General features: G+C 67.7%; 54 protein-coding genes (2 of these 54 running past the window's edge). 15 read left to right on the plus strand and 39 right to left on the minus strand.

What is annotated here, in order from left to right; genetic code table 11:
* From ACQPYH_RS43125 to paaN, 10 genes are all read right to left on the minus strand, one after another.
* A protein-coding gene (locus ACQPYH_RS43125; protein WP_432884062.1) for an NHL domain-containing thioredoxin family protein crosses the window boundary here: on the minus strand, positions 1–337 show its 5' portion. It extends 1,352 nt beyond the left edge of the window; the window shows 337 of its 1,689 coding nt (coding positions 1–337); the start codon lies at positions 335–337; the stop codon falls past the left edge of the window.
* A gap of 127 nt (positions 338–464) precedes the next feature.
* Positions 465–2,006, minus strand: coding sequence for a recombinase family protein (locus ACQPYH_RS43130; RefSeq protein ID WP_432884065.1), 1,542 nt, complete (start codon positions 2,004–2,006; stop codon positions 465–467).
* 115 nt (positions 2,007–2,121) lie between these two features.
* A complete protein-coding gene (locus tag ACQPYH_RS43135) occupies positions 2,122–3,747 on the minus strand; it encodes a hypothetical protein (RefSeq protein ID WP_432884068.1) in 1,626 nt (541 codons plus the stop codon).
* Positions 3,748–3,886: 139 nt separating this feature from the next.
* Positions 3,887–4,786 carry a carbohydrate ABC transporter permease gene (locus ACQPYH_RS43140; protein ID WP_432884070.1) on the minus strand — a complete coding sequence of 300 codons (900 nt, stop codon included), beginning with the start codon at positions 4,784–4,786 and terminating at the stop codon, positions 3,887–3,889.
* Positions 4,783–5,682, minus strand: a complete 900-nt coding sequence (locus tag ACQPYH_RS43145) for a carbohydrate ABC transporter permease (RefSeq protein ID WP_432884073.1) — start codon at positions 5,680–5,682, stop codon at positions 4,783–4,785. Before ACQPYH_RS43145 ends, ACQPYH_RS43140 begins: the two co-directional genes overlap by 4 nt.
* Before the next feature lie 43 nt (positions 5,683–5,725).
* On the minus strand, positions 5,726–7,009 hold the full coding sequence (locus ACQPYH_RS43150) for an ABC transporter substrate-binding protein (RefSeq protein ID WP_432884075.1): 1,284 nt from the start codon (positions 7,007–7,009) through the stop codon (positions 5,726–5,728).
* Positions 7,010–7,208: 199 nt separating this feature from the next.
* Positions 7,209–8,240 (minus strand): zinc-dependent alcohol dehydrogenase family protein, encoded by a 1,032-nt coding sequence (locus tag ACQPYH_RS43155; RefSeq protein ID WP_432884078.1) that lies wholly within the window; start codon positions 8,238–8,240, stop codon positions 7,209–7,211.
* A 10-nt stretch (positions 8,241–8,250) separates the two neighbouring features.
* Positions 8,251–8,769, minus strand: coding sequence for a flavin reductase family protein (locus tag ACQPYH_RS43160; protein ID WP_432884080.1), 519 nt, complete (start codon positions 8,767–8,769; stop codon positions 8,251–8,253).
* Entirely contained in the window at positions 8,766–10,151 is a 1,386-nt protein-coding gene (locus ACQPYH_RS43165) for a serine hydrolase domain-containing protein (RefSeq protein WP_432884083.1), read from the minus strand. The genes ACQPYH_RS43160 and ACQPYH_RS43165 overlap by 4 nt, the downstream gene beginning before the upstream one ends.
* The gene (gene paaN, locus ACQPYH_RS43170) at positions 10,144–11,811 is read right to left on the minus strand and encodes a phenylacetic acid degradation protein PaaN (protein ID WP_432884086.1); all 1,668 of its coding nucleotides are present in this window, start codon (positions 11,809–11,811) and stop codon (positions 10,144–10,146) included. The genes ACQPYH_RS43165 and paaN overlap by 8 nt, the downstream gene beginning before the upstream one ends.
* Positions 11,812–11,885: 74 nt before the next feature.
* On the opposite strand from paaN, the gene paaI reads away from it, so the two are divergent.
* From paaI to paaK, 3 genes are read left to right on the plus strand one after another with little or no spacing between them, the layout of a single operon-like run.
* The gene (gene paaI / locus ACQPYH_RS43175) at positions 11,886–12,305 is read left to right on the plus strand and encodes a hydroxyphenylacetyl-CoA thioesterase PaaI (RefSeq protein WP_130442835.1); all 420 of its coding nucleotides are present in this window, start codon (positions 11,886–11,888) and stop codon (positions 12,303–12,305) included.
* Entirely contained in the window at positions 12,302–13,504 is a 1,203-nt protein-coding gene (gene pcaF, locus ACQPYH_RS43180; protein WP_432884088.1) for a 3-oxoadipyl-CoA thiolase, read from the plus strand. Before paaI ends, pcaF begins: the two co-directional genes overlap by 4 nt.
* 9 nt (positions 13,505–13,513) lie before the next feature.
* Positions 13,514–14,812 (plus strand): phenylacetate--CoA ligase PaaK, encoded by a 1,299-nt coding sequence (paaK, locus tag ACQPYH_RS43185; protein ID WP_432884091.1) that lies wholly within the window; start codon positions 13,514–13,516, stop codon positions 14,810–14,812.
* On the opposite strand, the gene ACQPYH_RS43190 is transcribed toward paaK, so the two are convergent.
* Positions 14,809–15,492 (minus strand): hypothetical protein, encoded by a 684-nt coding sequence (locus ACQPYH_RS43190; protein ID WP_432884093.1) that lies wholly within the window; start codon positions 15,490–15,492, stop codon positions 14,809–14,811. The two genes, paaK and ACQPYH_RS43190, sit on opposite strands and share 4 nt — an antisense overlap.
* Positions 15,493–15,760: 268 nt before the next feature.
* On the opposite strand from ACQPYH_RS43190, the gene ACQPYH_RS43195 reads away from it, so the two are divergent.
* The 3 genes from ACQPYH_RS43195 to ACQPYH_RS43205 all read left to right on the plus strand — a co-directional run bounded on the left by ACQPYH_RS43195 (position 15,761) and on the right by ACQPYH_RS43205 (position 17,541).
* Complete coding sequence (locus ACQPYH_RS43195; protein ID WP_432884095.1) at positions 15,761–16,294, plus strand: DinB family protein; 534 nt, start codon at positions 15,761–15,763, stop codon at positions 16,292–16,294.
* Positions 16,291–16,809, plus strand: a complete 519-nt coding sequence (locus ACQPYH_RS43200; RefSeq protein ID WP_432884098.1) for a DinB family protein — start codon at positions 16,291–16,293, stop codon at positions 16,807–16,809. The genes ACQPYH_RS43195 and ACQPYH_RS43200 overlap by 4 nt, the downstream gene beginning before the upstream one ends.
* Positions 16,810–16,914: 105 nt before the next feature.
* Positions 16,915–17,541: a TetR/AcrR family transcriptional regulator gene (locus ACQPYH_RS43205; protein WP_130442845.1), complete on the plus strand. Its 627-nt coding sequence runs from the start codon at positions 16,915–16,917 to the stop codon at positions 17,539–17,541.
* Here the strand turns inward: ACQPYH_RS43205 and ACQPYH_RS43210 are convergent.
* Entirely contained in the window at positions 17,538–20,792 is a 3,255-nt protein-coding gene (locus ACQPYH_RS43210) for a BTAD domain-containing putative transcriptional regulator (RefSeq protein WP_432884101.1), read from the minus strand. The genes ACQPYH_RS43205 and ACQPYH_RS43210 overlap by 4 nt on opposite strands.
* A gap of 74 nt (positions 20,793–20,866) precedes the next feature.
* Between ACQPYH_RS43210 and ACQPYH_RS43215 the strand changes: the two genes are divergently transcribed.
* On the plus strand, positions 20,867–22,219 hold the full coding sequence (locus ACQPYH_RS43215) for a serine hydrolase domain-containing protein (RefSeq protein ID WP_432884105.1): 1,353 nt from the start codon (positions 20,867–20,869) through the stop codon (positions 22,217–22,219).
* Here the strand turns inward: ACQPYH_RS43215 and ACQPYH_RS43220 are convergent.
* The 5 genes from ACQPYH_RS43220 to ACQPYH_RS43240 all read right to left on the minus strand — a co-directional run bounded on the left by ACQPYH_RS43220 (position 22,216) and on the right by ACQPYH_RS43240 (position 26,631).
* Entirely contained in the window at positions 22,216–22,659 is a 444-nt protein-coding gene (locus tag ACQPYH_RS43220) for a VOC family protein (protein ID WP_432884108.1), read from the minus strand. The genes ACQPYH_RS43215 and ACQPYH_RS43220 overlap by 4 nt on opposite strands.
* Positions 22,660–22,691: 32 nt before the next feature.
* Positions 22,692–23,507 (minus strand): ABC transporter permease, encoded by an 816-nt coding sequence (locus ACQPYH_RS43225; protein WP_130442855.1) that lies wholly within the window; start codon positions 23,505–23,507, stop codon positions 22,692–22,694.
* Positions 23,504–24,493, minus strand: coding sequence for an ATP-binding cassette domain-containing protein (locus ACQPYH_RS43230; protein ID WP_432884111.1), 990 nt, complete (start codon positions 24,491–24,493; stop codon positions 23,504–23,506). Before ACQPYH_RS43230 ends, ACQPYH_RS43225 begins: the two co-directional genes overlap by 4 nt.
* Before the next feature lie 96 nt (positions 24,494–24,589).
* Entirely contained in the window at positions 24,590–25,906 is a 1,317-nt protein-coding gene (locus tag ACQPYH_RS43235) for an MFS transporter (protein WP_432884114.1), read from the minus strand.
* Positions 25,903–26,631 carry a GntR family transcriptional regulator gene (locus tag ACQPYH_RS43240; protein ID WP_432884117.1) on the minus strand — a complete coding sequence of 243 codons (729 nt, stop codon included), beginning with the start codon at positions 26,629–26,631 and terminating at the stop codon, positions 25,903–25,905. Before ACQPYH_RS43240 ends, ACQPYH_RS43235 begins: the two co-directional genes overlap by 4 nt.
* A 284-nt stretch (positions 26,632–26,915) precedes the next feature.
* On the opposite strand from ACQPYH_RS43240, the gene ACQPYH_RS43245 reads away from it, so the two are divergent.
* Positions 26,916–28,352 (plus strand): S8 family peptidase, encoded by a 1,437-nt coding sequence (locus tag ACQPYH_RS43245; RefSeq protein ID WP_432884120.1) that lies wholly within the window; start codon positions 26,916–26,918, stop codon positions 28,350–28,352.
* A 286-nt stretch (positions 28,353–28,638) separates the two neighbouring features.
* On the opposite strand, the gene ACQPYH_RS43250 is transcribed toward ACQPYH_RS43245, so the two are convergent.
* Positions 28,639–29,469: an EamA family transporter gene (locus ACQPYH_RS43250; RefSeq protein WP_432884122.1), complete on the minus strand. Its 831-nt coding sequence runs from the start codon at positions 29,467–29,469 to the stop codon at positions 28,639–28,641.
* A 133-nt stretch (positions 29,470–29,602) separates the two neighbouring features.
* Here ACQPYH_RS43250 and ACQPYH_RS43255 point away from each other — a divergent pair, with 133 nt between their 5' ends.
* Positions 29,603–30,568, plus strand: coding sequence for a hypothetical protein (locus tag ACQPYH_RS43255; protein ID WP_432884124.1), 966 nt, complete (start codon positions 29,603–29,605; stop codon positions 30,566–30,568).
* Here the strand turns inward: ACQPYH_RS43255 and ACQPYH_RS43260 are convergent.
* From ACQPYH_RS43260 to ACQPYH_RS43285, 6 genes are all read right to left on the minus strand, one after another.
* Complete coding sequence (locus ACQPYH_RS43260) at positions 30,548–31,492, minus strand: NAD-dependent epimerase/dehydratase family protein (RefSeq protein WP_432884127.1); 945 nt, start codon at positions 31,490–31,492, stop codon at positions 30,548–30,550. The genes ACQPYH_RS43255 and ACQPYH_RS43260 overlap by 21 nt on opposite strands.
* Positions 31,489–31,917: a MerR family transcriptional regulator gene (locus ACQPYH_RS43265; RefSeq protein ID WP_432884130.1), complete on the minus strand. Its 429-nt coding sequence runs from the start codon at positions 31,915–31,917 to the stop codon at positions 31,489–31,491. Before ACQPYH_RS43265 ends, ACQPYH_RS43260 begins: the two co-directional genes overlap by 4 nt.
* Before the next feature lie 198 nt (positions 31,918–32,115).
* Positions 32,116–33,609 (minus strand): dihydrolipoamide acetyltransferase family protein, encoded by a 1,494-nt coding sequence (locus tag ACQPYH_RS43270; RefSeq protein WP_432884132.1) that lies wholly within the window; start codon positions 33,607–33,609, stop codon positions 32,116–32,118.
* Positions 33,609–34,586 carry an alpha-ketoacid dehydrogenase subunit beta gene (locus tag ACQPYH_RS43275; RefSeq protein ID WP_432884135.1) on the minus strand — a complete coding sequence of 326 codons (978 nt, stop codon included), beginning with the start codon at positions 34,584–34,586 and terminating at the stop codon, positions 33,609–33,611. The genes ACQPYH_RS43270 and ACQPYH_RS43275 overlap by 1 nt, the downstream gene beginning before the upstream one ends.
* Positions 34,587–34,589: 3 nt before the next feature.
* Entirely contained in the window at positions 34,590–35,753 is a 1,164-nt protein-coding gene (gene pdhA / locus ACQPYH_RS43280) for a pyruvate dehydrogenase (acetyl-transferring) E1 component subunit alpha (protein WP_432884138.1), read from the minus strand.
* Positions 35,754–36,085: 332 nt separating this feature from the next.
* Positions 36,086–36,217, minus strand: coding sequence for a hypothetical protein (locus ACQPYH_RS43285; RefSeq protein ID WP_432884140.1), 132 nt, complete (start codon positions 36,215–36,217; stop codon positions 36,086–36,088).
* A gap of 135 nt (positions 36,218–36,352) precedes the next feature.
* Here ACQPYH_RS43285 and ACQPYH_RS43290 point away from each other — a divergent pair, with 135 nt between their 5' ends.
* Both ACQPYH_RS43290 and ACQPYH_RS43295 read left to right on the plus strand, forming a co-directional pair.
* Positions 36,353–37,327, plus strand: coding sequence for an EamA family transporter (locus ACQPYH_RS43290; RefSeq protein ID WP_432884143.1), 975 nt, complete (start codon positions 36,353–36,355; stop codon positions 37,325–37,327).
* 495 nt (positions 37,328–37,822) lie between these two features.
* Positions 37,823–38,416 (plus strand): hypothetical protein, encoded by a 594-nt coding sequence (locus ACQPYH_RS43295; protein WP_432884145.1) that lies wholly within the window; start codon positions 37,823–37,825, stop codon positions 38,414–38,416.
* A 337-nt stretch (positions 38,417–38,753) separates the two neighbouring features.
* On the opposite strand, the gene ACQPYH_RS43300 is transcribed toward ACQPYH_RS43295, so the two are convergent.
* The gene (locus ACQPYH_RS43300; protein WP_432884147.1) at positions 38,754–39,461 is read right to left on the minus strand and encodes an SDR family NAD(P)-dependent oxidoreductase; all 708 of its coding nucleotides are present in this window, start codon (positions 39,459–39,461) and stop codon (positions 38,754–38,756) included.
* Complete coding sequence (gene hisC, locus ACQPYH_RS43305; protein WP_432884150.1) at positions 39,458–40,537, minus strand: histidinol-phosphate transaminase; 1,080 nt, start codon at positions 40,535–40,537, stop codon at positions 39,458–39,460. The genes ACQPYH_RS43300 and hisC overlap by 4 nt, the downstream gene beginning before the upstream one ends.
* 172 nt (positions 40,538–40,709) lie before the next feature.
* Here hisC and ACQPYH_RS43310 point away from each other — a divergent pair, with 172 nt between their 5' ends.
* Positions 40,710–41,582, plus strand: a complete 873-nt coding sequence (locus tag ACQPYH_RS43310) for a dimethylarginine dimethylaminohydrolase family protein (RefSeq protein ID WP_432884151.1) — start codon at positions 40,710–40,712, stop codon at positions 41,580–41,582.
* Here the strand turns inward: ACQPYH_RS43310 and ACQPYH_RS43315 are convergent.
* Genes ACQPYH_RS43315 through ACQPYH_RS43325 form a run of 3 tightly spaced genes read right to left on the minus strand, consistent with a single transcriptional unit; the run spans position 41,565 to position 44,440 of the window.
* Positions 41,565–42,128 (minus strand): hypothetical protein, encoded by a 564-nt coding sequence (locus ACQPYH_RS43315; RefSeq protein ID WP_432884153.1) that lies wholly within the window; start codon positions 42,126–42,128, stop codon positions 41,565–41,567. The genes ACQPYH_RS43310 and ACQPYH_RS43315 overlap by 18 nt on opposite strands.
* Before the next feature lie 59 nt (positions 42,129–42,187).
* A complete protein-coding gene (locus ACQPYH_RS43320; protein WP_432884156.1) occupies positions 42,188–42,802 on the minus strand; it encodes a PEGA domain-containing protein in 615 nt (204 codons plus the stop codon).
* A gap of 21 nt (positions 42,803–42,823) precedes the next feature.
* On the minus strand, positions 42,824–44,440 hold the full coding sequence (locus ACQPYH_RS43325; protein WP_432884159.1) for a phage tail tip lysozyme: 1,617 nt from the start codon (positions 44,438–44,440) through the stop codon (positions 42,824–42,826).
* A gap of 173 nt (positions 44,441–44,613) precedes the next feature.
* Here ACQPYH_RS43325 and ACQPYH_RS43330 point away from each other — a divergent pair, with 173 nt between their 5' ends.
* Positions 44,614–45,282 (plus strand): GntR family transcriptional regulator, encoded by a 669-nt coding sequence (locus ACQPYH_RS43330; RefSeq protein WP_432884162.1) that lies wholly within the window; start codon positions 44,614–44,616, stop codon positions 45,280–45,282.
* A 1-nt stretch (position 45,283) separates the two neighbouring features.
* Here ACQPYH_RS43330 and ACQPYH_RS43335 read toward each other — a convergent pair whose 3' ends face one another.
* From ACQPYH_RS43335 to ACQPYH_RS43370, 8 genes are all read right to left on the minus strand, one after another.
* Entirely contained in the window at positions 45,284–47,314 is a 2,031-nt protein-coding gene (locus tag ACQPYH_RS43335) for a hypothetical protein (protein WP_432884165.1), read from the minus strand.
* Positions 47,311–48,525 carry an enolase C-terminal domain-like protein gene (locus ACQPYH_RS43340; RefSeq protein WP_432884167.1) on the minus strand — a complete coding sequence of 405 codons (1,215 nt, stop codon included), beginning with the start codon at positions 48,523–48,525 and terminating at the stop codon, positions 47,311–47,313. The genes ACQPYH_RS43335 and ACQPYH_RS43340 overlap by 4 nt, the downstream gene beginning before the upstream one ends.
* Positions 48,522–49,265 (minus strand): SDR family NAD(P)-dependent oxidoreductase, encoded by a 744-nt coding sequence (locus ACQPYH_RS43345; protein WP_432884169.1) that lies wholly within the window; start codon positions 49,263–49,265, stop codon positions 48,522–48,524. Before ACQPYH_RS43345 ends, ACQPYH_RS43340 begins: the two co-directional genes overlap by 4 nt.
* Before the next feature lie 10 nt (positions 49,266–49,275).
* A complete protein-coding gene (locus ACQPYH_RS43350) occupies positions 49,276–50,085 on the minus strand; it encodes a carbohydrate ABC transporter permease (protein ID WP_432884172.1) in 810 nt (269 codons plus the stop codon).
* A complete protein-coding gene (locus ACQPYH_RS43355; RefSeq protein WP_432884174.1) occupies positions 50,072–50,998 on the minus strand; it encodes a carbohydrate ABC transporter permease in 927 nt (308 codons plus the stop codon). Before ACQPYH_RS43355 ends, ACQPYH_RS43350 begins: the two co-directional genes overlap by 14 nt.
* Positions 50,995–52,269 (minus strand): ABC transporter substrate-binding protein, encoded by a 1,275-nt coding sequence (locus ACQPYH_RS43360; protein ID WP_432884177.1) that lies wholly within the window; start codon positions 52,267–52,269, stop codon positions 50,995–50,997. The genes ACQPYH_RS43355 and ACQPYH_RS43360 overlap by 4 nt, the downstream gene beginning before the upstream one ends.
* Before the next feature lie 180 nt (positions 52,270–52,449).
* Entirely contained in the window at positions 52,450–53,157 is a 708-nt protein-coding gene (locus ACQPYH_RS43365; protein ID WP_432884180.1) for a FadR/GntR family transcriptional regulator, read from the minus strand.
* Positions 53,154–54,269: a DUF4185 domain-containing protein gene (locus ACQPYH_RS43370; RefSeq protein ID WP_432884182.1), complete on the minus strand. Its 1,116-nt coding sequence runs from the start codon at positions 54,267–54,269 to the stop codon at positions 53,154–53,156. Before ACQPYH_RS43370 ends, ACQPYH_RS43365 begins: the two co-directional genes overlap by 4 nt.
* 103 nt (positions 54,270–54,372) lie before the next feature.
* Between ACQPYH_RS43370 and ACQPYH_RS43375 the strand changes: the two genes are divergently transcribed.
* Both ACQPYH_RS43375 and ACQPYH_RS43380 read left to right on the plus strand, forming a co-directional pair.
* Positions 54,373–54,759, plus strand: a complete 387-nt coding sequence (locus ACQPYH_RS43375; protein ID WP_432884184.1) for a phage holin family protein — start codon at positions 54,373–54,375, stop codon at positions 54,757–54,759.
* Entirely contained in the window at positions 54,759–55,169 is a 411-nt protein-coding gene (locus ACQPYH_RS43380) for a low molecular weight protein-tyrosine-phosphatase (RefSeq protein ID WP_432884186.1), read from the plus strand. The genes ACQPYH_RS43375 and ACQPYH_RS43380 overlap by 1 nt, the downstream gene beginning before the upstream one ends.
* On the opposite strand, the gene ACQPYH_RS43385 is transcribed toward ACQPYH_RS43380, so the two are convergent.
* Together ACQPYH_RS43385 and ACQPYH_RS43390 are read right to left on the minus strand one after the other, a co-directional pair.
* Entirely contained in the window at positions 55,166–56,377 is a 1,212-nt protein-coding gene (locus ACQPYH_RS43385; RefSeq protein WP_432884189.1) for a pyrophosphate--fructose-6-phosphate 1-phosphotransferase, read from the minus strand. The genes ACQPYH_RS43380 and ACQPYH_RS43385 overlap by 4 nt on opposite strands.
* An 81-nt stretch (positions 56,378–56,458) precedes the next feature.
* Positions 56,459–56,817, minus strand: the 3' portion of a protein-coding gene (locus ACQPYH_RS43390) for an Lrp/AsnC family transcriptional regulator (RefSeq protein WP_432884191.1). The gene runs 85 nt beyond the window's last position; only the last 359 of its 444 coding nucleotides appear in the window; the start codon falls outside the window, past its right edge — the gene reads right to left on this strand; its stop codon occupies positions 56,459–56,461.

The following is a 56,817-nucleotide window of genomic DNA, read 5'->3' on the forward strand; positions in this document are numbered from 1 at the left end:
TCAGGTCGGACAGCAGCGCGTCCAGTGCGTGCGCGTGCCCCTCGCCGGAGTACTGGGCGACGATGTACCCGTTCGGATCGACCAGCACGAGCGTCGGCCAGGCGCGGGCGGTGTAGTTCTGCCAGGTGATCAGCTCCGGGTCGTCGAGCACCGGATGCCCTACCTCGTACCGCTCGACGGCAGCCCGGACCGCGGCCTCTTCGCCCTCGTGCGCGAACTTCGGCGAGTGCACGCCGACGATCACCAGCGCATCGCCGTACTTCTCCTCCAACGGCCGCAACTCGTCCAGCACGTGCAGGCAGTTGACACAGCAGAACGCCCAGAAGTCCAGCAACAAGTAACGACCTCGGAAGTCAGCGATCGAGTACGATCGGCCGCCGGTGTTCAGCCAGGACCGACCCCGAAGCTCGGGAGCACGAACGTAGGAACGGCGAAGGCCTGGGGTCGGAGCGTTGGTCACGGATCTATTGTTGCCGAACTCGCCAAGGCTCGGCCCAATTGATCACCAGCCGATCCTCCGCGACGAAGCGTGCTCCGCGTCGCCCACGTGAAACTGTGACTGTATCGATCGCAAGCTTGAGCAGATCACGACGCTCGCGAACCGTCGCGGTCGACCATCGCTCGGCGCGAAGGATCGGATCCCTCAGCCATCCAACCTGGACGGTCGGAACCGGCAGCCTGACCAAGTTGGCGTCGAGGTCGCTGATGCGGCGAGCGAGCGCCTGACGGAGTGTCAGATAGCGATCACGTTCGATGATGCGCCGGAGATGGTAGTTCTCGTCGAGCTCTGTCAGCGCCGCGTGGTCATCGGCCAATGCGGCCTGAATCGAGGCACGCTGCATGGCGGTCTCAGGGTCAGCGGCCGTCGTCAGGCGTTCGATGATGATCTGCTGCAACGGGGCCCCGTCTTCAAGAGAGTCCAGACGATGCTCCCAGATCTCCACGACGGCCTTTTCCAGCGAAGGTTGGTACACACCTCCAGGTGCGCTGCATTCCCGGCCAAGCCGCACGGACTGGCATCGGTAGGAGTTTCCTTGCTTGCTCATCCGTTCGGAGCACGCGGCACAACGCAAGAGGCCCGTCAGCAGGTATTGGCTGTCAGGCGCGCGTCGACCACGCCGTACGCCGTATTTGGAAAGCCTCGATCGCTCCGCGAAGGCGGAGACAATACGAAGTTGGTCTGATCGAGTGACCAGTGGTTCATGACCAGATGCCATGATCGACACCGATTGGCCGGTCTCGGGGTCCCTCCACGGGCGGACTACTCCGGTGTAACGGCCGTCTTCGCCTTTCAGCGTTTCTGGCAGCAGACCCGCAATCGTCGGGGAGCGGAGGAGCTGCGCAATTGATCCGACGCCCCAACTGCCCCCTCGCGGCGACGGAATGCCGCTGTCGTTGAGCCAGCGGGCGACCTCGACAAGGGACGAGCCATCGAGAACCCGATCGGCAATCTGCCTGACGACCGGCCCAGTTGCCGGATCCACGGCTAGCTGCCCGTCATGGACAACGAGGCCGTATGGCGCTGCTCCTCCGATCCAGCGCCCTTTGGCTCGCAGGTGCTGCTTGGCCGAGCGAACTCGCAGACTGAGATTTTCCGACTCGGACCTAGCGAGCGCAGCAAGCAACTCGACCAGTCGCCGGTCGGTGCTGTCCGAAGTGTCGAGACCGTCATGGACCGATACCAGCCTCCCGCCCGCCGTAGCGATCTTCTTCAACAGCCGGCCGACCTGCCCCATCCCCTGCCTCGACAACCGATCCAGCTTCCAGACCACAAGTGTTCCGACGACACCAGACGAGACCGCAGCGAGTGCCTCGGCCAGGCCTTCACGACGATCAGCACCGTCGAGATACCCCGAACGGCCACGGTCGACATGTATCCGACGGACCTTCAGCTGTTGTTGGTCGGACCAACGGCGGCAGTCAGCCTCCTGCCGCTCGATCGACGTCTGACCCTCGCGGTCCACCGAGACACGCAGGTACAGGTCGACGTATTCGTTCCTGACCATCTAGCAGCCCCCGAGGAGTCTTACCCGCGGCAATCACCGAGATCACACAGGTCTACCCGATCCAACCGACACTCTTCGTCGGCGTGATTTCACCGTCAGCCATCAGCCGTTGAGATCAGAGGGGGAGGATCAGGGTGTCGGTGAGGAGTTTGGCGGTTTTGCGGAGGGTTGCTGGGGAGGACGAGAGGTCGGTGGCGAGGGCGTAGGGGGTGAGGGTTTCGCCGGGGCCGACCAGGCGGTGGCGGTGGGCGAGGAGCCAGACGATGGCTCGGGGCCAGGTGGAGAGGCGGGCCTTGGCGAGGAGGTCGGGGGCGTCGCGGACCAGGCGTTCGGCGATGTCGAACGCGTCGGGTGCGTACGCCGTACCGAGGGTTTCGCCGGCCATCAGCCAGGCGTGCGGGGCAAGGACGGAAAGCGTGGCCGCTTGCGAGTTGTCCAGGCCGCGGAGGTCCGGTTGGGGCGGGGAACCTAGACCGGCAAGGGCTCGGTAAGCGTCTTCCAGGTCGTTGGTGGTGTCGTCGAGGAAGACTCGCTCGCCGGGCTTCGAACCGACCGGGTCGACCATCGCGGCGGCCTCCAGCGCGGGCTGCCAGACGTCGACGGCATCGACTGCCTCGTCGATCGCATCCAGCGGCAACTGCGTGCGGTCGCCCGCGAACCGGAGCCAGGCCTTCACCACAACGGGAACCGCGTCGAAATACGTGCTGTCGGCAAGGACCTTGCGAGGCAGCCAGTGTGCAAGGAAAAGCTCGACGAGCACGGCGCTGACGCGCAGCGGACCGCCGACCGTGTGGTCCACCGCGTGGTCGATCCACAGCCGAACGATGTCCGCGGCATCATCCGGCAGCGAAGGCGCGGTCTCGAGGAACTCCTCGACCAACTGATCGCGTTGACGCGGGGACAGCAGCGGCCGGATCGGTGGCCGGATCGGGCGCTCCGGCAACTGGGTCAGCCGGTTCACGAGCAGGCCGGTGAAGAACTCGAAGTCCTCGCTGACCGGCGGATCGTCGTAGTCGCGGGTCTCCCCCAGCGCCTGCAGGATGATCCCGGCCGCGGTCGAGGGCCGCACGGTCCGGATGGTCACCCGGCCGCCGCGCTGGTACGCCTCGAGCACCCGATCGACCGGCGGGCCGACGAACACGTCCTTCACGATCGCGCCGAGATTGTTGTCGATGAACACCACCACGGTGTGCGGATGCTGCTCGTCGTCGTAGTCCAAGACGACGCTCAGCCCGTCGCCGGTGATGTCCTCGGACACGATCGCGCTGGTCAGCCGGAACCCGGCGATCCGGGTCACCCACTCAGGCACCGCGTCCTGCGTGCGTAATCGGGAAACATGGGCCCGCTGCAACGGCAACCGCCCGGCCGGACCGACTGTCCGGGCCAGACTCGTCAGCAGGACGAAGGATTCGAGATCGCGCCGCTCACCGAGCACGCGCGCGGCGTCGGCCCAGAAGAACCGCTCCACCTCGCCGATCTCGTCCGGACGCCCGGCCGGCCACAGTTGATCAGCGAGCATCGAGGCCGAGCGGGCCACCGACGCCTCCGCGATCACCGGATGCAGCGCGGCCGGCACCGCGGCCAGGTCGAGGGACAGCGTTTCGAGCAGGGTCTCCAGCACGGCAACGCTCGGCGTCGTGTCGATATCGACACCCGCCGTCGGCCCGTGCGGCTCGCCCGGATCGGGGACGAGCCGTAAGTGGCTGCGCCGCCCGTCCCGTCCGCGTGGAGACTTGGTCACCTTCGTGAGATTACCGTCCGGAACCAGTCCGCCGCAGTCCCGTGCGCGCGTCCTGTGGACAACCCGGCGACCAGAGCACTTTGTGCACGCACCAACCATTCTGCGGCGCGCAGGATGGTTGGTGCGTGCTCAAAGAAGGTCAGCCCTTCAGCGCGCCGGCCATCAGGCCGCCGATGAACCAGCGGCCGAGCAGGATGTAGACGATCAGCGTCGGGAACGACGTGATCAGGGCGCCGGCCATGCTCGCGGCGTAGTCGACCTTCTGCCCGCCCGCCAGCGCGGCCAGGCCCAAGGTCACCGGGCCGTTGTTCTGCTGGGTCAGGAACAGCGCGAACAGGAAGTCGTTCCAGACCGAGGTGAACTGCCAGATCAGCGTCACCACGAAGCCGGAGATCGAGATCGGCAGGATGATCCGCAGGTACGTCTGGACCAGTCCGGCGCCGTCCACCCGGGCCGACTCGATGATCTCGTTCGGCACGATCGTGGCGTAGTAGTTCCGGAAGATCAGCGTGCAGATCGGGATGCCGTAGATGCAGTGCGCGATGATCAGCGTCGGCACGCCCCGGGTCACGTCCAGCTCGGTGAACGTCGTACGCAGCGGCAGCATCACCGCCTGGTAGGGGATGAACATCCCGAACAGGATGAACGCGAACACGATGTTCGCGCCCGGGAACCGCCAGCGGGCCAGTACGAACCCGTTGGCGGACCCGATCAGCGACGAGATGATCGCGGCCGGGATCGCCAGCGACAGCGACCGGATCATGTACGGCTGTAGGACGTCCCACGCCTTGCGCCAGGGCTCCAGCGTCCAGGTCTTCGGCAGGCTCCACTGCGACGCCGCGGTGGTGTCGCCGGAGGTCTTGAAGCTGGTGATCAGTACGACGTACACCGGGATCAGCACGAACAGCAGGAACAACAGCAGCAGGACGTACCGGATGGTCCGGCTGCGCCGGGTTGTGCCGTCGGCGGTTGCTCCGCGGCGCGGCTTCTGGCGGATCGCTGCAGCAGTGTGGCCGGTCGCGGCCTCGACGGCGGTCATTGCTCGTTCTCCTGCCGGACGGTCCACGCGAGGTACGGGATGACGAGTACTGCGACGACCGCGAGCATGACGATCCCGATCGCGGACGCCTTGGCCAGATCACTGCGTAACAGGGTGTTCCACATCAGGATGGCCGGCACCTCGGTGCGGAACTGGTTCGGCCCGGTGATCGCGTAGATCAGGTCGAACAGCTTCAGCGAGATATGGCCGAGGATGATCAGCGCGGACAGCGCGATCGGCGACAGTTGCGGGAACAGCACGTGCCGGTAGAGCTTGAACTCCGACGCACCGTCGACCCGGGCCGCCTCGCGCAGCTCCGGCGGGATCCCCCGGAAGCCGGCCAGGAACAGCGCCATGATGTAGCCCGACATCTGCCAGACCGCGGGTAGCGCGATGGACGCCATCGTCGTCCATCTACTGCCCGCGGTCCACCAGGGATTCTCCAGGAAGTGCAGGTGGAGGATCTCGAACAACCGGTTCAGTCCCCGTGCGTCCTCGCCCTGGGACGGGTTCAGCAACCAGCCCCAGACGACGCCCGAGGCGATCATCGAGATCGCCATCGGGAACAGGTAGATCGACCGGAAGACGGACTCGCCAGGCACGCCCTTTTCCAGCAGCAGTGCCCAGATCAGGCCGAAGATCAGCGTGCCCACGATGAATGCCACCGTGAGCACGCCGAGGTTCTTCAGCGAGTTTTGGAACCGTTCCTCGGTGAACAGGTGCCCGTAGTTCTCGAACCCGACGTGGTTCGCCGGGCCCTTGCGGGCGGTGTGCCGATCGGTCAGCGAGGTGTTGAAGGACCACGCGATCAGCCCGTAGACGAAGTACCCGAGCAGCAGCACGGTCGGCAGCAGCACCAGGGCACCAGGTCCCCAGGTGCGGATTCTTCCGTGCACGGTCAGTCCTCCGTCTCGTATCGGTTCCGCAACTCGCCCTGCATCAGCTCGTCTTCATCGCGGTGCCGATCGCCGACTGCAGCTTGGCGACGTCCGGGCTACCGCTGAACTGGCTCAGCGCGGACAGGATGTCGTTGTTCTGACCCAGCGTGCAGGCAGCACCGTGGGCGCAGGACGGGACGATCGTGTCCTTCTTCCAGTCGGCCATCGCACCCTGCTGGTACTTCGGGTAGTCGGCCGGGTCGGCGTCCGAGCGGGCCGGGATCGAGCCCTTCTTGGTGTTGAACGCCTTCTGGCCCTCGGCCGAACCGACGGTCTTCAGCCAGCACTTCGCGCCGTCCGGGTCCGCGCCGTTGGTCGGCAGCGTGAACGAGTCGGACAGGAACTGGAAGTCCTCACCGGTGCCCGGGGCGGGCCAGTAGGTGTACGCGGAGTCCGGGATCTTGTCGGCCAGCTGCTGCGCGGCGACCCAGTCACCCATCAGCGTGTAGCCGGCCTTGCCGGAGTTCACGTAGCCGAGCGTGTCCGGCCAGTCGGTCGCCTCGCGGTCGGTGTTGCTGAAGGTCAGCAGCGTCTTGTACTTGTTCAGCGCCGCCGTCACGTCACTGCCGGCCCAGTCCGTCTTGCCGTCCCACAGACCCTTGAACTTGTCGGCGCCCAGCTCACCCAGCAGGACGGCCTCCATCACCATCTCCTGGGCGAAGCCCTTGGAGACGGCCAGCGGGGCAGCCACACCGGCAGCCTTGAGCTTGGTGAGGTCGGCGATCCACGCGTCCACGTTGGCCGGGGCCTTGGTGGCGTCGATGTTCGCCTTCTTCAGCACCGTCGGGTTCACCCAGACCATGTTCGCCCGGTGGACGTTGGCCGGGATCGAGTAGATCTTGCCGTCGACCGTCAGGTTGTCGATCAGGTTCTGCGGGAACGCCTTGTCCAGCCCGAAGTCCTTGTACAGCTGGCTGACGTCGTCGACCTGGCCGGCGTTGATGTAGTCCTTCAGCTCCGCACCGGCGTGCGCCTGGAACGTCGACGGCGGCTTGCCCGCCTGCAGGTCGTTGGCCAGCACCTGCTTCGCGTTCGAGCCCGCGCCACCGGCAACCGCCGAGTTCACGAACTTGTAGTCCTTGCAGTCGGTGCCGAATACCGACACCAGCCCGTCCAGACCGGCCTTCTCACCACCGTCGGCCCACCAGGTGAAGACAGTGACGTCCTTGCTCGCGGACGAGTTGCCACCGCCGCCGCCGCTGTCGTCGCTGTTTCCGCAGGCGCTCACCGCGAGAAGACCCGCAGCACCCACCAGCGCCAGGGTCTTACTCAGACCACCACGCATGATTCACTCTCCGATCAGTTGATGGAGCCGCCTGTGACAACGATGCCCCCTTGACGGCCCCAACTCTGGGACGGTTACCGGCGGGTGTCAACGATCCGCGCAAGCGCGTTGCGCAGCCGTGACCCCTCGGACCTTGACAGTGTGAGAGCGCGCACATATTGACCCGTCAGGGGCCTAGTGCGCAAACCCGTTGTTCATTTCAGGGCCGCAGCAGAACCTTGATCGCGCGCCGCTCGTGCATCGCGACGTACCCGTCGGCCACGTCGGCCAGCGAGAGCTCCGAATCGAACACCTTGCCGGGGTTGATCTCCCCGGTCAGTACGTCGGTCATCAGGTCCGGCAGGTACGCGCGGCACGGCGCAGCACCGCCCGCGAGCCCGATGTTGTTCCTGAACATCCTGCTGATCGGCACCTCGACCCCGTGCGGTACGCCGACGAACCCGACCGTGGCCCCGGCCCGGGCGACGTCGAACGCGGTCGTCATCGACTGCGCGGTGCCGACACATTCCAGCACCGCGTCTGCCCCGACACCCTTCGTCAGTTCGAGTACGGCGTCCTTCGCCGCGTCACCGCGTTCGGAAATGATGTCCGTGGCACCGAATTCCTTCGCCAACTTCTGACGGGGCTCATGCCGCGACAAGGCAACGATCCGCTCCGCACCCATCCGCGAAGCCGCGAGTACGCCGCAGAGCCCGACCGCGCCGTCGCCCACGACAACTACCGTGTCACCGGCCTTCACCCGCGCAGATCGCGCCGCGTGCCAGCCGGTGCCCATCACGTCGGACAGCGTGAGCAGGGACGGTACGAGCGAGTCGTCGGGCACCTCGGGCGTCGCGACGAGCGTGCCGTCGGCGTACGGGAGCCGCACGTACTCGCCCTGGCCGCCGTCAGCCTTGCCCTGGCCGTAGCCGATCATGTTCTGGCAGGCGGTCTGGTAGCCGGCCAGACAGTTCGGGCAGGTGCCGTCGCTCACCACGAACGGCGCGACCACGAAGTCGCCCGGCTTGACCGTGCGGACGTCCGCGCCGACCTCCTGGACGATGCCGACGAACTCGTGCCCGATCGGCCGCGGCTGCTTCACCGGCGGCTCACCGCGGTACGGCCACAGGTCGGACCCACAGATGCATGAGGCAACGACCTTGACCACCGCATCACCCGGCCCCTCGATCTTCGGGTCCGGAAGCTCTTCCAGCCGTACGTCGAACGGCGCATGAATCACAGTGGCACGCATACGGCACACATTAGATCGTCGTGTACCGGCCCCGGCGATGGACCAGGGCAGGGACCTCGTCGGCGGTGAGCTCCACGTGGACGATCTCCAGCTGCACCTGCAGACCCCAGCCGACCTCGGGCGGATCCTGGTCGACCAGCGTGCAGCCGGCCCAGGTGCTGACGCCGACCGGCGCCGGCCCCCAGGCGGTGTCCGTCCAGTCGATCAACCGGAACGGTCCGCCCGGGGCCGGTGCGACGTACCCGAAGGCGTCGGCCAGCTGCTGGTGGGGCGCGCCGAGCAGCGACACCACCGCGGTCCTTGCCTCGCGCAACGTTTCCCACAGGTCCGAGTCCGGGTCGATCAGCCCGATCACGTACCCGGGCTCACCGTCGGCCACCAGCATCGACGACACCGTGAGCCCGGCCCGCTTCCCGTCGTACGCCGTCGTCCACAGCCCGACCGGTGACGGCAACCGCCCGCGAAACCGCCGTACCGGACTCCGCTCGGACTCCGGCGGGAGGAACGGGTGGTCGCCGTGAATGGTCACTTGGCCACGGTAACGCGCTCCGGGAGGGTGAACTTGTCGATCGGACGGAGGGTGAGGCCGCTGGATCCGCGCACCGACTCGACGGCGCCGCTGGCGTCGAAGGTGAAGCGATACGACTCGCCGTACGAGCCGTAGCCGTTGCCTCCGGTGACGCGCAACGTGTCGCCGTCCGCCTCGAGCTCCTGGGGCTCCTCGGCCGGGTTCGGGCCGGAGGGGTCGGTCGCGTAGAGGCGGCCGCCGAGCAGGATGAAGTCGGTCACACCCCACAGGTTCGCGAACCGGCCGGTGAACCTGGTCAAGCCCGCCTCCTCCGCCCGGTCCTTCGAGTCGGCCAGGCTGAGGAGCCGCAGGATGCCCTCGGCGAGCTGCGACGCCGGACCGTCGATCGCGTTGGTCAGCACCGAGACCACGAGCCGGCGTTCGGGGTCGACGAGGGTCCTGGTGATGTGACCCGGATACCCGCCGCCGTGGCCGAACACCTCCTGGTCGCCGACCTTGTTCACCCCGATGCCGAGGCCGTACTGCGACTTGTCGTCCGCGCCGGTGGTCCACAGCGGGTGCTGCATCTCGCGCTTGGACTTGTCCGTGAGCAAGCGGTCGTCGCCGGGCAGGTGCGCGGAGAAGTACGTGACCAGGTCGCGGGCGTTGCCGAAGAACCCTGTCGCCGATGCCAGCGCGCGGGTGTCGATGTGCTCGATCGGCACGCGCGCGTCGGCGTACGCCAGCGCGCTGTAGCCGGCGGCGTACTCCGTCAGCCGGGCCGGATCGAGCTCCGGACCGAGCGCGGTGAGCCCGAGCTTGTCGACGATCGCGGTCTGGACGTAGGTGTTGTACGGCGTACCGGACGCCGCCTCGATGACGAGACCGAGCAGGCCGTAGCCGATGTTCGAGTACTTGAAGCGGTCGTTCTCCGGGATCACGGCCGAGGACTCGCTTCGCAGTACCTCGAGCAGCTCGTCGCGATCCGGGAAGCTCGCGGACAGCTGCCACCAGTCGGCGTCGAGGCCGTCCCGGGTGACACCGCCCGCGTGCGCCAGGAGCTCGCGGACCGTCCGCTGGCCGAGCGGCGTACCGACGATCTCGGTGACGTGCTGCTCGACCTTGTCGTCCAGCCGCAACCGGCCCTGCTCGACCAGCTGGAACACGGCCGTCGCGGTGAACGTCTTCGAATGCGAAGCGATCCGGAAGAGGTGCTGCTCGGTCAGCGGTACGTCGTTCTCCACGTCTGCGAGCCCGTATGCCGCCGAGAACGCGATCGCGCCCCCGGCGTACACCGCGACCTGGATGCCCGGCACCCGCTGATAACGCTGGTTGAACGCCAGCCAGCTGTCGTAGTAAGCGAGTGCTTCGGTCAGGCTCGTGGAATCCAGCGCATTAGACATGACGCCTAGATTGAATGACGCGGAAGCGACTCGCAACGTAGGCGCCGTCGGTGTATGTCGCGTTGGCGGCCGGGTTGGCCCCGGTGCCGTGGAAATCGCTGAAAGCAGCCGATTGATTCACGAACACCGGGCCGGTCAGGTTCTCGGACAGAGCGACGCCCGCGTCGAGAGCCGCGTCGCGGGCCTCGTCGAGGATCTTGCCGTCGGTCGAGTAGATGCCCGCGGTCATCGCGCCGCCCTCGGTCACAGTCGACTTGAACAGGTCGATCGACTGCGCTGTGTCCGCGGTCTTGACCAGGAACGAGACCGGCCCGAAGCACTCCCGCCGGTACACGTCGGCGTCCTCGGCGTCGATCGCCACCAGCAGCGGCGTCCGTACGACGGCGTCCGGGAAGGCCGGGTGCTCGATCGCGCGCGACTCCAGCACCACGTCGCCGTACTCCGGGGCGAGCTCGAGGCGACTGATCACGGCTTGGTTCACGATGCCGCCGAGGATCTCGACCGCGCGGGCGTCATCGCCGAGCAGCTTGCTGATCCCGGTCGCGATGCCCTGGCCGACCTCGTCGAAGGACTTGTGGCCCTCGTCGGTCTCGATCCCGCCGGCCGGGATGAACAGGTTCTGGGTGGTGGTGCACATCTGGCCGGAGTACAGGCTCAGGGTGAAGGCGAGGTTGTTGCACAGCGCCTTGAAGGAGTCGGTGGAGTCGATGATCACCGCGTTCACGCCGGCCTTCTCGGTGAAGACGGTCGCCTGGGTCGCGTTCTGCTCGAGCCACTCGCCGAACTCGCTGCCGCCGGTGAAGTCGATCAGCTTCACCTCGGGCCGCTGCGCCAGCGGCTTGGCCAGGCCGTCGCCGGCCCGCTCGGTGGCCAGGGTGACCAGGTTCGGGTCGAATCCGGCCTCGGCGAGCACCTCGCGGCAGACGTCGACGGTGATCGCGAGCGGCAGGACGGCCAGCGGGTGCGGCTTCACGACGACCGCGTTGCCGGTGACCAGGGACGCGAACAGGCCGGGCCAGGAGTTCCAGGTCGGGAACGTGTTGCAGCCGATCACCAGCGCGACGCCGCGGCCGGTGACGGTGAACGTCTTCTCCATCCGGATCGGGTCGCCCTTGGCCGGCTTCTCCCAGGTCGCGGTGGCCGGGTAACGGCGCATCTCCTCGTGCGCGTAGGCGACCGCCTCGAGCGCACGGTCCAGCGCGTGGGCGCCACCGGCCTGGAACGCCATCACGAACGCCTGCCCGCTGGTGTGCTGGACCGCGTTGGCCAGCTCGAACACCCGCTTGTGCAGCCGATCGAGGATCTCCAGCACCACGCCGGTACGCCCGTCGATCCCGGCCCGGCGCCAGTCCGCGAGCCCCTGCTGGGCGGCGGTCAGCAGCTCGTCCAGGCCTTCCTCGACGACGCGCGGGTACGCGACGTCCATCGGGATCCCGAACGGCGACTGCTCGGTGACGACCGTTCCGCGCGCACCGGGGATGTCCAGCTCGTAGGTCTTGGCCAGATGCGCCTCGAACGCCGTCTTGCCGTCGGCCGCCGCGTTCTCGCCGTACACCCGGGGGCTCGGCGACTCGGGGAACGCGGAGTGGTAGCCGCGGCTGCGGATCGCGGTCAGAGCCGCGTCGAGTCGGTCACGATGAGCGGCGAGCAGATCGGTCATGACTGCGATGTTACAGTCGTGGGCGCAACCGGGACTAGAGTGTCATAAACCTTCTTCTCGATGGGGCAGGTCGGATGGACTTGGCAGCCAGGGTGGCCGCGGCGATGTGGGCGGAGGACACCGCCAGCGCCGGGCTCGGCATGCGACTGCTGGCGGTCGGCGAGGGTACGGCACGGCTCGAGATGAGCGTGCGCGACGACATGGTCAACGGGCACGGGATCGCGCATGGTGGATTCGTGTTCAGTCTGGCCGACTCGGCGTTCGCGTTCGCCTGCAACTCGCGCAACCAGGTGACGGTCGCGCAGGCCTGCGACATCGTCTTCGTCGCGCCGGCCCGCCGCGGCGATCTGCTGGTCGCCGAGGCGCAGGAGCGGACCGCGTTCGGCCGCAACGCGATCTACGACGTGACGGTCACCCGCGGCGACGAGGTGATCGCCGAGTTCCGCGGCCGCAGCCGCCAACTGTCCGGCACCATTCTCGAGGAGCAGTCATGAGTCGCGAAGCGTTCCTGGTCGACGGCGTCCGGACCCCGATCGGGCGGTACGGCGGTGCGCTGGCCGCCGTACGACCCGACGACCTCGCGGCGAACGTGATCTCGTCGCTGGTGAACCGGACCGCGCTCGACCCGGCGCTGATCGACGACGTGATCCTCGGCTGCGCGAACCAGGCCGGCGAGGACAACCGCAACATCGCCCGGATGGCGGTGCTGCTCTCGGGCCTGCCGGACTCGGTGCCCGGTACGACGATCAACCGGCTGTGCGGATCCGGGCTGGACGCGGTCGCGTCCGCGGCCCGGTCGATCATTGCCGGGGACAACGACATCGTCGTCGCGGGTGGAGTCGAGTCGATGTCGCGGGCGCCGTTTGTGATGCCCAAGGCAACGACCGCGTTCTCCCGGCAGGCGGAGATCTTCGACACGACGATCGGGTGGCGGTTCGTGAATCCCGCACTGCAGGCGCAGTACGGGATCGACTCGATGCCGGAGACGGCGGAGAACGTCGCGGCCGAGTTCTCGATCTCTCGTGCGGACCAGGATCTGTTCGCGTTGCGGTCCCAGCAGCGAGCGGCCAAGGCGCAGGCGAACGGGCGGTTGTCCGAAGAGATCGTTGCTGTTGATGTGCCGGGGAAGCGTGGGGCTGTCACCGTGGTCGATGCCGATGAGCATCCGCGGGAGACGTCGCTCGAAGCTCTTGCCGGTTTGAAGACTCCGTTTCGATCGCCGGGGACGGTGACGGCGGGAAACGCGTCTGGGGTGAATGACGGCGCTGCTGCTCTGCTCGTGATGAGCGGGGAGGCGGTGGAACGCTTCGGGATGAATCCGTTGGCTCGGGTGGTCGGGACGGCCGCGGCCGGCGTACCGCCTCGGATCATGGGGATCGGGCCGGCGCCGGCGACGCGGAAGCTGCTCGATCGCACCGGGGTCGCGCTGTCCGACATCGACGTGATCGAGCTGAACGAGGCGTTCGCGTCCCAGTCCCTCGCCGTACTGCGGCAGCTCGGCCTGCCCGACGACGCCGAGCACGTCAACCCGAACGGCGGCGCGATCGCCCTCGGCCACCCGCTCGGGATGTCGGGGGCACGGTTGGCGTTGACCGCGGCGCTGGAGCTTCGCCACCGCGACGCCCGGTACGCGCTGGCCACCATGTGCATCGGTGTCGGACAGGGCATCGCGACCCTGCTCACTCGTCCTTAGGGGTTCTCCATGCTCGGTGAGGCTTGTCCTTCGGAGTTGCAGGACGCCGGCGAACGGCTGTCCGTCGACGAACTCCGCGCCCGCCAGTTATCGTTGCTACAGGCAACCGTGCAGCGGGCTTACTCGCAGGTGCCACATTATCGGGCCGCGTTGGACAGCGTTGGCTTCAAGCCGGGCGATCTCCAGTCGCTGGCGGATCTGAGCCGGCTGCCGTTCACGGCGAAGAAGGATCTGCGCGACAACTATCCGTTCGGCATGTTCGCCGTACCGCGGACCGAGGTGGCGCGGGTGCATGCGTCGTCCGGTACGACGGGCCGGCCGACGGTGGTCGGGTACACGAAGCGCGACCTCGACAACTGGGCCGACCTGATGGCGCGATCGATCCGCGCTGCCGGTGGCCGGGCGGGCGATGTCTGCCATGTTGCCTACGGCTACGGTCTGTTCACCGGCGGGCTCGGCGCGCACTACGGAGCCGAACGGCTGGGATGCACCGTCGTACCCGTCTCCGGCGGCATGACCGAGCGCCAGGTCGACCTGATCCGCGACTTCGGCGCGCGCATCATCATGGTCACGCCGTCGTACTTCCTCTCGATCGTCGACGAGATGTCCGCGCGCGGCCTTGACCCACGCGACACCTCGCTGCGGATCGGCATCTTCGGCGCCGAACCCTGGACCGAAGCCATGCGGACCGAGGTCGAGGAACGCACCGGCATCCACGCCGTCGACATCTACGGTCTGTCGGAGGTCATGGGCCCGGGCGTCGCCCAAGAGTGCGTAGAGACCAAGGACGGCCTGCACATCTGGGAAGACCACTTCTACCCCGAGATCATCGACCCGGTCACCGGCGAGGTCCTCCCCGACGGCTCCGAAGGCGAACTGGTCTTCACCACCCTCACCAAGGAGGCCTTCCCCGTCCTCCGCTACCGCACCAGAGACCTGACCCGCCTCCTCCCCGGCACCGCCCGCCCCGGCCTCCGCCGCATGCAGAAGATCACCGGCCGCACCGACGACATGATGATCGTCCGAGGAGTAAACGTCTTCCCCACCCAGATCGAGGAACAAATCCTCTTGGTCCCCGGCCTGACCCCGCACTACCTCTGCGTCCTGACCCGCCCCGGCCGCCTGGACGAACTAACCGTCCAGGTAGAAGCCGCTCCTGACCTAGCGGACTACACCCCCGTCGCAAGCACCCTCGCCCGCCGCATCAAAGACCGCGTTGGCGTCACGGCAGCAGTAGAGGTCGTCCCACCCCACGCCCTGGAACGCTCCCTGGGCAAGGCGAAACGCATCCGCGACGACCGCGGTTAGAGCAGAGACTCGGTCTGCGTTTCCAGGTGGCGGGCTTTGCGGAAGGCGGGTGGGCGGATGTGGGGGCGGACCAGGGCCTCTACCTCGAAGTCCTCCAGGTTGAACTTGGTGGCGATCTCGCGGTACGGCGCGCCGGTGCGGACCTCGGTGATGACGTCCTCGACGTGGACGTCCTCGACCATCGGGCGGCCGTACGAGCGGGCGGGGTCCACGATCACGTCGATGTCGTGGTAGATCACCAGCCGGAGCGTTGCGGCGTACCCGTCGTCGGACCAACCGATCGCGGCCGATCCACGCCGCAGTACGCCGGGGAAGCCGCCCTGGCTGTCGCGAATGCGCTCCCAGCCGGCCTCGCGGCCCTCGTTCGAGATCTCGATCAGCAGGTCGCGCCCGTCGTACGCCAAACCGGACCAGGCGAGCGGGTAGTGCCGGCCGGCCCGGGAGCGGAGCTCGACCGCGGCTTCGCCGATCGCTTGCAGCGACAGACCCGACCGGCGGAGGTGCCGCAACATGTGCGTTTCGACCAGCCCGGCGAACGTGATCGTCGGCTCGCCGCGTCCACCGCTGCCGGCCTCGAGCGCACCCGAACGCAGCCAGTCGCCGAGCGTGGTGGCGGGCAGTCCGAGGTGGAGCGCGACCTCGGCACGGGTGTAGAGCGGCAGATCGAATCGTGGGTCCACGTCTCACCTCATCGCGCGGTGCGGGCGCTGTGCTGGTCCTGAGCATGCCATCCCCCGGATCTCACCTTGTGCACCCACCAACCGTTTCGCGGCCGGAAATGTGGTTGCCGGGTGCACAAGGCGGGGGTGTACGGTGCTGCTGCCGGTGGACGACACCGCCGGCGGCGGAGAGGAGGTGAGCGCGATGTCGAGTCAGACTGTCGTGCTGCCCGCCCGCCGTACCCGCGGCTGAGACCGGGTAGCTCCTCATCACCACAGGAGCATTCGAATGACCGAAGTACAGCGTCCGCCGCTGACCGCCGACGAGCGCGTCCAGCTGATCGGATGGCTTGACCTGCAACGTTCCTTCGTCCGGATGAAATGCGAAGGAATCACCGAAGAAGATGCCCACCGCAAGGTTCTCGAGACGTCACCGCTGATGACGCTGGCCGGACTGACGGCACATCTGCGCTGGAACGAGTGGTCCTGGTTCCAGCTCAACCTGATGGGCGTTCCCGACACCGGCCAGACACCGTGGACCGAGGGCGGTCACCCGGACGCCGAGATGTTCGTCGACGACGTACCGCTAGCCCAACTGCTCGACGAGTACGACGCCGAGTGCGCGCGATCCAACGAAACCATCGCCTCGCTACCGCTCGACACGGTCGAGCAAGGGCCGTACGCCGCCAAGGGTGAGGCCGCCTCGCTCCGCTATATCCTCTGCCACATGATCGAGGAGACTGCCCGCCACGTGGGACATATGGACATCATCCGAGAGCTTCTCGACCACAAGACCGGCTACACGACGATGAGCCTCGGATGAGGCCGCCGCTGACCGCCGACGAGCGGACCCAGCTGACGGGCTGGCTCGATCACCTCAGGTCACTCGTCCGGACCAAGTGCGAAGGTCTGAGCGAGACCGATGCCCACCGGCAGGTGCTGCCGACCTCGCCACTGATGACGGTCGCAGGACTCGTCGCACACCTGCGCTGGGTCGAGTACTCCTGGTTCAGCATGAACCTGCTGGGTACGCCGGACACCGGGCAGACCCCGTGGACCGAGGACGGTCACGTCGACGCCGAGATGTTCGTCGACGACGTACCGCTCGCCCAACTGCTCGACGAGTACGACGCCGAATGCGCACGGTCCAGCGAGATCGTGGCCGGCTTCGACGACCTCGGCGACGTGGAACGGGCCGAGGCGGTCCGCGACTCCGGCAAGGCGTCGGTCCGGTTCGTCCTGTGCCACCTGATCGAGGAGACCGCGCGGCACCTGGGTCACCTCGACATCATCCGGGAGCTGCTCGACGGTGCGACCGGTTACGAGAAGCTGAACTGAGCGGAGCCGGGTTGGTCTTCCGCGCGAAGACCAACCCGGTTACACCTGCTCCGCAGGGTGGATAGGATGTCCGGCATCTGGCACGGGGTAGCGACAAGAGGTGTGATGAGGGAACCCTCCGTACGCCGTTATTCCGGGCGGTCAGTCGAGGAGTGGAAGGCCGCGCGGCGGGAACGGTTGCTGGCCGCTGCGCTCGAACTCTTCGGGACCGAAGGATATCCGGCGACATCCGTGGAACGCCTGTGTACACAGGCGAAAGTGTCGACGCGGCACTTCTACCACGAGTTCCAGAACAAGGAAGCCGTGCTGCTCGCAGTACACGCGCAGGTGATCGAGTTGGCGGTCCGGAGCACCGGAGACGCGCTCCGCCGGACCGCGGACCGACCGGTCCGGGAGCGGATCACCGCGGCCGTCGACTCGTATCTGCGAACCATCATGGCTGACCTCCGCCGCGCGCGGATCTCGTTCGTCGAGGTGGTCGGCACCAGCCCCGCGGTCGAGGAACAGCGGATCGCGTTCCGGGAGCTGTTGATCGGCAACGTCCGCGACCTCGGCGACACCGCGGTCGAGCGCGGTGAGATCAAGCGCAAGGACTTCCGGTTCCTCGCGCTGGCGTTCTTCGGCGCGGTGAACACCGTCGTCTACGACTGGATGCTGGCCGAACCACGGCCACCGGAGCAGAAGGTACAGAAGTCACTGCGAGACCTTGCGGTACAGCTGATCACCGCTTAGTCGGAACTGAAGCGTTTGCGAAGCTCGGCGACCGCGTCTTCGCGCGTCAGTGCGGCGCCGGCCGAATAGCCGGCGTCGTACCTTTCGTTGCCCAAGGCATCACGTAGGCGATCGACAGACCGTTGTACGTCGCCGTCCGGGATCGACCGCATGCCCCGCAGTACTGTTGCCATCCCGAGGGTCCGCGCCGCGCGCTCCGTCTCGCCGGCGGCCACGTCCACATCCACCGAGGTCTCGACGACCGACGCAAGCAGCGGCATGTCCTCGGTCGTCAGCGCCAACCGCACCGAGTCCCGGTTGCGCTGTTGTGCCAGCTCGAGGTCACCGGTGGCCGCGTTCGTCCGGCTCAGCTGCGCGAGCATGCTCGCCTGTCCGTGCGGCGCGACCCGCTCGGCCTCAAGGTCGAGCAACGCGTACGCGCGCTCCGCCAGGTCCCTCGACTCGTCCAAGGCATCGGTCCGGTACGCGATCCGCGCAAGGCCCATATAGGCCATCGCCTCACCGCCGCGGGACCCTGTCTCCTCGGACAGCCGCAACGCGCGCTCCAGGTCGGCCCGGGCACCGTCGATGTCGCCCAGCTCGATCCGGCTCATCGCGGCTCCGCCCAGCAGCTGCGCGACACCTTCGGTCGTGCCGAGCTCCTCGATCAGCTGGAGCGCTTCGGTCAGCGACTCCAGCGCCAGGGCGTGATCACCGGTGTTGGCCTGGTAGCTCGCGAGCCCGCGCAGCGCCATCGACGTACCGAAGCGGTCGCCGAGCTGGCGGAAACCGTCGAGCGCGACCAGCAGGTTCGCCGCCATCTGCTCGACTTCGCCCTCGTTCTCACGGAACATCGCGCCCATCATCACGCCCATGTTCCGGATCCACGGATCGGGATGCTCGCCGGCTGCCTCGAGCTCGCGGAAGCAGGTCGCCTTGTCCCGCCGGATCGCGGCCCAGACCGCGTTGGTGAACAGTCCGATCCCGGCGTCGACGAGCTGCTTGTGACGCCGGGTCATCCAGCGGACCGTCGCGAGCCCGCGGATCATCTGCTGGAACGACTTGGCCGGATCGTCTCCGCTCGACATCTGGCCGAGCGCAAGCAGGTACAGCGCCTCGGCCTTGTCCAGCGGCGCGCTCTTCCCCGGCACGGCGAGGGCAGCGCGCATCCAGTTGACCGCCTCGGCCGGGCGACCGCTCATCGTCCAGTACTCACCCAGCACCGCAACCATCTGTACGGCGATCCGCGCGGAGCCGATGTCGATCGCAGTACGGAGCGCGTCGAGCAGGTTCTCGTTGTCGGCGGTCAGCCGAGCGATCCAGTGGATCTGCTCGCCGGTCCGCAGCTTCGGTCGCGCCTGACGCAGCATGCGGCTGAAGTACGCCGTGTGCTTGCGCCGGAAGTGGTCGGACTCGCCTGACGCCTTCAGCTGCTCGGCGCCGTACGCACGGACCGTCTCCAGCATCCGATAGCGCACGGACCGCTCATCGGCTGCGGCCTCCACGAGGGACTTGTCCACGAGCGACGCTAGTACGCCGAGCACGGACTCGGGCGGGATGCGATCGTCGCTGCAGATCTGCTCGGCCGCGTCCAGCGTCGCGCCGCCTGAGAACAGCGAGAGCCGCCGGGCGACCGCCTGCTCGTCCGGGTCGAGCAGGTCCCAGCTCCACTCGACAACGGCTCGCAGGGTCTGGTGCCTGGGCAGCGCAGTCCGGGAGCCACTGGTGAGCAGCCGGAACCGGTCCGCGAGCCGATCCACGATCTGTGGCGGGGTGAGCGCCCGCAACCGAGCCGCGGCCAGCTCGATCGCCAGCGGCATCCCATCCAGCCGGCGGCAGATCTCCGCGACCGCGTCCCGGTTCTTGTCGATCAGCGCGAAGTCGGGACGTACTGCGCGCGCTCGGTCGACGAACAGCTGCATCGCCGGGTAGTCGTCCGTGTCGTTGTGCTTGTCCTCGGGCGGCATCGCGAGCGGACCGACCGGATGGAGGTGCTCACCGGGGATGCTCAGCGGCTCGCGGCTGGTCGTCAGCACCCGCAGCCGCGGGCAGGAGGCAAGCAGGGAGTCGACCAGTCCGGCGACCTCCTGGATCAGGTGCTCGCAGTTGTCGAGCACGAGCAGGACGCGGCGGTCGCCGATCACCTCGACAAGCCGGAGCGTCGCAGCCCGGCTGGTCGGGATGTGCTTCGGCGCGAAGCTGGCCGGCTGGACATCGACGTACTCGCTGGCGCCGAGGGTGGACAGGACAGCTGGTGCCACGTCGGCGGCGTCGCCGAGTGGTGCGAGCTCTACGAACCAGATGCCGTCGCCGCTCTGGTCTACGAGCGTCCTACCAGCCTCGGTGGCCAGTCTGGTCTTGCCCGCGCCGCCTGGGCCGACCATGGTGACCAGTCGGGTCCCGTTGCTCATCAGCCGGGTCAGCTCGGCCACGTCCTCCCGGCGGCCGACGAAGCTGGTCAGCGGAGCACGCAGGTTGCTACGTGGCGCTGAAGGCGCAGGAGCTGGTACGGCGGAGGACTTGGCCGTCGGGTCGACGCTGTCGCCGCGCAGTACTGCGATGTGGAGGTCACGGAGCCGGATGCCGGGGTCGGCGCCCAGCTCGTCGGCCAGCGTGGTCCGGACCCGTTCGTACGCCGCGAGGGCCTCCGCCTGGCGACCGTCGGCGTACAGGGCGCGGATGAGGAGCTCGTGGACGCGCTCGCGGAGTGGATGCGTGACCGCGAGCTGCTCGAGATCGGTGATCAGGTCGCGCGCCTGACCGCAGGTGACAGCGGCCTCGGCGAGATCCTCCGCGGCGGCGAGGCGCAGCTCGCCCAGGCGGTCCGCCTCGACTGCGGCGAACGGGAGGTCACGGAGGTCCGTCAGGGCTTCACCGCGCCACAGCTTGTCGGCCTGGGTCAGGAGGGCGTGGGCCCGCTCCGGCTCGGTGGACAGGAGGGCGCGGCCGCGGCGTACCAGGTCTTCGAACTGGAGGGCGTCTACACAGTCCGGACCGATGGTGAGGGTGTAGCCGGCCGGGCCGGACTGGACCGAGATGCTCGACTCGGTCGCGGGGAGACCGGCTCGCAGGCGGGACACCAGGGACTGCAGAGCGTTCGCACTGGGGGCCTCGCTGCCCCACAGTCCGTCGACCAGGGTCTCGACGCTGACCGGTCGCCCGGCGCTCAGCGCGAGGCGCGCGAGCAATCCGCGCAGGCGGACGCCGCGGACGTCGAGCGGAGTCCCGTCAGCCGCCCACATCGCGAGAGGCCCAAGCACCGCTATGCGCACCCCACCAGCCTCGCATATCCAACCGACCAAATCCCCCTGCCTTTTGTCACCTACCTCCCTTAAGGTCGGAACTCGTGACAGATATCGCCGAGCAAACCCAGAACGCACTCACTCGTATCGTTGCCGAGCGGCAGTCGAAGGGCCGGGTTCCCGGGGTGGTGGGCGCTGTCGCCCGCGCCGGGAAGCTGGCCTGGTCGACCGGTGCCGGATCGGCCGACCTGGAGAATCCCGGCGTACCGCCGACCGCGGACTCGCAGTTCCTGATCGCATCGCAGAGCAAGACGCTGACCGCGGTCACGATCATGGCGTTGCGCGACGAGGGCAAGCTCACCCTGGACGACACGGTCGACAAGCTGATCCCGGGCAGCAAGCACGAAGGCATCACCGTCCGGCAGATGCTCAGCCACGCCACCGGCATGCAGCGGGAGCCGGTCGGCGACGTGTGGGATCTGATGAAGTTCCCGTCCCGCGACGAGCTTGTCGACGGGTGGAACGACGCGGAGCGGATCGGCAAGCCGCACAACCGGTTCCACTACTCCAACCTGGTGTTCTCGCTGCTCGGTGAGATCGTCGCGCGGATCGACGGCCGGTCCTGGTACGAGTCGGTCAAGGCGCGGATCCTCGACCCGCTGGAGATGCGCCGTACGACGGTCGGCATGGACGGCGGGCCGGCGCAGATCGGGTACTACGTGCCGCCGTGGACCGACGTACCGGTCCGGGAGCCGCTGCTCGACATCGGCGCGATGGACGCCTGCGGCGGGCTCGCGTCGACGGCCGAGGACCTGGCGAAGTGGGCGATGTTCGTCGCGAACCCGGTCGACGAGGTGCTGTCGAAGGACACCCTCGACGAGATGTGCCAGGTGCAGATCATGGCCGATGTGGACCGCTGGCAGCTCGCGTTCGGGCTCGGGTTCATGCTGCTGCGCCGCGGCGACCGGCTGTTCGTCGGGCACGACGGCGGGATGCCGGGCCACATCACGTCGACGTTCGTCGACCGCGAGTCCGGTACTGCGGGCATCGCGCTCTTCGGCGCCACGTCCTCGCCGGCGCCGAGCGCGCTGGCCACCGACCTGATCATCAAGGTCCTCGAGGACGACCCGCTCCCGCCCGAGGCCTGGGTCCCCGGCACCGACGTCCCCGCCGACGTGGCCGGCGTCCTGGGGACCTGGTTCACCGAAGGCAGCCCGTTCACCTTCACGGTCAAGGCGGGCGCACTCCAGGCCAAGTCCCCCGCGGCCGCGGAGTGGCAGTCTCCCGCCGTCTTCGAAAAGATCGCCGAAGACACCTACCGAACCGTCTCCGGCCGCGAGACCGGCGAGCTCCTGCAGATCACCCGCGACTCCTCAGGCACGCCAGAGAAGTTGCACTGGGCAACCTATCTCTGCACCCGTCAACCGTTGGCCTTCAGCGAGATCAACCCCGGCTAGACCACACAGAAGTCGTTGCCTTCCGGGTCCTGCATCCAGAGGTGGTCGAGGGTGGTGGAGTTCTCCATCGGGACTTCGCGGATCAGGGTTGCGCCGGCGGTCAGCAGAGCTTCGGCTTTGGCGCGGATGCGTTCTTCGCGCAGGTGCTGAGGCTCGGCTCGGCCGCCGGCTGCCTGGAGGTCGAGGTGGAGGCGATTCTTGACCGTCCGGGGCTCGGGGACCTTGAGGAACGAGATGGACGGGAGGATGCCGTCGGGGTCTGAGATCGAGGCCCCGTCGTTCCACTCGTCCTCAGGGACGTTCAACGCGGTCAGCCAGTCCTCCCACGTGTCCCACCCACTCGGCGGATCCGCCTCGGTGTAGCCCAGCGCCGTACACCAGAAGCGCGCGACCACGGCCGGGTCCGCACAGTCGATGGTGAGCGTCCAGTTGGTCTTCATACGACCACTCTGACGCTCACCACCGACAGATTTCAGGTACGGCGGCGGTACGCGCGGATCGCCAGCGGGGCGAAGACCGCGACCAGACCGACCATCCAGGCCAGCGTGATCAGCAACGGCTTCTGGAGTGCGCCGCCACCCATCAGGGCGCGTTCGGTGTCGACCAGGTACGTGATCGGACTGACCTTCGTGAAGGCCTGCAGGAAACCCGGCAGCGTGCTGGTCGGGACGAAGATGTTGCTGCCGAAGGTCAGCGGGAACATCACCAGGAAGGCGATGCCCTGGACGCCTTGGGCGGTCTTCATGGTCAGGCCGAGCCAGACCCAGATCCAGCACATCGACAGCGCGAACAGCAGCACGATCAGCATGGCGAGCAGGCCGTTGCCGACGCCGTTGTGGAAGCGGAAGCCGAGCACGAATCCGCTCGTCATCAGGATCACGATCGACAGCGAGTAGCGGACCGCGTCACCGAGGACGGCGCCGATCAGCGGCGAGATCCGCGCGATCGGCAAGCTGCGGAACCGGTCGAACACGCCCTTGGCGAAGTCGTCGTTCAGACCGACCCCGGTGCCCATCGTCGCGAACACCACGGTCTGCACCAGCAGGCCGGGCAGCAGCACCGGTAGGTAGCCGCGCCAGCCGCCGCCTCCGGCGATCGCGCCGCCGAAGACGAACAGGAACAGCGCCAGGAAGATGATCGGCTGGAACGTCACGTCCGCCAGGGCTTCCGGGTTCTGCCGGATCCGGACGATGTTGCGCCAGGCCAGTGTCAGGCTCTGCTGCACCCAGGCGAACGGCCGTGATCGGCGGGCCAGGTGCGCAGGAGGTTCAAGCGTTGCGGTGGTCATCGACCCGCTCCTTCCAGTACGGCGTCGGACGTCTTCTCTTCGGCGGTGTGACCGGTCAGGGCGAGGAAGACCTCGTCCAGGCTGGGCAGCCGCAGCGACAGCTCGGTGACAGCGATCCCGGCCTCGTCCAGCCGCCGTACGACGACCGGCATCGACGAGCCGTCGCTCACCGGAACGCTGACGAGGGCGTTCACCACGTCGACGTTCGGACGCGTACCGGTGGACTCCGCGACGATCGCGGCGACCCGCTCGATGTGCGCGGGCTCGGCCGGGCGGACGTCCAGCGACTGCTTGCCCGCCTGGGCCTTCAGCTCGGCCGGACGCCCGGAGGCGACGACAGAGCCCTTGTCGAACACCACGATCGAGTCGGCCAGCGCATCGGCCTCCTCCAGGTACTGCGTGGTGAGCAGGACCGTGGTGCCGTCGAGGACCAGGTTGCGGATCGTCTCCCACACGCCGTTGCGGGCGTGCGGGTCGAGGCCGGTGGTGGGCTCGTCCAGGTACAGGATGCTCGGGTTGCCGACCAGGCTCGCGGCCAGGTCGAGCCGGCGGCGCATACCGCCGGAGTACGTCTTCGCGATCCGCTCACCCGCTTCGATCAGCTCGAACCGCTCGAGCAGCTGGTCCGCGCGGACCCGGGACTGCTCCCGGGAGAACCCGAGCAGCCGGCCGATCATGATCAGGTTGCGCCGGCCGGACATGTCCTCGTCGACCGAGGCGTACTGTCCGGTCAGCCCGATGATGCTGCGGACCTTGCCGGCCTCCCGTACGACGTCGTACCCGCCGACCGTCGCGTGGCCGGCGTCGGGCCGGAGCAGGGTGCCGAGAATGCGGACCGCGGTCGTCTTGCCGGCGCCGTTCGGGCCGAGGACTCCGAGGACCGTGCCGGTGGGCACGCTCAGGTCGACGCCGGCAAGCGCGGTCGTGTTGCCATATTTTTTGACCAGACCGACCGCCTCGATGGCGACCTGGTTCGTTGTGGTCATGGTTCCTCCCAGTGGACTACTTCACTGGGAATACCTTGGCTTGGTGCCCTGTCACCGACCTGGCACTTCCCTGACACCCCGTGCCAGCGCGCTGTCTCAGCCCTTCAGCGGAACGATCTGGTTGGCCAGCAGCGCCTGGTACGCCTCCGGGTTGTACCGGGCCAGGTGACCGCGCGCCTTGCGCCGGTACTTGAGGATCTGCCGCGTCCCGATCGCCCACAGCACGTACTGGAACGCCAGCGCGAACTTGAAGTCGTCGATCGTCTGCGGCGCCCCACCGGACGAGGTGTCGAGCAGGATGCCCACCATGCCGATACAGAGCAGCGTGGCGATGAAACCACCGGTGTTGACCATCCCGTTGGCCGCACCGAACCGGGTCGCGGGGTTGAACGTCCGCGCGTAGTCCAGTCCGAGCATCGACCCGGGACCACCAGCAGCCTGTACGACGATCAGCAGCAGGAGCACCGGCATCGGCGCACGGCCCGGCCAGAGCAGTACGACGGTCCACATCAGCACCGAGCCCGCGATCACCGCCAGCACGATCCACGACCGGTAGAACGGGAACCTCGCGGCGTACCGCCCGACCAGCGGGCCATAACAGAGTCCAGCGAGCACAGGGAGGATCAGCATCGCCGCAGCGGTCGTCGGCGCGAGGCCCTGACCCTGGACGAGGAACGGGTAGCCCCAGAGCAGTCCGAACGTGCTGCCGGAGAAGCTGGTGGTGAAGTGCGTCCACAGGCCCAGCCGGGTGCCCGGCTCCTGCCAGGCGCGACGCAGGTTCTTCTTGACCTCGTGGAGCGGCTGCTTCGCCCGGCGGAGCGGTTCGTCGTACGGCGTGTCCTTGATGAGGAACAGCACCAGTACGCCGGCCACAAGGCTCAGCACGCTCGCACCGGCGAACGTGGGCGTCCAACCGAACGCATGGAAGGCAGCAGCCATCGGAACGGTCGACATGATCGCTCCGAGCCCGCCGAGCATTCCGGTCGCCTGTGACATCACTGGCTGCCGCAGCGCGGGGAACCAGGACATGACCACGCGCAGCACGCTGATGAACACCAGTGCGTCGCCAACACCCAGTACTGCGCGTGCAGCGAGCGCAGCGGGGTACGAATCGACCAGGCTGAACGCGGACTGCGCTACGAACAGCAGTCCGGACGCAGCGATCAGCAAGCGCTTGGAGCCGTACCGATCGAGCAGGATGCCGACGGGCACCTGCATAGCGGCGTACACAGTGAGCTGTACGACGGTGAAGCTGGCCAGCGCGGATGCGGAGATGTGGAAGCGCTCGGCGGCCTGCAGGCCGGCCACGCTCATCGAGCCGCGGTGCAGCACCGTAACGAGGTACGTCAGGACAGCAGTGGTCCACACCGCCCAGGCTCGCCGACCGCCCAGGGGGAAGAGGAGTTCGGTCACCGAGTGCCCCGCAGATCATTGGCAGCTTCGGCGATATGCGCGACGACGAGCTCACGGAACCGCTTGACGCTGTTGCCGCCGAGCGCGTCGATCATCTCCTGGTGCGCGGTGATCGACTTGTCCATCCGGGCCGGCTGCACCTCGATACCGGGCACGCCCATCCGGACCTGACGGTCACGCAGACTGTTGTAGAGCTTGGCGAGGATTTCGTTGCCGGCGGCACCGACGATGGCCTCGTGGAAGGCCCGGTCGGCCTCCAGGAAGCTCTTCGCGTCGCCCGCCTTGCGGTGCGCGCGCATCTCGTCGACGCGCTGGGTCAGCCGCTCGATCAGTTGCTTGCGTCGCGGCCACACCTTGGCGGCGGCGTGCGTCTCAAGCAGCTCGCGGGCCTCGAGGACGTCCTCGATCTCCTGCGGGAGCACTGGCAGGACCAGCGCGCCCTTCTTCGGGTACAGCTTGACCAGCCCGGATTCCTCCAGGCGGAGCAGGGCCTCGCGGACCGGCGTACGGGAGACTCCGACCGCGGTGGCGAGCTCGCCCTCGGTCAGCAGCGCACCGCCCGGGTAAGCGCGATCCAGGATCGCTGCCTTCACGTACGCGTACACGCGCTCGGCCGCGGGGATCTTCTCCACCCCCGGCGCGGCCTCGACCACCACCCGGGCGATCTCCGCGGTCTCGTCTCCCAGGATCAACGCTTCTTTCGCCGGCTCCGGCGCCCCGCTCACCACTGAACTCCCCACCCATACGACTGGTATCTCTGTTGTATCTATCTTACACACACAGCTAATCCACCGCCGACGCCGGTTATTCCCCAGCTTGTCCACGAGTTATCCACAGGCAGATCCACAGCATGTGGGCAACTGAGCGTGAACTGATGGACTCTCGGTAGTGACGAATGCAGGGTTTCCCCTGCGTTGTGGATGAGGAACTCCCTCGGTCCGGAATCCGCTCTAGAGTCGCCGGATACGGCCCGGGCCCGTCCGCCCGGGCCCCGCCCCGAGGAGGCAGCGTGTCCCGAATTCCCCGTCCCCGCCGGGTGTCCGCCGGCCTGGCCGCGGCCACGCTGGCGCTGACGTCCCTCAGCGCCGCCACGGCGTATGCCGCACCGCTCGACGACCCCACGCCCGGGCCACTGATGAACTACGTGATCAACACCAAGGCCTCGCCCGGACACGTCCGGAAGGTCGAGGACGCGGTCAAAGACGCCGGTGGGACGGTGCTCTCGTCGTACCGGGAGTTCGGAGTGGTGGTCGCGCAGTCGACCAACGCGAACTTCAAGGTCGACGTGCGCGCCGGACGCAACGGGCGCGAGGTGCAGTCCGTCGGCGCTACGCGGACCGCCGCCGTCAGTGAGGGGGCGGCGGGCGGGTTGAGCTCTGTCGGCTCAGTTGGCTCGGTTGGCTCGGTTGACGAGACCACGGCGACGCCGGTGCTCGATCCGCAAGAGGGCTCGCAGTGGGACATGGTCCAGATCAAGGCGGACCAGGCCCACAACGTGACCGACGGCTCGCGGCGCGTGCTGGTCGGCATCAACGACAGCGGCGTGGACGACACCCACCCCGACCTCGCGCCGAACTTCGACGCGCGCGACTCGGTCAGCTGCGTGAAGAACGGCGTACCGGATCAGACGCCGGGCATCTGGCGGCCGACGACCAGCCCCCACGGCACGCACGTCGCCGGCACCGTCGCCGCCGCGCGGAACGGGATCGGCATCGTCGGTGTCGCGCCGGGTGTGCGGATCGCGTCGGTCAAGGTCGTGAACGACGCCGGCTTCATCTACCCGGAGTACTCGATCTGCGGGATCGTGTGGGCCGCCGAGCACCACATGGACGTGACGAACCACAGCTACTTCATCGACCCGTTCCAGTTCTGGTGCAAGGACAACGGCGACCAGGGCGCGGTGCAGGAAGCAGTACGGCGCGCGTACGCGTGGGCCGCTGACCGCGGGACGCTGTCCGTCGCCGCAGCCGGCAACTCGAACTACGACCTGGCCAACAAGACCACCGACACCACCAGCCCGAACGACTCGACCCCGGTCAGCCGGACGATCAACAACGACTGCCTCGACATGCCGACCGAGCTCCCCGGCGTGATCACCGTCGCCAGCACGACCCAGTTGCGCGTGAAGAGCAGCTTCTCGAACTTCGGCCTGCACAAGATCGACGTCGCGGCACCTGGCAGCTCGATCCTGTCCACACTGCCCGGCGGCGGCTACGGCCTGATGAGCGGTACGTCGATGGCCTCGCCGCACGTCACCGGTATCGCCGCCCTCCTCAAATCCACCCACCCGTGGTGGGGCCCGCGCGACCTCGAGCGAGCCCTCCAACGCGAGGCCGACGACACCGCCTGCCCCACCACCCCCGACCCCCGCTGCACCGGCACCACCGCCAACAACGCCTTCTACGGCGAAGGAATAGCCGACGCCCTAGACGCCGTCCACCGCTAAAAGCCGAGTGGGGGTCCACCGCCCGGGACCCCCACTCATTCACCGGTACCGGGGGAAGCTGGCCAGCCCCCGCGGGTGCCGCCCACCCACGCCTCGTCCGGACCCGCTCTAGCCAGGTTCGTGTGCGCGCAGCACGCCAAACTGCCGGACTGTGAATAGGCGGCGGGGACTGTGGACATGCAATAGCTTGTCCACGGTCCCCAGCGGGTATCTCCAGTTGATCCTTAGCCGGTCACGGAACCGACGTCCCGCAGTCGAGGAGCGGACCTCCGGGCCGGCTGCAGGTCTAGCCGAGGGTGATTAGGACGATGCCGGCTACTACTACAGCTGCGGCTGTGGCTCGTTTGGGGCCGAAGCGTTCATTGAAGAAGAGGGTGCCTATGAGGGCTCCGAAGATGATGCTGGTTTCGCGGAGGGCGGCGATCGCGGCGAGGGTGCCTCGGGTTTGGGCCCAGAGGACCAGGCCGTAGGCGGCCATGGAGACGACGCCGCCGAACAGGCCCGAGAAGATCGCGGGTTTCGGCAGATTGAACGCTTGTGGACCGCGCCACAGCACGACGGCAAGCGGGACCGCGAAGCCTTGGAGCATGAAGACCCAGCCCATGTAGGTGGCGACGGGCATCTTGTGGACGGCGACCCCGTCGACGACCGTGTACGACGCGATCATCAAGCCGGTGCCAAACGCGGCGAGCAGCGCCGGCAGTTGACGGCGGCCGGGGCGGCCGATGAACACGAGGCCGATCAGCCCGGCCGAGATCAGCAGTACGCCGGCCAGCTCGATCACGGCCAGATGCTGGTGCAGTACGACGATCGACACGACAGCGACGACCCACGGCGACGTACCGCGGGCGAGCGGATACATCTGGCTGAACTGACCCAGCTGGTACGACGCCAGCAACCCACCCAGATAAGCAAGGTGCAGCAGCGCCGACGCGACGATGTATCCCCACGTGCCAGCCGGCGGCAGACCGGTCAGCAGGATGGCGACGAGCCCGATCACCCCGGCCGCGAGCTCGAACAGCGCCAGCCCCGCGACCCGATCCGGCGCCCCATGCGCCATCGCGTTCCAGGTGGCGTGCAGAACCGCCGCCCCCAGGACCACAAAGATGACCAGCACCGCCCCAGCCTCTCACCGCCCATCCAAGAAGGCAGCCGGATTATGCCAGCCGCAGACCGCCTCGCCGCCCAGATCGCGAAGGCCCGCGGGTGCGTACGTGGTCGGCATGCCGCTGACCAAGGATGATGGTCCAGTGGACGTCTCCCTCGAGCAGCGTTTCTACGACGCAGCCGCCCGCCGTACGTCGGACGCGGCCGGCCTGATCGACGTCGCCACCCGCTTCCTGGTCGAAGGCCTCGACTCCCCCGCACTGCGCGAGCTGGCCGGCGCGCCTCATTCGACCCGCTCGAAGGACCTCCGCCGGCTCCTGTGGACCTCGCTCGCCGAGCTGTCGATCCCGCGTTCGACCCGCGACTCACCCGGCCAGAAGGTGACGCAGGACGGTACGACGTACGCCCGGCTGCCCACAGACGAGCTGCGCTTCGCGATCGTCCCGGCACGCGAGCTGGAGCGCTCGTACGAGGTACTCATCTACGTCAACGGCGTCGAGATCACCGAGGCCGGGGCCGGAATGGGCATGCACCCGTTCGACCTGGTCGTCCCGGCGAACCAACTCGTCGCGACGACGGAGCCGCGGCGGGTTCTAGTTGCCCGGTGCACCTGCGGCGAACCGGGCTGCGGCTCGACCGAGGCCGAGATCACCCGCGACGGCGATGCTGTGCACTGGGACTGGTACGTCGATGCGCCGCTCGATCACGGGGTTTCCTTCGAGGCCACGGCGTACGACGCCGCGATCGAACAGCTCGCCGCGGACCGCAGCTGGCAGCAGCCGGTCGACACAGCGTCACGGCTGGTGGTCGAGGACGTAGATCGCGACGTGCTCGGCAGTGCCGGGCTCGAGTTGAGCTGGGCCGCGGCGGATCATCGGGATCCGGACAAGTTCCTCGTGGCGCTGTTTGCCCCGGCCGAGGAGTTCCAGGTGTTCCTGCGGTTCCAGCTGCCCGGACGATCACCTGAAGACGTCGCCGGCGAGGTGGTCCGGACGCTTCGAGCGCGACCACGTAGTTGGTCGGCGACCTTCCATTGCATGGTGGTCGGCAAGCGCGGCCGTCCTTCGATGGCTGGGTGGCGGTGGCGTTCAGAGGACGCCTGGAACTAGGCCGAGATCCCGGAGACTTTCGGCGGTTTCGAGGATGGTGGTTTTGAGGTCGCGGGGTTGCCAGTCGAGCTCGGTTCGGGCTCGGTCGTTGTGGATGATCGGGCGAGGTAGGTCGGGACCCGGCGCTTCTTCGGTGGGGGCTGGTGGGCCGAGGATTTCGGCGATCTCGAGGAAGCTGACAGTCGGACCGTTGGCTACGGCAAGGAAACGCTTGCCTGCGGCATCGGGTGCGGCCATCGCTCGAAGATGCAGTTCGGCGACATCGCGTACGTCGACCACGCCGAAGCGCGCTCGCGGCGCAACAGTCATCGTGCCGTCGAGCATCAGCTTGATCAGCTGCGTCGACGAACGCAGGTCCGCGGTGAGCGTCGGGCCGAAGATCCCGGTCGGGTTCACGACCACCAACTCCGTGTCGGCGTCGCGCATCAGGTCCCACGCGGCCCGCTCGGCGATCGCCTTCGAGCGCGGGTACGGCGCGAGGCCGGGCGTATCGGGATCCGTCCAATCGTCCTCGGTGAACTCCGCACTCGGCTTGGGTGTGTACCCGACGGCCGCGAACGATGACGTCAGTACGACGCGCCGCGCGCCGGCGTCACGCGCTGCCCGCAGTACCCGCAGCGTTCCCTCGCGTGCCGGGACGATCAGCTCGTCGGGATCTTCCGGCTGCGTGAACGGGATCGGCGACGCGACGTGATGAATCTCCGAACAGCCCGCGACCGCGGCAGGCCAGCCGTCGTCGGACAGGAGGTCCGCGGTGACGATCTCCAATCCCCCATCGTCCGCACCACCTCGGCGTACGGCGGCACGCAGTTCGGCGTTCCGGGTCGTCGAGCGGACCGTCGTACGAACCTCGTGCCCCTCGCGAAGGAGCAACGCGATCAGGTGGGTGCCTAAGTACCCCGAACCTCCGGTGACCAGGATCATCGCAGTACCTCCACCACGCCGATGAGGCGCTCGATCGTCGCGGCCTCGGCGGTCGCGTCGCCGCGGTCGCGGGCGTCCCAGAGCGCGGCCTTCTCGCGGAGGTACTCAAGCCGCACCCGCTGGGCGGTGATCTCCGCCTCGATCCGCTCCGCGTGCCGCAGCAGCAGATCGCGCTGCTCGGCCGCGGCCTCGCGACCGCGAATCCGGTTGGCCAGGTACGTGCGCATATCGCCGATTCCGACGCCGGCAGCTCGCAGACAAGCGAGCGCCTCGAGCGTGTCCACGTCCGCGTCCCGGTAGCGGCGATGACCGCTCTGCGCGTCGCGGTCGATCGGACCGACCAGCCCGGCGTCCTCGTAGTACCGCAGCGTCGGCTCGCTCAAGCCGCTCCGCCGGGAGACTTCCTGAATGGTGAAAACCGTCATGCCGCCACGGTCACACACCTCAAGCGCTTGAGGTCAAACCCCGGACCTGTGGCACTGACCAACCAGTGCGCTCGACCCGAGCTCACGCTCAGTCGGCGTTCGGCACACCCGGTCAGGCGGGCGTTGGTCGGTGCCTGGGGTCCGCCCACAGACAGAGGCCCGGGTGGTTGTCCACCCGGGCCTCTGCGGAGGTGCTGCTCAGAACATCAGCGCGCGGGCTGGGTCCTCGAGGATGCTTGCTACGTCGGAGAGGAAGATCGAGCCCTTCTCGCCGTCGATCAGGCGATGGTCGAAGGACAGTGCGAGTGTGGTGATCCAGCGCGGGACGATCTCGTCGTCCACCACCCACGGCTGCTTGCGGACCGCGCCGAACGCGAGGATCGCGGCCTCGCCCGGGTTGATGATCGGCGTACCGGCGTCGACGCCGAACACGCCGACGTTGGTGATCGTGAACGAGCCGCCGGCCTGGTCCGCCGGTTGCGTCTTGCCCTCACGGGCGATGGCGACCAGGTCGTTCAGCGACTTGCACAGGTCGGGCAGGGTGAGCGAGTCGGCGCCCTTGATGTTCGGGACGATCAGCCCGCGCGGGGTGGCCGCGGCGATGCCGAGGTTGACCGCGCCCTTGTACACGATCTCCTGCGCCTGCTCGTCCCACGCCGCGTTGATGATCGGCGTACGACGGGCCGCGAGCGTGACTGCCTTTGCGACGATGAGCAGCGGCGAGACCCGGAGGTCGCGGAACGCCTTGTCGGCCTTCAACCGCTCGACCAGCTCCATCGTGGCGCTGACGTCGACGGTGATCCACTCGGTCACATGCGGCGCGGTGAACGCACTGGCAACCATCGCCTGCGCCATCACCTTCTGCACACCCTTCACCGGCACGCGGGTGTCGCCCTGTGCACTCACCACAGGTGCAGCTTCGTACGCCGGTTCAGCCGGAGCCGCCACATGACCCTCGACATCAGCCCGGGTGATGATCCCACCCGGCCCACTCGCGGTCACCGCAGCCAGATCAATCCCCAGATCCTTCGCCAGCTTACGAACCGGCGGCTTGGCCAGCACATGCACAGACCCGCCGACCGGCGCCTCCGGCACCGGGCTGGAGGTGGAGCTGACCGCCGGAACGCCGTTGCCTCCGGCAACATCACCGGCAGTCGCCGGCGCCTGCGGCGCCGGGGTGGAGGTAGAGGCGGCAACCGCTGCCGCCGCCTGGGGCGTGTGGGTGGAGCCGAGCGAACCGGCGTACGCCGAAGGCGTGGCACCTGCGGAGGCAGCCGGCGCAGCAGCTGGAGCCGGCGCCGAGCTGGCGGGGGCTGCGGCCGGCTTGCGGGCTCGGCGTTTGGCTTCGGTGGTTTTGGGGCCGTAGCCGACGAGGACCGCGGTGCGGCCGCCGTCTGCTGGTTCGGGGATGGTCGGGACCATGTCGTCGGCGAGGGCTTCTTCGTCGGCGGACTCGGTCTGGACCGAGATGATCGGCGTACCGACCGGAACCGTCTCGCCCTCCGGCACCAACAGCTCGGTGATCACGCCGGCAAACGGCACCGGCAACTCGACCAGCGACTTCGCGGTCTCGATCTCCACGATGGTGTCGTTGAGCTTGACCGTGTCGCCGGGCTTGACCTTCCAGCTGACGATCTCGGCCTCGACCAGCCCCTCACCGACGTCGGGGAGGCGGAACTGCTGGATGCCCATCAGTACCCCATCACGCGGTCGACGCCGTCCAGCACCCGGTCCAGGTCCGGCAGGTAGTCGTCTTCCATCCGCGACGGCGGGTAAGGCGTGTCGTACCCGGTCACGCGCAGTACGGGAGCCTCAAGGTGATAGAAGCACTCCTCGGTCACCCGCGCCGCGATCTCAGATCCGGTGCCGAGCGAGAGCGGTGCCTCGTGCACCACCAGCGCTCGCCGGGTCTTCTTGACCGAGGCGAAGATCGTCGCGAGGTCCAGCGGCGCGATCGTCCGCAGGTCCACTACCTCGAGGTTGCGTCCGTCCTCGACCGCGGCTTCGGCCGCCTGCAGGCAGGTCTTCACCATCGGGCCGTAGCAGAACAGGGTCGCGTCGGTGCCCTCCCGGACCACCTTCGCCTGGTGCAGCGGCTGCACGGGCGGCACGGACTCGTCCAGCTCCGCCTTCTCGTGGTACCGGCGCTTCGGCTCGAAGAACACGACCGGGTCGTCGGACGAGATCGCCTGCTGGATCATCCAGTACGCGTCCACCGGGTCGCCGCACGAGACGACCTTGAGCCCGGGCACGTGCGCGAACAGCGTCTCCGGCGACTCGGAGTGGTGCTCGACCGCGCCGATGCCCCCGCCGTACGGGATCCGGATGACGACCGGCATCTTGATCCGGCCCTCGGAGCGGTAGTGCATCTTCGCGACCTGGTTGATGATCTGGTCGTACGCCGGGAACACGAATCCGTCGAACTGGATCTCGCAGACCGGCCGGTACCCGCGCAGCGCCAGGCCGACCGCGGTGCCGATGATGCCGGACTCGGCCAGCGGGGTGTCGATGACGCGGTCCTCGCCGAAGTCCTTCTGCAGGCCCTCGGTGACGCGGAAGACGCCGCCGAGCTTGCCGATGTCCTCGCCCATGACGACGACCTTCGGGTCCTTCTCCATCGCGGCCCGCAGGCCCGCGTTGATGGCCTTGCCGAGAGTGATCTTGGTCATCGCTCAGCCCTCGCCTTCGAACGACGCGGCGTACGCGGCGAACTGGTCCCGCTGCTCGGCGAGCTGCGGCGTCTCCTCGACGTACACGTGCTGGAAGAAGTCGGTCATCACCGGGTCCGGCAGCGCGAGGCAGCCCGCCCGCAGTACAGCGGCGATCTTGTCCGCCTCGGCCTCGATCTCGTCGAAGAAGTCGTGGTCGACCCCGGTATGCCGGGCCAGGTAGGCGTGCACCCGCTCGATCGGGTCCTTGAGCTTCCAGTGCTCGAGGTCCTCGTTGAGCCGGTACTTCGTCGGGTCGTCGGACGTGGTGTGGGCGCCCATCCGGTACGTGTACGCCTCGATCAGCGTCGGTCCGCTGCCTTCGCGGGCGCGCTTGAGTGCCTGCTGCGTGACGGCGTACGTCGCGAGCACGTCGTTGCCGTCGACGCGGACGCCGGGGAAGCCGAAGCCGGCGGCGCGCTGGTACAGCGGGATCCGGGTCTGCCGGTCGATCGGCTCCGAGATCGCCCACTGGTTGTTCTGGCAGAAGAAGACCACCGGCGCGTTGAAGACCGAGGACCAGATGAACGCCTCGTTGACGTCACCCTGGCTGCTGGCGCCGTCACCGAAGTACGCGATCGTCGCCTCGCCGTTGTCGGGGTCGCCGACCGCGTGGTCGCGCTGCTGACCCATCGCGTACCCGGTCGCGTGCAGCGTCTGGGCGCCGATCACGATCGTGTACAGGTGGAAGTTGTTGTCCTTGGGGTCCCAGCCGCCCTGGTCGACGCCGCGGAACAGGCCGAGCAGCCGCAGCGGGTCGACGCCCTGGCACCACGCGACACCGTGCTCGCGGTACGTCGGGAAGACCATGTCCCTGTCGTTCAACGCCCGGCCGGAGCCGATCTGCGCGGCCTCCTGACCGAGCAGGGACGCCCACAGCCCGAGCTCGCCCTGGCGCTGCAGGGCGGTCGCCTCGGCGTCGATCCGGCGGACCAGGACCATGTCCCGGTAGAAGCCCTTGACCGCCTCGTCGTCGAGATCGAACGAGTAGTCCGGGTGCTCGACGCGCTCGCCTTCGGGCGTCAGCAGCTGGACGAACTCGACCTCCTCGGAGGCCTGGGGCGGACTGACCGGCGCCTCGTGGGGCGCGAACACTTCCGGGGCAGGGCCCGGCACCGACTCACTCACATGCACTCCTCGGGTTCGAGCGCGGGATCGCCGCGACCGCAACGTTGCACGGGGCCGGCCCGTTTCGCCGGATGAGGCTTTCGCAGGCTGGTCCGCGTGATTCCAGGGGTTGATGCACTGCTGGCAGTGGACCTCCTCACCGGTCTCACTCCCATCTTGCCGGACACCGTACCGACCAGGTGCCTGATCCGCTAACTGTCTGGACTCCGGCGGGTACGGCGGTACCGAAAACGGTCTCAGGATGAGACACCAGTCCACTCACTGGTCCCATCCCAGCGCTCATATTACAGATACCCGGCGCATCGACAGCATGTGTCACAACTTAGTCTCGATCAGGGCAGTTTCTCCAGCCGGACCAGCTTGAAGTTCGTGCCCTCACGGTCGCCGTCACCCGGAGTGTTATCTCCGTCATGTACGGCAAACAACCCGTGCGGGAACCGCGCTCCGAGCGGCTCAGTGGTCACCGCCCTTCGTTCTCCTCACGATCACGGCAGTAGGCGCACCCTGCCCGGTGCCGATGGCCTGGCGGGAAACAGTGGATTGCTGGCCGGATACCGCCTTGCGCGGCGGATCGGCGAGTCATAGCGTAAGCATCGTTAATGCATGACACCCCTGACACCCTCGAGGAGGATCGGATGGCCGCCTCCGCTCCGGCCACAGTGGTCGAGACCGGTTCCCGCCCGGCCTCCGGCGCGATGATCTGGACCGCGCTCACGGTCGTGTACATCGTCTGGGGTTCGACGTACCTGGCGATCCGGGTGGTCGTCGACGCTGAGATCCCGCCGATGCTGGGGATGGCGACGCGCTTCCTGACCGCGGCAGTACTTATGGCGACGGGCCTGGCCCTCAAGTCCGGGTGGAAGCGGCTGCGGATCACTCGGCAGGAGGCGATCGGCGCGGCGACGGTCGGCGTACTGCTGCTTGCCTTTGGCAACGGTGCGGTGGCGATCGCGGAGCAGACGGTCCCGTCCGGGTTGGCCGCGCTGCTCGTCGCGGCGATTCCGTTGTGGCTGATGTTGCTGCGAGTGGGTGGCGGTGAGCGGCCGCGCGCGATGACGTGGGTCGGCGTACTGATCGGGTTCGGCGGGGCGGCCCTGCTTGCGTTGTCAGGTGGCAACACGAGCGCGAAGCCGCTGTCGGTCGCGATCCTCGTGGTCGGCACGATCTGCTGGGCGATCGGTTCGCGGTTCGCTCCCCGGCTCGGCCTGCCGCGGGATCCGCTGGTGACCGCGCTCTACGAGATGGTCTTCGGCGGTACGGCGATGGTGCTGCTCGGCGTACTGCGGGGCGAGCCGGCGCGGCTGCACCTTGACCGCGTGGACGGGTCGGGGTGGATCGGGATGGCGTACCTGGTCGTGTTCGGATCGCTGCTCGCGTACACGGCGTACTCGTATCTTCTTGCGAACGCGCCGATCTCGCTGGTGGGGACGTATGCGTACGTGAACCCGGCGGTGGCTGTGTTCTTAGGGTGGCTGATCCTGAGCGAGAGCCTGACGTGGCAGATCCTGCTCGGCGGCGCGGTGATCATCGTGGGTGTCGCGCTGGTGGTCACGTCGGAGCGCCGGCGGAAGTGACGTCGTACTCGCGGGCGACGTAGTAAGAGGAAAGACCCGGGCCCACAAGGGACCCGGGTCTCCCACCGCTGCCGATGCGCGCGGCAGCGGGTCTGACGCCGGTCGCACCCTGCCCCGAAAAAACACGGCGCGAAACTCGGCAATGGTTCCAACGATATTCCGGCGGATCGTGCTATTGCCAATTCGGCGACCACCGAGCCCACCGAAACAATCTCCCGATTCACCGGGCATCCGTCACCCGCGCTGACTCAACGACGCACCATGACCTCGGTTACGGGTGCTTCTGTATCAACTTCCGCTCGCTCTTCCGACCGTGCCGTTGCTGGTAAGTTGCCTGGTCAGCACAGGATTGATTGTTTTGTCAGGGAACTCATCACCGGTCGGCTATGTTCCCGCCTATGGCCAAAAAAGCTGACGAAAAAGTTTGTAACCGGCGCTGCCAGGTGTCGTTAGCACTAAGACGAATCCGTCAAACCCGAAAGGAAACCTGGCATAATGCAGGTAACTCGCAAGATCGTCGCGGCTGCGGCAGTGGCGACCGTCGCCACCCTGGGCCTGGCCACCATGGTGAGCGCCAACGTTCTGGACGACGCGCAGAAGAAGGCTCAGGACTCCGGCCTGGCCGACGCGGCGTCGGCGGCCAGCAAGGGCTACGACAACGGCCACGCTCGCTGGTGGGGCATGCACAAGGACGGCTCGCTGGTCGCCCTTGACCGCAACGACCTCGGTGCGGTCCAGGCCTGCCACAACTTCGGTGCCGGCACCGGCATCGGCGGCACCGTGCCGGCGAACGACATCACCGGCATCATCGGCTGGGGCAACGACGGCAACAGCATCACCGCCGTCAAGACCTGCGAGCAGAACAACGAGCAGAACCGCAAGTGGTACAAGGCCGACGGCAACGGCGTTGTCTCGGTGAGCGACAACAAGGTCGGTCCGTGGCAGGTCTGCCACAACGAGGTCGACGCCACGGGCATCGGCGGCACCGTTCCGCTGACGAACCCGACCGGCATCCTCGGCTTCGACAACGATGGCAACTCCATCGACTCGCTGAAGACCTGCGAGCAGAGCAACGAGCAGAACAACTGACCCTCCCTGGTCAGTGATGATGCAGGACCCGAACCAGCCACCTCGGTGGGTTGACTGATTCGGCGCAACACGCAACAACCGCGGCGCCGGGAGCAAGCCTCACTCCTCCCGGCGCCGCTCTTTTATGTCCAGGTGATCCACCCACGCGTGCTACGCAGCCGCCGGACGGTCGCTCGCTGGCGCTCGCGGGTAACAGCTAGCTGGTCATCCCGCATGCAGCGGATCGTGGTGGCAGGGAATGCGTGAGCCCGCGCGTGCCTGCGCAAGCACAACCGCAGGTGGGACCGAGTGGGTTCGACCGCGCGTGGGACTGCGCAGGCAGGCTCGACCCCGGTGGTTACAGGTGGCGGAGGTCTATGCAGGAGCCGTTGGGGAGGGAGCGGGTTAGGAGGGACCAGATGCCGGTCGCGGCTGATTCGGGGGTGGCGAGGGAGCCGGACTGCTTTAGGGCGTGGAAGCGAGCCACTGAAGGGAAGTCGGCTTCGTCTGTGGCGCGGATTTCGGACTGCATGGCGGTGTCTACTACGCCGGGGGCTACGGCGAGGACGTGGGAGTTGGGGGGTTGTTCTTGGCCGACGGTGCGGACCCAGTGTTCTACGGCGGCTTTCCCGGCGTTGTACGAGGACCAGCCGGCGTACGCCGTTTTGGCTGCTCCGGAGGACAGGAGGATCAGGTGGCGTTCGCAGGTGAGGTGGGCGGAGGCGCGGAGGAAGGCGGCGCCCAGGACCTGCGGCGAAGCGGAGTTGAGCAGGACCGCACGGGTGTACGCGGAAGGATCAGCAGAAGCCGCGGGGCCGATCGGGGTGATCGTGCCGGCGTTGTGGATGAAGATCGCGTGGTCGCCGTCGTACGCGGCTAGTTCTTTCGTGAAGTGCTCTTCGACGACAGCCCAGTCGGCGGGGTTGGAGAGGTCGGCCCGCAGGTGGTTCGGCGTACCGCCTCGACGGGAGATGTCGATGACGCGGGCGTCCGGGAACGGCACCGCCGCGGCGAGGGCGGCGCCGATCCCGGCCGATGCTCCGGAGATCCAGACGAGCGCGGTCACTGGCGCCAAGCGCGGGCGACGCCGAGGAAGAGGTCGTTGGCTTCGGACTCGCCGATGGTGACGCGGACGCCGTCGCCGGGGAACGGACGGACGGAGACACCCTCGGCCTGCACGGCTTCAGCGAACGTCAAAGTCTCATCACCGAGCTCGAGCCAGACGAAGTTGGTCTCCGACTCAGGAACGTCCCAACCGGCGCCACGCAGCGCCTCAACGACCCGGGCCCGCTCGACGACCAGCGCGTCGACCCGCTCGAGCAGCTCTTCCTCAACAGCAAGGGACGCGATCGCCGCCGCCTGCGCGACGTAGCTGACGCCGAACGGCAGCGCGCACTTCCGGATCGCGCCGACCACCTCCGGGTGTCCGATCGCATACCCGACCCGGAACCCCGCCAGCCCGTACGCCTTCGAGAACGTCCGCAGCACCAGCACGTTCGGCCGCTCGCGGTACAGCTCGACGCCGTCGACGACCTCGGTCTCCCGGACGAACTCGCGGTACGCCTCATCCACCACGACCAAGACGTTCGACGGTACGGCGTCCAGGAACGCGATCAGCTCGTCCCGGCGTACGACGGGGCCGGTCGGGTTGTTCGGCGTACAGACCAGCACGACCCTGGTGCGGTCGGTGATCGCCGCCTCCATCGCCTTGAAGTCGTGGCGGGCGTCGGCGGTCAGCGGCACCTGGACCGACGTGGCGCCGGTCAGCTGGACCGCGATCGGGTACGCCTCGAACGAGCGCCAGGCGTAGACGACCTCGTCACCCTCCGAGACCGTGGCCTGCAGCAGGTGGTAGAGCAGCGCGACCGATCCGGTCCCGACCGCGAGATCGCTGACCGGTACGCCGAAGCGGGCCGAGAGCGCCTCGAGCAGCTCGACGCAGCCCATGTCCGGGTAGCGGTTCATCTGGGCCGCGGCCTCGGTCGCGGCGGCGAGCACACCCGGGAGCGGCGGGTACGGGTTCTCGTTGCTGGACAACTTGTACGTCGGCCGGCCGTCGGTGCGCGCCGGCGGACGGCCCGGCTTGTAAGCCGCGACGTCGTCCAGGCAGGCGCGAAAGCGAACCTCGTTGTCAGGGGTCATGCCCGCAGGTTAGTCCTTACCTCACGCCGGAACCACCCTCCTTCGAGCGACCTCGCGCACACCGTTTGACTCCGGGTACGTCGAGCCTCAAACTGACTGATTGTCGGACAATCAGGCCATATTCAATGAGGCACAGCTGACACTGGATCTCATCGGGTCAGGGAGGGTGTTCATGGGGCAGCCGCTGGAGTGGGGTCGTCGCTATCTGATGGTCCGGCCGGACCACTTCCGGATCGACTACGTGATCAACCCGTACATGTCGACCCAGGACCAGCCGGACCCGGCGCTGACGCTGAAGCAGTGGGACGCGCTGCGGCAGGCGATCGTGGATGCCGGCGGCGAGGTCGAGGTACTGGCGCAGCGCCAGGACTCCCCCGACATGGTGTACGCGATGAACCTCGGGCTGGCGGCCGCGGACGGACGCGCGATGCTCTCGCACATGCGCTTCGAGCCGCGCCGCAAGGAGTCACTGAGCGCCGCGGAGTGGTTCACCGAGCAGGGGTTCCAGCTGGACCGGACCGGCGGCGAAGGCGTCGGACCGCACTTCGAGTCCGGGGATGCGTTCGTGTTCGGCGACAGTCTCGTCGTCGGGTACGGTCCGCGCACCGAGGCCGACGCGCTCAAGCACCTCGCGACCGGGTGGAATATCCGTGTCCGCGGGCTGCGGATCGCGCACGAAGGCATGTACCACCTGGACCTGCCGTTCTGCCCGGTGGACAGCACGCACGCGATGGTCTACCCGCCGGCGTTCGACGCCGCCAGCCAGGCCGAGCTCTCCGGCATCGTCCCCGACCCGATCGTGCTGACCGACGACGAGGCCTTCGCCTTCACCGCAAACTCCATCGTGGTGAACGAGACGATCATCATGCCCGCCTGCTCACCGCGCCTTCGCGCGATCTTCACCGACCGGGGCCTGCGAGTGGTTGTCCTGGACCTTTCCGAGTTCCACAAGGGCGGCGGCTCAGCCCGCTGCCTGACCAACCCGCTGGACTTCCCGCTGGCCGACATCACCACCCCGGGCGGTGAACTACTCCTGCCGGCCTGAGCGCGCGTCGGCAGCCGCAAGCCCAGCACGCATCGATTCCCGCACCGCCGGCTCCCAGGATCCGGTGTTGGCGAGCGGGATCTCGGTCATGAACCGCCGCTCGGCCTCAGGGATCCGGGCGACGACGAGATCCGGGTCCGAGACGGCGGTCGCGTAGAGCTTCGGACCGTCGGCGGAGAACAGGTCTGCGATGACCAGTCTTCCGTCGGCGGTCCTCATGACGTTGTCCGGGTTGTCGTCCAGCGGTCCGCACCAGGGCAGCTCGGCCTGGGCGCGCTCGTGGACGCGGTGCACCACGTCGACGAGGTCGGCGACCTCCGGTACTCGGGCAGCAATCGCATCGTGGAATGCGGCGGCGTCGTCTGAAGGGACCGGCTGGAGGGGCTCCATCAGTTGGAGGTCGCCGCCGCCGGTCAGACGATGGTGGGCAAACAACACCGGGACCTGTCGGGTGCACGACGCCTCGCGGTAGAACGCGGCGACGTACGGGCCGGCTGGGTCGAACGGGCTGATCCGCGCGACCGCCGTACCGTCCGGGGACTGCAAAGCAATCGCCCAGTCGCCGACGCCGCAGCGGGTCCACCCCGCCGCGAGAAGCTCTTGTTCTACTTGCCGGTGGTCCAGATCAGGTCGAGGGTGGCCGGGTCCCAGCCATAGCCTTGGATCCATTGGTTGGCTTTTTCTTTGCCCTGGGGGCCGTAGACCTCGATGACGACCGAGATCGCCTCGGGGTTGGTGGGGTCGGACTTGGACTTCGTGTAGGTGGCCTCGAAGCCGTCGCCGACATACGGGAGCTGGCCGAGGATCGGGTACTTCTGCTTGAGCCTGGCCTGGGTCTGGTCGTACTGCCGGCCGGCCTCGGCCTCGAGCTTCAGTTCCTCGCCGGGGTTGTTCTTGGCCCACTCGCGGCCCTCGGCGCTGTTGGCGTAGAGGTACATCTTCACGGCCTGCCGATCGCCCTCGGCGGTGAACGTTATCGAGTAGTCCTCGAAGCCCCGGCGCTGACCATCGAGCGTGTGCTGGCCGGCCTTCACCTTGACCTCGCCGTTCGCGGGGATCTCGTGGCCGTCCAGCTTCAGCGTCAGGTCGTTCGGGATGGACTCCACGCTGAGGCTGGTCTGCGAGCCGCCGCGGAACAGCAGGATGCCGCCGACCAGCACGACGACGACCGCCAGCGCGACCACGCCGATAAACAACGGCCGCCGGTTCTCCTCCAGCATCAGCTGCTCCCGTTCCTTTCCTCAGTCCTTCGGTACCGGCGCGCTCTTCAGCCGGTAGACAGTGAACTGCCCGCCGACGCCGTACAGGTGGCCGGCCTCCGGCACGTGGTCACCGAGCGAGCCGGACGCCGCGTTGTACCCGCCGCCCTCCTTGCCCCACGGGCCGACGTACAGGTACGTGTGGCCGGGACCGTTCAGGATGTCACCCGGTTTCATCCCGCCCGGTGGGTCGCCGTGCCACGAGTCGTACTTCCCCGAGGACTCGAGCCACGTGCGTTGCACGTCGGTGCCCACGTTCGGGTACTTCGGGTCGGCGCCGCTCATGTGCATCACCGTCGCGACGAACCGTCCGCAGTCACTGTACGGAGTCTGGCCGCTGCCGCCGTCGTTGTACTTCTTCATCGCCTCGACGAACTCCGGCTTGGCAAGGCTCGCGTCGGTGCCGTCGTGCCCGCTGTCTGGCCAGGCCAGGTTCTTCGCGACCTCGGCGATATTGCCGCTGCCGGCACCGCAGCCGCTGGCGTCGCCACCCTTGCCGGCCGCCGGGGCCGATCCGCCGAAGGTGTTCAGCACGTGCTCGGCGTTCGCCTTACGCTCGGCGTACCGCGGGTTGTTCGGGTTCTCGTAGCCTTGGAACCGCTCGAACTGGCCGCCGAACGCGATCGCGGCCGCGTCGACCGTGGTGGCGGCCTTGACCGCGTCACCCGCGGTCTTCTCCGACAGCGGCGGCTTGCCGAGCAACTGCTTGTGCAGGAAGTCCAACTGGTAGGCCAGCGAGCCGATGACGTCGTCGCCGACCCCCGCATCGCGGGACGGGTTGATCATCTTGCTGGCCGGCGTCCATTGGACGATGCCCCAACCACCCGAGTATCCGAGCACGTCGGCCGGCTTGGTCACGGTGCCGGGGGCGGTGCCCTGCTTGCGGCCCGGCTCGACGCTGGACTCGCTGATCATGTTGCCGACGATGCCGGCGGCCTGCTCCTTCGTGTACCCGTTCTGGACGAAGAAGTTGAAGGCCTTCTGCTGATTGTTCGCTCCGCTGAGGTCGCCGTTGAGGCAGGAGCAGCCGCTGTCGCCGGAGTCGGAGGTATCGAGCTCGAACGGGTTCTTGTCCGGCTTCTGCGTCTCCCAGTCGGCGGGATCGTCCTTCTTCTCGGCCTTGTTGACCCACATCTCCCAGTGGATGTGCGGGCCGACCAGACCGGGCGCGATCTCGTCGCCGGCGCCGGAGGTGCCGATCACGTCGCCGCGCTTGACGTCGGCGTTCAGCGCCACGCTGATGGTCTTGAGGTACTTCGTCCGGGTCTCGACGTCCTCGCGCCGGATCCGGACCTCGCCGCCGTCGGCCTTGACGACCTTGCCGTCCTGGGAGGCGTAGACCTTGCTGCCCTCGTCGACCTTGAAGTCGTAGCCCTGGTGCGGGGCGACGGACAGCGGGTCGGTCCAGTCGACGTCGATCTTCTGCGAGTCGGTCGGGTAGGCGAACAGGCTCTGCTCCGTGGCCTGCTGGGCGCACTGCGCCTCGGCCGTGTCCATCCCGCCCAGGACGCCGAGCAGCATCATCAGGACGATCAACAACGGGAGCAGCAGGATCAGCCCGATCGCGCCGAGGATCGGCAGCACTTTGCTGTCTCCCACGTTGTGCTCCTCGCTCACTCGAGTGGACTCCCGCGCCGGTCCGCGAAGAGGGGCGGCCACTTGAGGAAGATGGTGCCCGAAAACCGGGTCATCGTGTCGGGAGTTATCCACAGGCCGGGCCGCCGGGGCGGGGCGAGCGCGACAACGGACCGGGTCTGGACGAGAATCACACCATGTACGAACGGCTGCGGGTGGACCGCTCGACCACGGTGGACCGGGTGGTCGACGCGCTGCGCGCCGCGCTGTTCGCCGGCGACCTCGAGCCCGGTACGCCGCTGCGCGAGCAGCCGCTCGCCGAGGCGCTGGGGGTCGCCCGGAGCACGATCCGCGAAGCGATGACGATGCTGGTCACCGAGGGCCTCGCGGTCCGCGAGCCGAACAAAGGCGTCAGCGTCGCGATCCTGCATCCCGAGGCTGTGGCGGACATCTGCCGGGCCCGGTTCGTGCTGGAGTCAGCCGGGATCCGGGCGTGGTTCGACGCGGACGAGGCAGCTCGGGAGCGGGTCCGCGAGGCGATGCGGGTGTTCGCCACGACTGCGAAGGACGGCGCCGACCCGGAGGCGTTGACCGAGACCCACCTCGCGATCCACCGCAGTCTGGTCGCGCTGACCGGCAGCGAGCGGCTGATCGCCACCGCGGACTCGATCACCGGCGAGGCACGACTCGCGCTCGCCCGGGTGGATGCCCTGCGGCAGGACGCGCGCCAACAGGTCGCGTCCCACCGCAAGCTGATCCGCCTGCTCGAGCGCGGCGAGCTCGACGAGTGCGTCGACGAGCTCCGCCGTCACCTCGAAGGCGCCCAGGAGTCGCTCCTGGAAGCCATCGCCATGCCACCAGGCTGAGTCAGACCAGTCCGTCGGCCGTCACGTCGTACGTCCGCGAACCGACTCGGAGACCGGTCAGCCGGGCGTTCGGGTCCAGCTCGGCGACCTGTGGGTTGGCCGTGACGGTGCCGTCGAGGGCTACCTCGATGCCGAAGATGCCCTCCAGGACCAGGCTGACCCACGCGCCGGACGACGAGCAGGACCAGTCGATCAGGTACGGGAACTGCGGTGGGGACTTCGCCGCTCCACCGGCCATCGCCGGCTGCGCCTCCTCCACGAAGTGCGCCTGCCCGCACGGACCCTGGTTGGCTGACTTTGCCAGACCGGGCAGCCAGTCGAGCAGTACGTCGCCGCGGCCGAGTGCGAAGAGCGCACGACCCGCATCCGCCGGCCACGCCGGGTACGCACCGTTCCATTGGTGGTCAGGCCGGACGCTGAACGCAGCATCAGCGTCGTACGGCGAGAGCGCGCGCATCCACGTCGGTGTCTGCAGCTCATGCTGGAAGAACGACACCATCTCGGCGCACTGCGACTCGGACAGGTCGTCCGGCATCGTCGTACCGATCAGGTTGAAGTCGTAGCAGTGCCGTACCGGTACCAGCGACCCGTCTGGTTGCCGGGCGTGCCAGAAACCCTTGCCCTCGACGTACAGCTCGTTGACGTGGCTGGCCTGCGCTGACGCCTCCTTGCGCAGCAACGCGGCACGGTCGGAGTCGCCGGAGCGGTCTGCGATCTCAGCGGCGACGCGCATGCACCAGACGTTCGCAGCGTTGAAGCTGGCGACCTCGTGGACGTAGCTGCTCACGCACTCCAGCAGGTTGTCGATGCCGCCGTAGTCAGCCAGCGCGTGCTCGCCACGCAGACCGCGCCAGGCGGTCGCCCAGTCGTGCACGTGCTCACCGACTGCCTTCGGACCGACCGTGGTGTCCAGGAACGTCTCGTCGCCGGTGAAGCGCACGTAGTCACGCACCAGCCGGGTCATCGCGAAGTCGTTCACCGAGTACCACTGCCCGACCGGTCCGCCGGTCAGCCACTCGGTGCCGAAGTGCTCGTGGATGTCGAGGTCGATCCAGTGCTCGATGTGCTTGCGCATCGGCTCCGGGTCCAGCAGCGCATGCGTCAACGACGAGAGGCTGTAGTCCCAGATGAACGTCGTCGTCTGCCAGTACCGCGGCATCAACGTGTCGTAGGTCCGCCCGACCACACTGGCCGGATTGTCCCGCCGGAACCAGATGACCCCGAGTACGCCCCACCAGTACAGCTTCTGCAGCGCCTCGTTCGACGTCTCCAGCACAGGCAGAGACCCGCTGAAGCCGTCGCTGGACGGGTCGAAAGCGTCCGCAATCGCCACATCCCACACGCTCTCCGCCACCGCGATCACCGCAGGTACGTCGGCCACGCAGACGTCAAAGTGCTCCGCAGCCTCCTCCAACGACCCCGTCAGCACATGCACATACGACAGCCGCGCCTCACCGGAGTCATCCAGCACCAGGCTCGCTTCGAGCATCGCCCGATCCACAGTGCTGGGCACATCAACACCTTGCATGCTCACAGCCGATTCGGACTCACCTGTGCCGACCACTCGCCCATCGACAACCCGGAGCGTGTTCGGCTCGGACGGCGGCTCCGGACGCAACCAGCCAGCCGACGAGCGGGTTGCAGTGCTCTCCAGCGCGAACCCCAGCTGGACGGACCGGCCCGGCGTCCCAGACACCTCCAGCTGTACGACGACGGCCGGGCGGCCTGGAGCGCAGGCGGTAGTGGTGCGGACATGCAGACCGTCGACGGTAGTGGACCGTACGACGCAGTCCGGCCGCCACACCACCTCCACCGTTCCGCCGTACGAGCGTGCCAGCCGCCCGTCGACGTACAGCTGGGCGGTGATCGTGTCGCCGTGCGAGTACGGCGGGAAGTTCACGCTGCGGATCGCCACGACGTCATGGTCGACCTGCGCCGTACCCAGGAAGTTCGTCAGCCCGGGCGGGTTGAACATGTCGTCATACGTGTGCGTAAGGACATCGCTGGCCAGGTCGGCACTGCGAGGAATCATGAGGGGTCGGCCCAATCGGTGTTCGGGAGCAGGGGGTACCAGTCCGGGCGCGCCGGATCGCGGTCGTACGGATAGGGGCCGAGCTCGCGGAACAGTTCGGCGTACTCCGCCAGCTTGTCGCGGTCCAGCTCGACGCCGAGCCCGGGCGCATCCGGCACGGCGATCGCGCCGTCGACGTACGGAAGCTTGCCGCCGGCAATGATGTCGTCACGCAGATGGTGGTAGTGCGCGTCCGCCGCGAATGAGAGGTTCGGTACGACGGCGCCGAGCTGAAGCATCGTTGCCAGCTGAATGCCCAGCTCGCCCGACGAGTGCACAGCGACGCCGAGCTGGAAGGTCTCGCAGACGCCGGCCGCCTTGATGCACGGCCGGATCCCGCCCCAGAACGTCGTGTCGAGCAGGATCACGTCGACCGCTGGATCACGCACGTTGGCCGCGAGCTGCTCGAAGTTCACGACCACGGTGTTGGTGGCGAGCGGGATCGGCGTGTTCTCGCGAACGCGGCGCATCCCGTTCAGGCCCCACGTCGGGTCCTCGAGGTAGTCGTTGTCGAGGTCCTCGATGCCCCGCGCGAACCGGATCGCCTCTTCGACGCTGAACGCGCCGTTCGGGTCGAACCGCACGCGATGCCCGGGAAACGCCTCGGCCAGCGCACGAAAGCACTCGCGCTCGTAGTCCGGCGGGAACACGCCGCCCTTCAGCTTGTGCACACTGAACCCGTGCTCGTCGACCAGCGCGCGAGCATGCTCCACCAGTTGCGAAGCGGTCCGGATCTCGCCGGTGCCGTCATCGTTCGGGTGCCGGAAGAACAGGTAGCTCGCGAACGGCACCGTGTCCCGCACCTTGCCGCCGAGCAGCTCGTGGACGGGTACGCCGAGCTCGCGACCCTGCAGATCCAGACAAGCGAATTCGATTGCCGCAAGCAACTGAGTGCGGTTGTTGTACAGGCTCGCCGTCGGGTTGGCGAGCATCCAGCGCAACGCCTCCGTGCGCGCCGGATCGTGCCCGAGCAGGTAAGGCTTGAGCCCGGCGACGGCGGCCTCCGCGCTTTGCCCGCCGCCGCCCATCTCGCCCAGCCCGATCAGTCCGTTGTCGGCCTCGACCTCCACCACGGTCCGTACGAAGCGTCCCCAGTGCGCCCCGTTGCTGTGCCGTAGCGGCGCCTCGAGCGGCATCGTGACCGTGGTCGCGCGTACGTCGACGATCTTCACTTCGCGTCCTCCGGCAGTACGACGGGGAGGCCGGCGGTCAGCCCGCCGTCCACCTTGACGTCCGCACCGGTCATGAACGACGCGGCCGGCGACGACAGGAAATAGATGACCTCGGCAACTTCTCCCGGAGTCGCGACGCGACCGAGCGGATGCGATCGCCCCCATTCGGCAACCACGTCATCCGTCGACCGCCCGCCACCGAACTGGGCTGCGGAGGTCCGCAGCATCGGCGTGTCCACGGACCCCGGACAGACCGCGTTCACCCGGATCCCTTCCTCGGCGTGGTCCACAGCCATCGCCCGCACGAGGCTGAGCAGTGCGCCCTTCCCCATCGAGTACGCCGCGACCCCCTTCTGCGCCGCATACGCCTGCACGGAGGCGACCACCACGACGCTTCCCCCGCGCGGCAACTTCGGCACGAACGCCTGGCAGGCGAAGAAGACGCCGCCAACGTTCACCGCCATCACGTCGTCGTACACGTTCCAGGGCGTATCAACCACAGTCCCGTAGCGCTGGACACCCGCCGCACACACGAGCACATCCACCGCGCCGAGCTCCTCCGCGACAGACGCGAGCGCAGCCCGGTCCGAAACATCCACCTGGACCCCGGTCACCCGCTCATCCAGGGATTCGACACTGCGATCAAGCACAACTACGCGGTCACCAGCGGCCAAGAAGCGTTCTACGGCACCTCGTCCGATACCGGCGGCCCCGCCGGTGACGACGACTGTGCGACTCATATACGTCCTTTCAGAACTGACCCAGAGCGAGGCCCCGGGAGAAGAAGCGTTGGGCGGCTAGGAACAAGATGACTGTGGGCAGCGAGACCAGCAGACCGCCTGCAAGCACAGTCGGCAGCGAAGCGCCGCCGTACGTGCTCTGCAGTCCCGTCAAAGCAGGCATGATCGGCCGGACCGAGTCGGACTGCGAGAGCGTCAGCCCGAGCAGCAGGTCGTTCCACACGAAGGTCGCCTGCAGGATGAAGATCGCGGCCAGCGCGGACCCCGCCATCGGCAGGTAGATACTGCGGAAGATCCGGAACAGCCCGCCGCCGTCGACCACCGCGGCCTCGAACACGCTGCGCGCGATCCCGGTGAAGAAGTTGCGCATCACGAACGCCGAGAACGGCACGCTGATCGCGGTGTACACGATGATCATCCCGACCCGCGTGTCGTACAGCCCGGAGTTCGCGTACCCGGAGAACAGCGGCATCAGGATCATCTGCAGCGGAAAGATCGTCCCGCCGAAGATGAACACGAACCACAGGAACCCACGCTTCAACCGCAGTACGACGATCGCGTAGCCGGCGGCCGAGCCGATCAGCACCGCGAGCACCGGCGCGATCACGCTGTACATGGTCGTCGCGACCAACGTGTCGCCGAGCGCAGCCTTGCTCCACGCGTCCCCGAAGTTCGAGAACAGCGAGAAGCCGGCCGGCTTCCAGACCGTCTTGGCGTCGTACCCGTCGACGGACTTCGACGCGTTGACGACCAGCAGGTACACCGGCGCGAGCCAGATCAGGCCCAGCACCATCAGGAACGCGGTCTTAACCCTGCTCACGGGCGTCCCCCAACTGATAGCGCAGGTACAGAATCGACGCGGCGAACGTGACCAGGCTGAGGAACAGCGCGATCGCCGCACCCTGGCCGTAGTCGTTCAGCACGAAGGTCTCCTTGTACATGGACAGCGCCAGCGTCTCGGACGACGTACCTGGACCGCCCTGCGTCATCACCCACACCACGTCGAACGTCTTCAAGCTGCCGACGATCGACAGCCCGATGACCACCGTGGTGATCGGGCGGAGCTGCGGCCACAGGTGGTGGCGGAAGAGACTGAACCCCTCCGCACCGTCCAGCCGCGCAGCCTCGAGCGGCTCACCCGGGATGGACTGCAACCCGACGACGAACAGCAACGCATTCACGCCGGCTGCCTGCCAGGTGACCGCGACGATCATCATCAGCGTGTTGCCGGGACCTGCCTGCAGCCAGCCGGTGTGCGCACCCGGCAGCCCGAAGAAGCCGAGTGCCTGACCCAGTGCGCCGTCCGGCTGCAGTACAAAGCCCCAGATGACGCCGACAGCCACACCGGAGATCGCATACGGCAGCAGGAACGGCAGCCGCAGCCACGTGCCCCACTTGTGCCCATAGGTCAGTACTGCGATCAGCAGCCCGAGTGCTACTGGCAGCGTCACCATGCCGACGACCCACAGCAGCGTGTTGACGAGCGCCCCGGTCAGATCGGGGTCGCTGAACATCGCCTTGTAGTTCGCCAGCCCGGTCCAGACCGGCGACGCCAGTCCGTCGTACTGCGTGAAGCTGACGTACGTCGTCCATAGGAACGGCAGGTAGAGCAGCAGTGCGACCACGCCGGCAGCCGGTAGCCCGAACAGCGGCGCCATGCGGGCCCCGGTCCGGTCCGGGCGCTGAGTGCTCGCCCGGACCTTCACCGGTGGCCGTTCGATCGTGGAAGTCACTTCTGCTTGGCCCAGTACGCGTCCGCCTCGGCCTGGATCTTCTGCAGGCCCGGCATCGGGTCACCCGGCTTGGTCACGAACGCGCCGAACACCTCGAGCGCCTTGTTCGCAACGGGTACGGGCGTCGCCTCGAACCAGCGGTTGATCAGCCGGTAGCCGTCACCTCCGACGTCCTTGTTCAGCGCCGCCAGGCCTGGGTCCTTGACCTCGGCCTTCGGGTTGAACGACAGGTCGCCGCGCGAGTTCGCCCACGCGGTCTGCGCCTGCGGCGTGACCCACCAGTCGGTCCACTTCTGCACCGTCGACGCGTGGTCGCTGGCCGCGGCCGAGCAGACCGGACCGGTCTCGAAGATCATCGACGTCTTCGGCAGCGACGGGTTCACGTTCGGGATCACGAAGAAGTCGTAGTCGGTGCCGGCCTTCATCTTCAGCGTGTTCAGGTTGCCGCTGAACCAGGTGCCGAAGTTGATCATCGCGACGTCGCCGTTCTTCAACTGCGCCTGCGGCTCGGTCTTCGAGCCCGGGTCGCTGAAGTACCCGGCGTCGATCATCTTCTTCCACTCGTTCATCACGTCGACCACGCCCGGGTCGGTGTACTTCGCCTTGCCGGCGGCGAGCGCGTCGTACAGGTCGGGGTCCTTGCCCGCGAGCAGCGTCTCGAACCAGACGAACGAGAACAGGATGTTGGTCTGGTAGAACGGCTTGACCCCGATCGCCTTGAGCTTGTCGGCGTCCTTGAGCATGTCCGCCCAGGACTTCGGCGTGTCGGTGATGCCGGCCTTCTTGAAGACGGCCTTGTTGTAGTACATCACCCAGTAGCCGGCGTTCAGCGGCACGCAGTACTGCTTGTCGCCGTAGGTGAAGTACTGCTTGAGCTGCTCGGGAATGTTGCCGTCGGCAATCGCCTTGGTCCACTGGTCGGTGGTGTCGGCGACGAGCTTCTGGTCCACCAGATCCTGAAGCTCCTTGCCGGTGTGCCAGGTGAACAGGTCGGCCTTCTCCTTGGTCCGGAACGACGACCGGATGAACGCGGTGTACGTGTTCGAGTCGGAGTACCCGACCGGCTGCATGCCGACACCGATGTCCTTCTTGCTGGCCGCGCCGACCTGGGTGAAGGCGTCCTTCCAGCCGCCCTTGTCGTTGTAGAACTTCAACGAGTCGACAGGCTTGTCCTCGCCCTTCTTCGGGGCGGCAGCACCGCCACCCCCGCAGGCCGAGAGCGCGAGCGCGCCGGCAACCGCCAAGGCGGTCCACATCTTCCGGTAAGTCATGTGTGTCCTTCCAGCTCAGGGATGCTAGTGCCGTGAGGCGGGGCTCGTTCGAGCGATTGCGGTGTTCAGGTGCGTGCATCGCGGTGCTTGGTCAGTGGCCTCGATGCGGAGCATCGTGGGCGCTGGGCAAGTGCCGCGAGGTGCGTGCCTGGGCGCCGCAAGCGCCGAAGGAGCCCCGCCTCACGGCACTTCCAGTCGTTGGTTGATGACGGCCAGTACGCCGTCGAGGTGCTCGCGGGTGAGCAGTTCGGCGAGGTCTGAGTCGCCGGAGCGGATCGCGTCGTAGATGGCGCGGTGCTCGTCCAGGTCGGCCTGCCGGTCGCCGTGGATGTGCAGGATCTCCAGCTGCTCCCGGGCGTTCACGACGGTCACCGACTCGACCACCTCGGCCAGAGTCGCGTTGCCGGACGCCTGGGCCAGCGAGCGGTGGAAGTCCATGTTCACCTCGGCCAGCCGGGCATGGTCGCCGGATGCGATCAGCTCTGCCGCAGTGGCCAGGTCCTGCTCCATCTGCTCGAGTGCGGCCGCTCCACGCGTCGCTGCGGCCAGTGCGGCAACAGGTGGCTCGATCAGCGCGCGAGCCTGCAGTAGCTCGACCAACCGGTCCGCACTGGGTGCCAGCGCCAGGGGGTTGGCCAGTACGAGGCGGCCGACGTTCGGGCCGACGTACACCCCGGAGCCGTGCCGCAGCTCCACCGCGCCGGTCGCCTCCAGTCGGCGCAGCGCCTCCCGGACCGTCGGTACGGCGACCTTGAACCGCTCGGCCAGCGACCGCACCGACTCGAACTGGTCGCCGACCGCCAGCTTCCGGTCCGCGATCAGCGAAAGCATCGACGTCGCCAGATCGTCCAGCAGACTGCGGCGTACGACGCCACCCGGAGTGCTCACTTGGCGGCCGCCAGCGTCACGGCCAGGAACCGCGGCCGGTAGATGCTCACATCGCCGTACAGGTCGTCACTGACGAGGCTGTTGACGTTGTAGCTGACCAGGAGCTCGTTGCCGCGGCGCAGGTCCGGGTGCTCGTGCGAGTTGTACGTGATGATGTTCCCGCTGGTCTCCGGGGTCTGGTACAGCTCGACCGGCTTGACCCACGGACCGGTCGGCGAGCAGGAGAAGTACCCGACGACACGCTTGCTGAACAGCTCATTGGTGTCGTGCGTGACCAGCAGGTAGCCGTCCTTGAAGCTGGTAACGCTGTGCTCGTTGGCCACGCCCTCGAGCACGCGGGCCGAGGCGGCCTCGTCGGACGACCAGCCGGACCCGGTCCAGTACTCCCACGGCTTCGCAGTCAGATCATCACCACGAACGCGAGCGACATGCTGGTACTTCGACGCGCCCAGGTCCTCAACCCCGTAGATGTACGTGTAGCCGCGGTCGCGCAGCAGCCAGCCGGACCACTGCACATTCGCAGCCGACGGCAGCGGGGTGAGCGACTTGAGCTTGAACGTCTTGCTGTCGAAGCGGGCGAGGTAGTTGCTGGCCCAGTGCCAGTCCCACTGACCGGTGCCGGTCTTCACGAAGCGCAGCGCGACCACGTCGAGGTCACGGCCGGCGTGGCTCGTCTGCGCGGCGCCCACCCAGTACCAGCCATCGGACGGCGGCGGGATGAGCGCAGTCGGGTTGGTCGGCGTACCGCCGGTGACCGTCTTCAGGTTGTTGCCCTGCTGGATCACGAACGAGTTGTTGACGAACGGCGCCGTCGTCGGGCGACTGCCGTCCGGGTTCACCGGTCCGAGGAACGTGTCGGAGAAGATCCACGCCGTGCGTCCGCCGGGGAGTGCGACGGAGTACGTGCTGTCCGCTCCGGTCCACCCCTTCCCGGTGTTGCTGTAGGCGTTGAGGAGCCCCTCGGGCGCAGCGTGCGGGGTCGTCCGGGCGGTCCAGTTCGTGCTCACCGCGCTGCAACTCGACGGGGTGGCTGAGGCGGCGGAGGCGGCGGGCAGACCGAGGCCCGCTGCCGTGAGAGACAACGCGACAACTGCTACCAGTGGGCGTGACATGAAAATGATCATGTCACTTGGTCATTTTCCGTGTCAAGACCCAGGGACGGATCAGGGTGTGTACCGAGCGTGCTGCTACCGGGTCAGTGGGAGGATCGGGAGCATGAAGAACTTGATCATCAGGCTGCTGGCCAACGCGGTCGCGCTGGCGGTGGCGAGCTGGCTCGTCGCCGGCATCACCCTGCAAGGCGCGACCACCGGCAAGCGCGTGCTCACGCTGCTGATCGTCGCCGCGATCTTCGGTGTCGTGAACGCGATCGTGAGGCCCGTGGTGAAGCTGCTGTCGCTCCCGCTGCTGATCCTCACGCTCGGGCTGCTGACCTTCGTGATCAACGCCCTGATGCTGTGGCTGACGTCCTGGATCACCGGCAAGCTCGACGTCCAGTTCCACGTCGACGGCTTCTGGTCCGCGCTGCTCGGCGCGCTGATCATCACCGTCGTCGGCATGATCATCAACGTCGTCCTGCCGGACAAGGCCGAAGTTCACTAGTGCAGGTCGAGATCGTCTGCACTGGGAACATCTGCCGGTCGCCGATGGGCGAGGTGGTACTGCGGGCCAAGCTGGCCGAGGCGGGGATCGACGACGTCGAGGTGACCAGCTCAGGCACCGGCGGCTGGCACGTCGGCGACCGGATGGACCCACGCGCCGCGGCCGCACTGCGCCGGCGCGGGTACGACGGCAGCGCGCACCGGGCTCGCCGGTTCGAGCGCGCCGCGGATCTCACCCTCGCGATGGACTCGGGACATGTCGCCGAGCTGAGCCGCCGGGGTGCGACGGCGCAACTGTTCGCGGCGGACGACGTACCCGATCCGTACTACGGCGAGGACGACGGCTTCGACGAAGTCCTCGCACAGATCGAGAAGGCGGCCGACCAGTGGGTCGGCCGCCTCACTCACTAGCTCTGGCCGATCCCCGACTTCAGGCCGACGAACCAGTCGACCGTCGGGTCGAACTCCTTGCCGCCGGCGATCCGCGGGAACTCGATCGCACGCAGCTCGTCGCCGCGCTCCTCGTCGTGGCCGACCACACCGCTCTCACCGCGCAGCGCCGCGTCGACCGCGTAGTCGGTGCACTCCTTGATCAGCGCGAGGTCGCGGTCGTTGGACGCGGCCGAGCGGCTGAAGTACCCGCTCTTCTGCACCATCGTCTTCTCGGCGCCGATCCGCTCCGCGAACTGCTTCGCGAACCACGCGCCCGGGTTGATCGTGTCGAGCTTCACGTGCCCGAACGGGTCCCGCGGGACGCCCTCGCCGCGAGCCTCCAGCTCGGCCACGATCGACGGCACGCCGGCGCCCTCGGACAGGAAGATGTTGACGCAGTCCTCGGAGTCCATCACCTTGCGCAGCCGCTCGGCCTCGGCGTCCAGGTCGATCGTTGCCTCCGGCACGTACACGGCGTGCACCGACCAGCCGGCCTTGTCCAGGCCGATGCCCGGGTTCCACTCCTGCTCGTCGACCCACTGCTGGTACTCCTGAGCCGTTGCCGCGGTCAACCATCCGCAGTTCCGGCCCATCACCTCGTGGACGATCAGCATCCGCGGGTTCGAGCTGTGCTCGGCGATGATGTTGCGGGCGAACAGCGCGCCCTGCTCCGCCGCGGTCCACGCACCCAGGCTCTGCCGGATCGGGATCACGTCGTTGTCGATGGTCTTCGGCAGACCGACCACGGTCAGGTCGTAGTCGTGCTCGTGCAGGTACGCCGCGAGGTCGGCGGCCGTGGTGTTGGTGTCGTCGCCGCCGATGGTGTGCAGTACGTCGACACCGTCCGCGACCAGCCGCTCGGCGGCGACCTGGAGGGCGTTCTGCCCGTCCTGGATCAGGCCGCGCTTGACCAGGTCCGCGGTGTTGGTCAGCTTCACCCGGCTGTTGCCGATCGGGCTGCCGCCGAACTTGTGCAGCAGCGACGCCTTCTCCCGCACCTCCGGCGTCACGTCGAGGAACCGGCCGCTGAGCAGGCCGTGGTACCCGTTCAGGTAGGCGATGATCTCCACGTCGGGCGCCACCTCGGTGTAGCGCTCGATCAGCCCGCCGACGGCGGACGACAGGCAGGGCGCGAGCCCGCCGGCGGTGAGCAGGGCAACTCTGCGGACAGACTTGTCGGCAGCCATGGGCCAGGGTCCTTCCGGGGAACGTCGCTGAAGTCGCCCACCAGACTAGTGATGCAGACCACTCTCGGCGGTGGTTGGGGTTCACCCAGCGGACAAGGGCACGCTGCGTGGCGGGACCGGGGTGGAGACCACGAACGAGCTGGTGGTCTGGCCGTGCACCAGGAACTTGTCCAGAACGTCCTCGAGCGCAGCGATCTCGGCGACCTGGACCCGCATCAGGAAGCAGTCCTCACCCGAGATCCGGTGGCACTCGACGACTTCCGGCGTACGTCCGGCCAGCTCGATGATCTTCGGGATCTGGTTCGGCCCGGGCCGCAGCCGCACCCAGGCGGCGACCGGCCGGCCGAGCGCCGCCGGGTCGATGTCGACGCGGTACCCGCGGATCACGCCGGACTCCTCCAGCCGCGCGACCCGCTCCCGCACCGTCGGCGTGGAGACGC

The organism is Kribbella sp. CA-245084 (assembly GCF_050942355.1).
Taxonomy (GTDB): domain Bacteria; phylum Actinomycetota; class Actinomycetes; order Propionibacteriales; family Kribbellaceae; genus Kribbella.

Coding starts and splice junctions, on each gene's coding strand:
- ACQPYH_RS43130 (WP_432884065.1), bottom strand. CDS start 2,006: ATGGTCAGGAACGAATACGTCGACCTGTACCTGCGTGTCTCGGTGGAC.
- ACQPYH_RS43140 (WP_432884070.1), bottom strand. CDS start 4,786: ATGACCGCCGTCGAGGCCGCGACCGGCCACACTGCTGCAGCGATCCGC.
- ACQPYH_RS43150 (WP_432884075.1), bottom strand. CDS start 7,009: ATGCGTGGTGGTCTGAGTAAGACCCTGGCGCTGGTGGGTGCTGCGGGT.
- ACQPYH_RS43155 (WP_432884078.1), bottom strand. CDS start 8,240: ATGCGTGCCACTGTGATTCATGCGCCGTTCGACGTACGGCTGGAAGAG.
- ACQPYH_RS43165 (WP_432884083.1), bottom strand. CDS start 10,151: ATGTCTAATGCGCTGGATTCCACGAGCCTGACCGAAGCACTCGCTTAC.
- paaN (WP_432884086.1), bottom strand. CDS start 11,811: ATGACCGATCTGCTCGCCGCTCATCGTGACCGACTCGACGCGGCTCTG.
- paaI (WP_130442835.1), top strand. CDS start 11,886: ATGGACTTGGCAGCCAGGGTGGCCGCGGCGATGTGGGCGGAGGACACC.
- pcaF (WP_432884088.1), top strand. CDS start 12,302: ATGAGTCGCGAAGCGTTCCTGGTCGACGGCGTCCGGACCCCGATCGGG.
- paaK (WP_432884091.1), top strand. CDS start 13,514: ATGCTCGGTGAGGCTTGTCCTTCGGAGTTGCAGGACGCCGGCGAACGG.
- ACQPYH_RS43195 (WP_432884095.1), top strand. CDS start 15,761: ATGACCGAAGTACAGCGTCCGCCGCTGACCGCCGACGAGCGCGTCCAG.
- ACQPYH_RS43200 (WP_432884098.1), top strand. CDS start 16,291: ATGAGGCCGCCGCTGACCGCCGACGAGCGGACCCAGCTGACGGGCTGG.
- ACQPYH_RS43205 (WP_130442845.1), top strand. CDS start 16,915: ATGAGGGAACCCTCCGTACGCCGTTATTCCGGGCGGTCAGTCGAGGAG.
- ACQPYH_RS43220 (WP_432884108.1), bottom strand. CDS start 22,659: ATGAAGACCAACTGGACGCTCACCATCGACTGTGCGGACCCGGCCGTG.
- ACQPYH_RS43225 (WP_130442855.1), bottom strand. CDS start 23,507: ATGACCACCGCAACGCTTGAACCTCCTGCGCACCTGGCCCGCCGATCA.
- ACQPYH_RS43230 (WP_432884111.1), bottom strand. CDS start 24,493: ATGACCACAACGAACCAGGTCGCCATCGAGGCGGTCGGTCTGGTCAAA.
- ACQPYH_RS43260 (WP_432884127.1), bottom strand. CDS start 31,492: ATGATCCTGGTCACCGGAGGTTCGGGGTACTTAGGCACCCACCTGATC.
- ACQPYH_RS43265 (WP_432884130.1), bottom strand. CDS start 31,917: ATGACGGTTTTCACCATTCAGGAAGTCTCCCGGCGGAGCGGCTTGAGC.
- ACQPYH_RS43270 (WP_432884132.1), bottom strand. CDS start 33,609: ATGGGCATCCAGCAGTTCCGCCTCCCCGACGTCGGTGAGGGGCTGGTC.
- ACQPYH_RS43275 (WP_432884135.1), bottom strand. CDS start 34,586: ATGACCAAGATCACTCTCGGCAAGGCCATCAACGCGGGCCTGCGGGCC.
- ACQPYH_RS43290 (WP_432884143.1), top strand. CDS start 36,353: ATGCATGACACCCCTGACACCCTCGAGGAGGATCGGATGGCCGCCTCC.
- ACQPYH_RS43295 (WP_432884145.1), top strand. CDS start 37,823: ATGCAGGTAACTCGCAAGATCGTCGCGGCTGCGGCAGTGGCGACCGTC.
- hisC (WP_432884150.1), bottom strand. CDS start 40,537: ATGACCCCTGACAACGAGGTTCGCTTTCGCGCCTGCCTGGACGACGTC.
- ACQPYH_RS43310 (WP_432884151.1), top strand. CDS start 40,710: ATGGGGCAGCCGCTGGAGTGGGGTCGTCGCTATCTGATGGTCCGGCCG.
- ACQPYH_RS43320 (WP_432884156.1), bottom strand. CDS start 42,802: ATGCTGGAGGAGAACCGGCGGCCGTTGTTTATCGGCGTGGTCGCGCTG.
- ACQPYH_RS43330 (WP_432884162.1), top strand. CDS start 44,614: ATGTACGAACGGCTGCGGGTGGACCGCTCGACCACGGTGGACCGGGTG.
- ACQPYH_RS43335 (WP_432884165.1), bottom strand. CDS start 47,314: ATGATTCCTCGCAGTGCCGACCTGGCCAGCGATGTCCTTACGCACACG.
- ACQPYH_RS43345 (WP_432884169.1), bottom strand. CDS start 49,265: ATGAGTCGCACAGTCGTCGTCACCGGCGGGGCCGCCGGTATCGGACGA.
- ACQPYH_RS43360 (WP_432884177.1), bottom strand. CDS start 52,269: ATGACTTACCGGAAGATGTGGACCGCCTTGGCGGTTGCCGGCGCGCTC.
- ACQPYH_RS43370 (WP_432884182.1), bottom strand. CDS start 54,269: ATGTCACGCCCACTGGTAGCAGTTGTCGCGTTGTCTCTCACGGCAGCG.
- ACQPYH_RS43375 (WP_432884184.1), top strand. CDS start 54,373: ATGAAGAACTTGATCATCAGGCTGCTGGCCAACGCGGTCGCGCTGGCG.
- ACQPYH_RS43385 (WP_432884189.1), bottom strand. CDS start 56,377: ATGGCTGCCGACAAGTCTGTCCGCAGAGTTGCCCTGCTCACCGCCGGC.